Source organism: Secundilactobacillus muriivasis, assembly GCF_054785195.1.
Genome location: NZ_BAABMI010000019.1, coordinates 1 through 57671 on the forward strand (window position 1 = coordinate 1; position 57671 = coordinate 57671).

At 48.4% G+C, this 57671-nt stretch carries 49 protein-coding genes and 1 riboswitch; of the genes, 15 read left to right on the forward strand and 34 right to left on the reverse strand.

Translation table 11 applies throughout. The features are described from left to right. Positions 1-291 precede the first annotated feature (291 nt). From ACYVR3_RS05465 to ACYVR3_RS05490, 6 genes are all read right to left on the reverse strand, one after another. Entirely contained in the window at positions 292-492 is a 201-nt protein-coding gene (locus ACYVR3_RS05465) for a cold-shock protein (protein WP_054736490.1), read from the reverse strand. A 305-nt stretch (positions 493-797) separates the two neighbouring features. Next, complete coding sequence (locus ACYVR3_RS05470; protein WP_054736492.1) at positions 798-1115, reverse strand: hypothetical protein; 318 nt, start codon at positions 1113-1115, stop codon at positions 798-800. A 118-nt stretch (positions 1116-1233) separates the two neighbouring features. Next, positions 1234-1740 carry a DUF4811 domain-containing protein gene (locus tag ACYVR3_RS05475; RefSeq protein ID WP_461243412.1) on the reverse strand — a complete coding sequence of 169 codons (507 nt, stop codon included), beginning with the start codon at positions 1738-1740 and terminating at the stop codon, positions 1234-1236. A 1-nt stretch (position 1741) separates the two neighbouring features. Beyond that, positions 1742-3205, reverse strand: coding sequence for an MDR family MFS transporter (locus ACYVR3_RS05480; RefSeq protein WP_461243413.1), 1464 nt, complete (start codon positions 3203-3205; stop codon positions 1742-1744). 6 nt (positions 3206-3211) lie between these two features. Then, positions 3212-4348, reverse strand: coding sequence for an A/G-specific adenine glycosylase (gene mutY / locus ACYVR3_RS05485; protein ID WP_461243414.1), 1137 nt, complete (start codon positions 4346-4348; stop codon positions 3212-3214). After that, on the reverse strand, positions 4345-5139 hold the full coding sequence (locus ACYVR3_RS05490) for a helix-turn-helix domain-containing protein (RefSeq protein ID WP_461243415.1): 795 nt from the start codon (positions 5137-5139) through the stop codon (positions 4345-4347). The genes mutY and ACYVR3_RS05490 overlap by 4 nt, the downstream gene beginning before the upstream one ends. A 72-nt stretch (positions 5140-5211) precedes the next feature. On the opposite strand from ACYVR3_RS05490, the gene ACYVR3_RS05495 reads away from it, so the two are divergent. Further along, positions 5212-6870: a peptide ABC transporter substrate-binding protein gene (locus tag ACYVR3_RS05495; RefSeq protein WP_461243416.1), complete on the forward strand. Its 1659-nt coding sequence runs from the start codon at positions 5212-5214 to the stop codon at positions 6868-6870. A 199-nt stretch (positions 6871-7069) separates the two neighbouring features. On the opposite strand, the gene recQ is transcribed toward ACYVR3_RS05495, so the two are convergent. The 9 genes from recQ to lysA all read right to left on the reverse strand — a co-directional run bounded on the left by recQ (position 7070) and on the right by lysA (position 19378). After that, on the reverse strand, positions 7070-8830 hold the full coding sequence (gene recQ, locus ACYVR3_RS05500) for a DNA helicase RecQ (RefSeq protein WP_461243417.1): 1761 nt from the start codon (positions 8828-8830) through the stop codon (positions 7070-7072). 487 nt (positions 8831-9317) lie between these two features. After that, the gene (locus tag ACYVR3_RS05505) at positions 9318-11192 is read right to left on the reverse strand and encodes a sensor domain-containing diguanylate cyclase (protein WP_461243418.1); all 1875 of its coding nucleotides are present in this window, start codon (positions 11190-11192) and stop codon (positions 9318-9320) included. A 595-nt stretch (positions 11193-11787) separates the two neighbouring features. After that, positions 11788-12879: an aspartate-semialdehyde dehydrogenase gene (asd, locus tag ACYVR3_RS05510; RefSeq protein WP_461243419.1), complete on the reverse strand. Its 1092-nt coding sequence runs from the start codon at positions 12877-12879 to the stop codon at positions 11788-11790. Between the two features lie 171 nt (positions 12880-13050). Next, on the reverse strand, positions 13051-14232 hold the full coding sequence (locus tag ACYVR3_RS05515; protein WP_461243420.1) for an aminotransferase class I/II-fold pyridoxal phosphate-dependent enzyme: 1182 nt from the start codon (positions 14230-14232) through the stop codon (positions 13051-13053). A 159-nt stretch (positions 14233-14391) separates the two neighbouring features. Beyond that, positions 14392-15171 carry a 4-hydroxy-tetrahydrodipicolinate reductase gene (gene dapB / locus ACYVR3_RS05520; RefSeq protein WP_461243421.1) on the reverse strand — a complete coding sequence of 260 codons (780 nt, stop codon included), beginning with the start codon at positions 15169-15171 and terminating at the stop codon, positions 14392-14394. Between the two features lie 4 nt (positions 15172-15175). Continuing rightward, positions 15176-16096: a 4-hydroxy-tetrahydrodipicolinate synthase gene (gene dapA, locus ACYVR3_RS05525; protein ID WP_461243422.1), complete on the reverse strand. Its 921-nt coding sequence runs from the start codon at positions 16094-16096 to the stop codon at positions 15176-15178. Between the two features lie 51 nt (positions 16097-16147). Then, positions 16148-17299 carry an N-acetyldiaminopimelate deacetylase gene (locus ACYVR3_RS05530; RefSeq protein WP_461243423.1) on the reverse strand — a complete coding sequence of 384 codons (1152 nt, stop codon included), beginning with the start codon at positions 17297-17299 and terminating at the stop codon, positions 16148-16150. 4 nt (positions 17300-17303) lie between these two features. Continuing rightward, complete coding sequence (gene dapD, locus ACYVR3_RS05535) at positions 17304-18014, reverse strand: 2,3,4,5-tetrahydropyridine-2,6-dicarboxylate N-acetyltransferase (RefSeq protein WP_054736302.1); 711 nt, start codon at positions 18012-18014, stop codon at positions 17304-17306. A gap of 50 nt (positions 18015-18064) precedes the next feature. Next, a complete protein-coding gene (gene lysA, locus ACYVR3_RS05540; RefSeq protein WP_461243424.1) occupies positions 18065-19378 on the reverse strand; it encodes a diaminopimelate decarboxylase in 1314 nt (437 codons plus the stop codon). Between the two features lie 129 nt (positions 19379-19507). Then, positions 19508-19687: riboswitch (Lysine riboswitch) on the reverse strand. A gap of 678 nt (positions 19688-20365) precedes the next feature. On the opposite strand from lysA, the gene ACYVR3_RS05545 reads away from it, so the two are divergent. Then, positions 20366-21721: an aspartate kinase gene (locus ACYVR3_RS05545; protein ID WP_461243425.1), complete on the forward strand. Its 1356-nt coding sequence runs from the start codon at positions 20366-20368 to the stop codon at positions 21719-21721. A 79-nt stretch (positions 21722-21800) separates the two neighbouring features. Further along, the gene (gene dapF, locus ACYVR3_RS05550) at positions 21801-22811 is read left to right on the forward strand and encodes a diaminopimelate epimerase (protein ID WP_461243426.1); all 1011 of its coding nucleotides are present in this window, start codon (positions 21801-21803) and stop codon (positions 22809-22811) included. A 443-nt stretch (positions 22812-23254) separates the two neighbouring features. On the opposite strand, the gene ACYVR3_RS05555 is transcribed toward dapF, so the two are convergent. Beyond that, a complete protein-coding gene (locus ACYVR3_RS05555; RefSeq protein WP_461243427.1) occupies positions 23255-23563 on the reverse strand; it encodes a DUF7671 family protein in 309 nt (102 codons plus the stop codon). Positions 23564-23571: 8 nt separating this feature from the next. Beyond that, positions 23572-24612 carry a lipoate--protein ligase gene (locus tag ACYVR3_RS05560; protein WP_461243428.1) on the reverse strand — a complete coding sequence of 347 codons (1041 nt, stop codon included), beginning with the start codon at positions 24610-24612 and terminating at the stop codon, positions 23572-23574. A 147-nt stretch (positions 24613-24759) separates the two neighbouring features. On the opposite strand from ACYVR3_RS05560, the gene ACYVR3_RS05565 reads away from it, so the two are divergent. Then, entirely contained in the window at positions 24760-25140 is a 381-nt protein-coding gene (locus tag ACYVR3_RS05565; RefSeq protein ID WP_461243429.1) for a glycine cleavage system H family protein, read from the forward strand. Between the two features lie 157 nt (positions 25141-25297). Here the strand turns inward: ACYVR3_RS05565 and ACYVR3_RS05570 are convergent, their stop codons facing one another. Next, a complete protein-coding gene (locus tag ACYVR3_RS05570) occupies positions 25298-25444 on the reverse strand; it encodes a hypothetical protein (RefSeq protein WP_162838529.1) in 147 nt (48 codons plus the stop codon). Positions 25445-26189: 745 nt separating this feature from the next. On the opposite strand from ACYVR3_RS05570, the gene ACYVR3_RS05575 reads away from it, so the two are divergent. The 4 genes from ACYVR3_RS05575 (at position 26190) to ACYVR3_RS05590 (ending at position 32081) form a co-directional block, all read left to right on the forward strand. Then, positions 26190-27260 (forward strand): carbamoyl phosphate synthase small subunit, encoded by a 1071-nt coding sequence (locus tag ACYVR3_RS05575; RefSeq protein ID WP_461243430.1) that lies wholly within the window; start codon positions 26190-26192, stop codon positions 27258-27260. Further along, entirely contained in the window at positions 27253-30321 is a 3069-nt protein-coding gene (gene carB, locus ACYVR3_RS05580) for a carbamoyl-phosphate synthase large subunit (RefSeq protein ID WP_461243431.1), read from the forward strand. The genes ACYVR3_RS05575 and carB overlap by 8 nt, the downstream gene beginning before the upstream one ends. 444 nt (positions 30322-30765) lie before the next feature. Further along, entirely contained in the window at positions 30766-31077 is a 312-nt protein-coding gene (locus ACYVR3_RS05585) for an ArsR/SmtB family transcription factor (protein WP_461243432.1), read from the forward strand. Further along, a complete protein-coding gene (locus ACYVR3_RS05590) occupies positions 31074-32081 on the forward strand; it encodes an NADP-dependent oxidoreductase (protein WP_461243433.1) in 1008 nt (335 codons plus the stop codon). The genes ACYVR3_RS05585 and ACYVR3_RS05590 overlap by 4 nt, the downstream gene beginning before the upstream one ends. A gap of 47 nt (positions 32082-32128) precedes the next feature. Here the strand turns inward: ACYVR3_RS05590 and ACYVR3_RS05595 are convergent, their stop codons facing one another. Continuing rightward, positions 32129-33100 carry a hypothetical protein gene (locus tag ACYVR3_RS05595; protein WP_461243434.1) on the reverse strand — a complete coding sequence of 324 codons (972 nt, stop codon included), beginning with the start codon at positions 33098-33100 and terminating at the stop codon, positions 32129-32131. Positions 33101-33384: 284 nt separating this feature from the next. Here ACYVR3_RS05595 and ACYVR3_RS05600 point away from each other — a divergent pair, with 284 nt between their 5' ends. Next, positions 33385-34014, forward strand: coding sequence for a hypothetical protein (locus ACYVR3_RS05600; protein ID WP_461243435.1), 630 nt, complete (start codon positions 33385-33387; stop codon positions 34012-34014). 485 nt (positions 34015-34499) lie between these two features. On the opposite strand, the gene ACYVR3_RS05605 is transcribed toward ACYVR3_RS05600, so the two are convergent. Continuing rightward, on the reverse strand, positions 34500-35111 hold the full coding sequence (locus tag ACYVR3_RS05605) for a histidine phosphatase family protein (RefSeq protein ID WP_054736283.1): 612 nt from the start codon (positions 35109-35111) through the stop codon (positions 34500-34502). A gap of 85 nt (positions 35112-35196) precedes the next feature. Further along, positions 35197-35568, reverse strand: a complete 372-nt coding sequence (locus ACYVR3_RS05610; RefSeq protein WP_461243436.1) for a DUF6483 family protein — start codon at positions 35566-35568, stop codon at positions 35197-35199. A gap of 433 nt (positions 35569-36001) precedes the next feature. Here ACYVR3_RS05610 and serC point away from each other — a divergent pair, with 433 nt between their 5' ends. Then, entirely contained in the window at positions 36002-37078 is a 1077-nt protein-coding gene (serC, locus tag ACYVR3_RS05615; protein WP_461243437.1) for a 3-phosphoserine/phosphohydroxythreonine transaminase, read from the forward strand. Positions 37079-37099: 21 nt separating this feature from the next. After that, entirely contained in the window at positions 37100-38287 is a 1188-nt protein-coding gene (locus ACYVR3_RS05620) for a phosphoglycerate dehydrogenase (RefSeq protein ID WP_461243438.1), read from the forward strand. A 386-nt stretch (positions 38288-38673) separates the two neighbouring features. On the opposite strand, the gene ACYVR3_RS05625 is transcribed toward ACYVR3_RS05620, so the two are convergent. From ACYVR3_RS05625 to ACYVR3_RS05645, 5 genes are all read right to left on the reverse strand, one after another. Continuing rightward, the gene (locus ACYVR3_RS05625) at positions 38674-39291 is read right to left on the reverse strand and encodes a uracil-DNA glycosylase (protein WP_461243439.1); all 618 of its coding nucleotides are present in this window, start codon (positions 39289-39291) and stop codon (positions 38674-38676) included. A 54-nt stretch (positions 39292-39345) separates the two neighbouring features. Beyond that, positions 39346-40107 carry a matrixin family metalloprotease gene (locus ACYVR3_RS05630; RefSeq protein WP_461243440.1) on the reverse strand — a complete coding sequence of 254 codons (762 nt, stop codon included), beginning with the start codon at positions 40105-40107 and terminating at the stop codon, positions 39346-39348. 37 nt (positions 40108-40144) lie between these two features. Beyond that, positions 40145-40888 carry an alpha/beta hydrolase gene (locus tag ACYVR3_RS05635; RefSeq protein WP_461243441.1) on the reverse strand — a complete coding sequence of 248 codons (744 nt, stop codon included), beginning with the start codon at positions 40886-40888 and terminating at the stop codon, positions 40145-40147. Between the two features lie 97 nt (positions 40889-40985). After that, positions 40986-42164, reverse strand: coding sequence for an aminotransferase class I/II-fold pyridoxal phosphate-dependent enzyme (locus tag ACYVR3_RS05640; RefSeq protein ID WP_461243442.1), 1179 nt, complete (start codon positions 42162-42164; stop codon positions 40986-40988). 653 nt (positions 42165-42817) lie between these two features. Further along, positions 42818-43726, reverse strand: coding sequence for a GH25 family lysozyme (locus ACYVR3_RS05645; protein ID WP_461243443.1), 909 nt, complete (start codon positions 43724-43726; stop codon positions 42818-42820). A gap of 226 nt (positions 43727-43952) precedes the next feature. Here ACYVR3_RS05645 and ACYVR3_RS05650 point away from each other — a divergent pair, with 226 nt between their 5' ends. Both ACYVR3_RS05650 and ACYVR3_RS05655 read left to right on the forward strand, forming a co-directional pair. Beyond that, a complete protein-coding gene (locus ACYVR3_RS05650) occupies positions 43953-44927 on the forward strand; it encodes a ring-cleaving dioxygenase (RefSeq protein ID WP_461243444.1) in 975 nt (324 codons plus the stop codon). Beyond that, complete coding sequence (locus ACYVR3_RS05655; RefSeq protein WP_461243445.1) at positions 44920-45537, forward strand: alpha/beta hydrolase; 618 nt, start codon at positions 44920-44922, stop codon at positions 45535-45537. Before ACYVR3_RS05650 ends, ACYVR3_RS05655 begins: the two co-directional genes overlap by 8 nt. 60 nt (positions 45538-45597) lie before the next feature. Here ACYVR3_RS05655 and ACYVR3_RS05660 read toward each other — a convergent pair whose 3' ends face one another. Further along, complete coding sequence (locus ACYVR3_RS05660; protein WP_461243446.1) at positions 45598-46800, reverse strand: acetate/propionate family kinase; 1203 nt, start codon at positions 46798-46800, stop codon at positions 45598-45600. Positions 46801-46966: 166 nt separating this feature from the next. On the opposite strand from ACYVR3_RS05660, the gene ACYVR3_RS05665 reads away from it, so the two are divergent. Beyond that, positions 46967-47830, forward strand: coding sequence for a reprolysin-like metallopeptidase (locus ACYVR3_RS05665; protein ID WP_461243447.1), 864 nt, complete (start codon positions 46967-46969; stop codon positions 47828-47830). Positions 47831-48464: 634 nt separating this feature from the next. Further along, entirely contained in the window at positions 48465-49235 is a 771-nt protein-coding gene (locus ACYVR3_RS05670; protein WP_461243448.1) for a Fic family protein, read from the forward strand. A 60-nt stretch (positions 49236-49295) separates the two neighbouring features. Here the strand turns inward: ACYVR3_RS05670 and ACYVR3_RS05675 are convergent, their stop codons facing one another. The 7 genes from ACYVR3_RS05675 to ACYVR3_RS05705 all read right to left on the reverse strand — a co-directional run bounded on the left by ACYVR3_RS05675 (position 49296) and on the right by ACYVR3_RS05705 (position 57497). After that, on the reverse strand, positions 49296-50336 hold the full coding sequence (locus ACYVR3_RS05675) for an acyltransferase family protein (protein WP_461243449.1): 1041 nt from the start codon (positions 50334-50336) through the stop codon (positions 49296-49298). A gap of 139 nt (positions 50337-50475) precedes the next feature. After that, entirely contained in the window at positions 50476-52308 is a 1833-nt protein-coding gene (locus tag ACYVR3_RS05680; RefSeq protein WP_461243450.1) for a glycoside hydrolase family protein, read from the reverse strand. A gap of 519 nt (positions 52309-52827) precedes the next feature. Beyond that, a complete protein-coding gene (locus ACYVR3_RS05685) occupies positions 52828-53301 on the reverse strand; it encodes a nucleoside 2-deoxyribosyltransferase (RefSeq protein ID WP_461243451.1) in 474 nt (157 codons plus the stop codon). Between the two features lie 82 nt (positions 53302-53383). Then, positions 53384-54163 (reverse strand): hypothetical protein, encoded by a 780-nt coding sequence (locus ACYVR3_RS05690; RefSeq protein ID WP_461243452.1) that lies wholly within the window; start codon positions 54161-54163, stop codon positions 53384-53386. A 516-nt stretch (positions 54164-54679) separates the two neighbouring features. Continuing rightward, positions 54680-55462 (reverse strand): (S)-acetoin forming diacetyl reductase, encoded by a 783-nt coding sequence (locus ACYVR3_RS05695; protein WP_054737226.1) that lies wholly within the window; start codon positions 55460-55462, stop codon positions 54680-54682. A 259-nt stretch (positions 55463-55721) separates the two neighbouring features. Continuing rightward, entirely contained in the window at positions 55722-56678 is a 957-nt protein-coding gene (locus ACYVR3_RS05700; protein ID WP_461243453.1) for a LacI family DNA-binding transcriptional regulator, read from the reverse strand. Between the two features lie 21 nt (positions 56679-56699). Beyond that, positions 56700-57497 carry an HAD family hydrolase gene (locus ACYVR3_RS05705; protein WP_461243454.1) on the reverse strand — a complete coding sequence of 266 codons (798 nt, stop codon included), beginning with the start codon at positions 57495-57497 and terminating at the stop codon, positions 56700-56702. Positions 57498-57671 lie beyond the last annotated feature (174 nt).

A 57671-nucleotide genomic window follows, 5' to 3' on the forward strand; every position in this document is an offset into this window, starting at 1 on the left:
TGTCGCGATGATTGGTGGTTGTTGGTGCCCTTCCGACAACCGCCAATCATCGGGGACAAATGTAAGACTCGCATGGGGTTTGGCGAGGCTTACATTTGAGGTCTGAGACCGCCCTTCGGCTCAGATCGGCCCCACAGCAGGAACCTAGCCGCTTACCGGAATCGATAGTTCACGCAAATCAAGCTTCACAAACTGAACAGCAGAATGCTTACGCTGGACACGTAAACATCTGAACGCAAAAAAAACGATCCGACTATCACTAGTCGAATCGTTTTTAGGCTTAATTAAGAATTAAGCAACAGTAACGTTAGCAGCTTGTGGGCCGCGGTCGCCGTCTTCAACGTCCAAAGTTACCTTTTGGCCTTCTTCAAGGGTCTTGAAGCCGTCAGCGTTGATAGCTGAGAAATGTACGAATACATCTGAGCCGTTTTCAAGAGTGATAAAACCGTAACCTTTGTCAGCGTTGAACCATTTAACAGTACCTTGTTCCATTAGAATGAAACCTCCATGCGCTATGCGCAAATAAATTTTGCATTTGAAACTTTTGAATAAGGAGCCATTCTAAAAAGAACGTTGTACCTTAATTCCGAAGCATAAATACATTACCATTACAATAACAGGTAATTCCGAAAAGTGCAACTATAAAACGCTCAAAAACGCTAATTTATCTGTTTTCATTAAAAGTTCTCATCACTATCTCGTATGCGGTATAAAGCGCTACCAGTATTTTTACAGAGATGAAGGTCTTCTGTGAAATCAGTGTGAGTCCATTTTCACGTTTAATCTAATGAGTTGGTTTAGCGAACCAAAATCTCGACCTGATTCTTCTGTGGTGCAATGTTCAAACCCAACACGCGTTCCTTTAAGATTTTGGCGTATTCGTCCAAAACATCGTCTGGCAGTGGCGTACATTCACCCAGCGCACTCAGCACATCATCCGCCGAGAAGACCTTTTCCATATCGATGAATAAGCGCATATTACCAAGCGTATCTCGCAACAGATCCGTTAACAGGCCGTTGGGCTTGCCACTGACATCCGTGATTACAAGTTGCTCACCCACGATTCCGTGGTGGTTTACGGAAACCATTTTTAAGACATCAAATACTGTATCCATGTTTTTCGTCCTCTCATTGCGGCAGTTATTTGTTGCCATTATACACGAAATTACCTCAAATTCACGACTCTACCGTCATATTCTTCAAACTACTCCCGATTCAGCCCGACAAATCCGGTTATCGAAGCGTCACTACTCGCCAACCAGACTTTAGTTCAAATTGCCACTGTTTCCCAGCAAATTCATGGTTGGGCATGCCAACGTCAAACAGCAAGCGTAATTCTTCATTCCGGTAAACCCAGGTGGTGGTCTTCACCGTCAACCGAGTTTGAGCAGCATTTCGAATCACCTTAGCACTGCCCTTAGCCGGATTGGTTTTTGTTAACTGTTTTGCCAACGGATTAGTGCGGTAAAGGTAAACGGGTTCTCGTCCGGCGGTTCCGAGGGGCTTGACTAGTAATACCCGACCAGCCTTTGGTTGACTTGATGCCAACGGATAGTGCCGCGTTACCGTCACCTGCTTGAGGCCTAAATGTTGGTTGTAGTTCAAGATCATCGCACCCGCACTGCCAATCGTCAACACGAGTCCTAACGTCACCAACAGCGTCTTTCGACCACTCGGTTGCGCAAAAATCATCGTTGTCGCAAATAATACGGCCCCTACAAATAAAATCAAAATAATCATGCTAAGCCGCCTCCCTTGAAGACTTCTTCAATAGGAAGGTCAGACCCAATCCCATGACCCCAAAAATCGTTGCAATCAAAAAGGCGTACCGAAACCCAACGACGTTTGCCTGTAGTGCTAAGTGTTTAAATAACACCGGTGTCGCAGTCGCAACGCCATGTCCCGGCGTTTGGTTGTTCGTCACGTTAGACATGACTGAAACCAGCACAGCGGTCCCCATCGATGCAAAGACTTGTCGAGCCGTGTTGTTCACAACGGTCCCGTCACTGATCAAGTTTAACGGCAACGCGTTCATCCCGGTCGTCGTTACGGGCATCATCACCATGGAAATGCCAAACATCCGCACCGTATACAGCGAGACGATGTAAATCACCGGCGTGGTTGCCGTGATTGGAATAAACGAAGCCGTGGTCACCGTCAGCAAAAACATGCCGGTAATCGCCATATTGCGAGCGCCTAGCCGGTCAAACACCCGACCAGTAATCGGGTTCATAGCCCCAATCACGATGGCCCCAGGCAATAACGTTAACCCTGAAGCGAGCGGTGACTCTCCCCGAATCGTTTGCAGGTATAGCGGGAGCACCAACGTAAATCCGTTCATTGACATAAAAGCCACGGCAACTAAAAAGGCCGACAGCGTGAACTCACCATTTTTAAACACCTTTAACTGCAATAACGGATTGTTGATTTTAAGTGATCGCCAAACAAACAGCGCGACCACGATGACCCCAATCGTTAACGTCACGTACACAATGGGATCCGTCCACTGATAATCACCAACGGAAGAAAACGCAAACAGCATGGAGCCAAATCCAACGACTGACATCAACACTGACAGCCAATCAATGGGTGCCTTCTTAGTCGGTAACACCTTGCGCAGGGTAAACCACCCCAGCACAAGCACGATCAGTGAAATTGGCATAATCGATAGGAAAAGCATCCGCCATGAATAGTGGATCAGTAGCCACCCGGAAAAGGTTGGGCCAATGGCAGGGGCTAACCCGATCACGATCCCAGCAGTCCCCATTGCGGCCCCCCGTTGCGAGGGTGGAAAGATCGATGTCATGATGGTTTGGTACACTGGCGCAGTGATGCCAACGCCAGCTGCCTGAACGAGTCGACCAATCAAGATCACCCAGAAACTCTGAGCAAAGTAACAGATCACCGTCCCCACCGAAAAAATTAAAATGGCACTTAAATAGAGTTTTCGTGAATCAAATCGTTGCAGAAAAAATCCGGTGATTGGAATCACGATCCCCATCACCAGCATAAATCCCGTGGTGAGCCACTGCACCGTGTTCGCGTTAATGTGAAACGATGTCATCAACGTTGGAAAGGCCGTGGTTAGCATGGTTGACGTCAAAAAGGTGCTGAACGTCCCAATCAACATCGTTAACACTAAGGCAATTCGATTATACGGTCGGCCGTTTTGATCAACCGGCTGACCACTTACTTCATTTGTCACTCGTTGTCATCCCCGATACATTGGTTTTTCTTTTGTCATTCGTTTAAACAATTTATCTTGAACCTTCGGAAAGGCCATCGTGCTGATTTCAACTGAATCAAGCCATTTTCCTGGAAAGAAACTTAAATCGGCATCCGCCGCAACCGTTGCCGTTAACAGCGTCACGAGCCATTTGCGATGCGTAAAGGTATGCGTCACTGGCCGCCCACCAATTGGCGTCACCGTCACGGTCAACCCATAGTTGGCTTTCACCCACTGTGGTAATAACGCTAAGGCCGCCTCGTCACTTACATCGGCAGGGTCAGCATCGCTCAACGCCACTACGTCTGCCTTAGCAATTAACGGATAGGTCCAAAAATTTGCCAGTAGGCCATCACTTGGTCGTTTGACCATTAACGTCCGGTCGCCCTGTTGAATGGCCAGCCCATAATAGGCCACTTCCACTGGTCGCGGCTTCTTCGTCTTAACTGGGTAGTCAAGTTCAACTCCGTCTAGGTAGGCTTGATTAAAGGCCTTAACTGGTGAGTGTTCGCTATCGGGATTTTTCGCCGTCATATAACTCGATCCTAGATCCATGATGGCTTGGTTAAAGTCCCCCGGCCGCTCTTGTGAGATCACTCGAGAAATGACTTGTTCAAATACCTGACGGGTCTGCGGTTTCGCAATATCATCATCAATCTTCAGCAACCGCGCAAACACCCGAAAGGCATTGCCATCAACGGCTGGCACCGGTTCGTTGAACGCAATACTGGCAATCGCACCTGCCGTATACGGTCCGATGCCGGCAAGTTTCTGTAAACCAGCAGCCGTTTGCGGCCATTCACCACCATACTCATCGACGATTTGCCGAGCCGCGCGTTGTAGATTTCGAGCGCGCGAATAGTAACCAAGTCCTTCCCACGCCTTCATCAACTTGGCTTCTGGAGCGGCTGCTAAATCGGCGACCGTTGGAAACTGGGCCATAAACCGGTTGTAGTACGGAATCACGGTTTGAACCTGCGTCTGTTGCAGCATAATTTCCGACACCCACACGTGGTAGGGGTCGTGATCTCGCCGCCAAGGTAGGTCTCGTTTTTCCTGATCATACCACGCGAGCAAGGTCGTCTGAAACGCCTGAATCTGCTGATCCGTCCATTCGATCACGCTGTTCGCCCCCTAACTGCTACCAGTAATCGCACCACATCAGCAGTTGCCAAGTCGGTTTGAACTGGTTCTTCATAGAATTGGTTCGCTAACACGAGGTGTTGATCCTCAGCGGTCTTGATCAACCGTTCAAAGCCCGTAAGAAGCGGTGTTTGACGGTCATGATAGAGCAATAAATACTGCCCCGCCGCCTGCGTCTCATCCGTCGGTAATTGCTGTGGCGCAACGACTGGGGTATACAGGGTTGTGACCGTTTCATCATCACCATCAGTAATCGCCGTTTTGGGGTGCATCCGCCCGATCATCATGGTTGCAGGTTGCTGTGCCGTCAAGATGCGCGCAACGTGGGTCTGCAAGCTTGGCGTTAACGTAGCTTCCCCCTCTGGCACCGCCGTTGTCCAAACGTCAACTGGTGGCCGAGTGACCAAAGTCGCTTCATCCGTCACTGCCCGACTAACGGTCTCAACGTTCGTCAGTTGTTTCGTCACTTGCTCTTGAGCCGCTGTGAGTTGTGCTAACTGATCGGTCAAACGTTGCTGTTGGGCTTTAAGCACCTCTGGATATGACGTTGTTAGCGCTGTTTTAACCGCCTGTACCGACACCCCGGCAGAAAGTAGCGACCGAACCATCAATAATTGATTAACTTGTGATAAACTATACCCGCGGCGTCCATTTGAATCCCGGGTTTCGGGCGTAAAGACGCCAAGTTGGTCGTACTGATCCAACTGATGCCGATCAATATGTACGATTGCCGCAAACTGTCCAGCAGACAGTCGTTTTTCCGATACCATAATTGATAACCTCATTTCTCATTCAGTCCCGCTGAATCGGGCTAAGTTGTTGTCACGAAAGGATCCTGACCCATGTCGTTTAAGTTTCGTTTTCTAGGGCTCATCAGTCTGCTCCTGCTATTAGGGGCTTGTAGTCGAACACCCACGATGAAAAAACAGCTCACCGATAACCATGGTGTGATGAGCCAAAATCAAACCGCAACCATCGTAGAAGCCACGCCACTGAGCACTGTCGATATTTCAAAAGTTTCAAGCTTCAACAAACTTCGCAGTTCAACTGAAGGCCTCTATCGACTCGGCAAAAATGGGCGGGTGGATCCCGGTCTAGCCACGGCGGTTAAAATTAGCCACGGCGCGACCGTTTACGACTTTACGATCAGGGATAGCGCACGTTGGAGTAACGGCGCGCCCATTACCGCCAGTGATTTCGTCTATTCTTGGAAACGAACGATCGCCACATCGACTAAATCAGTGAACGCCAATTTGCTGAGTGGCATCAAAAACGCCAGTAAAATTCGCCGGGGACAACTCCCAGCGAGCGCCCTCGGTGTTCAAGCCGTTTCGACCCATCATCTTCGCGTGACGCTTGACCACCCAATTACCTACTTCAAGACCCTGCTGGCCTTCCCACTATTTGCCCCACAATCGAGTACAATGGTGGCCAAATACGGTGCTCAGTATGGTAAGCGGGCAACGACCCAGCTTTACAGCGGACCATTTAAACTCGTGAAATGGCATAGCGGTAGCCTAACGCGAACGTTGGTCCCTAATCCCTACTACTGGGACAAGGCCCACGTTTACCTCCACCGCTTAACGATCACCACGTCAAAATCACCGGCAGCCGACCTAGCAAGCTTTCAGGCTCACCACGCTGACGAGATTCAATTATCAGGTAACCAGATTCCAAAGGTGGAAACACAGCCCGATTACGTGGTTCGACCCTTCTCAGCGATGCGATTCATCTCATATAATTTTAACACAACCAATCAACAAGCAAAAAAATTGGTTCAAAACCGAAACGCGCGCCTCGCCATCTCCCACGCGATCAACCGACGTCAACTGATCAATAACGCGTTGAAAAACGCCTCCTTACCGCCAAGAGGACTGGTTACTGCGGGCTTAAGCAAGAACCCCCAAACCGGCTCCGATTTCGCCGATCAACAACGCGCTGTCAGCCGCGTTAAGGGCAATCTCAAATTAGCCAAACAGGAATGGCAACTCGCCCAAAAACAAACGGGTAAAACGCACCAAACTTTAACACTAACCACGCCAAATGACGCCACCAGCTTACAGGTTTCAAAAGAAATCAAAGCCCAACTTACCAAAACCCTTCCCGGACTGCGCATTAAACTGGTCACAGGGAGCTTTACCGAAAACAACCAGCGCGGCCTCGCCGGTGACTTTGAACTGTTCCTGTCGTACTGGGGTGCCGACTATCCCGATCCGCTCTCTTTCTTACAGATTATGACCACCCGTAGCCGACACAACTACGGTCATTGGGAAAACGATCGCTATAATGATCTAGTCACCAAAGTTAGCAACAGCGACCTCTCCGCCATTGACCGTTGGAACACGATGCTGGCGGCGGAAGAAGTGCTGATGAAGGATCAAGGCGTCACGCCACTGTATCAACAGGCAACCTCCTACCTCACTAACCCCAAGCTTAACGGGGTGATTCATAATAGTAGCGGGGTTGCGTCGGATTATAAGCAGGCTTACATGGTGAAGTAACCAACTAAATTGAGTTGCCAGTTACCGTTTCGCTCGCCATCTCAATTCGCACACAACTCCCAACACCATTTAAAACCGCCTCGCGGATTCCAAAATTAGGAATCTGCGAGGCGGATTACGTTTATTCTACTTCAATTGTTTGATACGGCAGTCTTAACTAAGCTTAACGCCATTGGTAATCAGGTTAATGGACTGATGGTTACTCCGCCTGCTTGGCGTTTTCTTGCAGTACCGCCAAAAATGCCTCGCCATACCGCTCTAGTTTACTTTGACCAATCCCTTTAACATCTAACATGTCATTTAAAGTGGTTGGCATCACAACGCACATATCACGTAACGTTTTATCCGAGAAGATAACGAACGGTGGGACACCCTGCTTTTCCGCAAATTCTCGCCGCAGTGCGCGCAAAGCTTCGAATAGCTCGTCGTTTTGTGGGAGTGCTTTGCTGGCCTTGACTGCCACCTTCCGGAAAACTTGTTCCTTCCCCGTCAAAACCTTAACACCCAGTGCGGTGATCTTCAAAATGGGATACTGCCCACCATCCGCAGCTAAATACCCTGAGGCCGTTAGGAAGTCGATCAACTCCGTAATGGATTTTTGCGCCCGACCCTTCATCAACCCAAACGTCGATAACGTGTCAAAGTGGAACTGCTTCACCCGTTGGTTATGAGAACCCGCCAAGACTTGCGCCACGAATCCCTTACCAAACCGTTCGTCCATCCGTTTCACGCAAGAGAGCACTTTTTGCGTTTCCACCGTAATATCTTGCGACTCGCGGTCGTCTAAACAGTTGCTACACTGACCACAGTCCTCGCCTTCTTCGCCAAAGTAGGCCAGAATATAACGCTGCAAGCACTCCTGCGTGTTAGCATACTGAGACATCGCTTGGAGTTTTTCATATTCCTGTTGCTTACTGGCCTCGTCACGCTCGGATTGCTCGATCAAAAAGTGTTGAATCTGAACATCTGCCAGTTTAAATAACAGGATTGCTTCACTAGGTAACCCATCTCGCCCAGCCCGGCCAGCTTCTTGGTAGTAGGCTTCCAAGCTACCGGGAACTTGCGCGTGAATGACGAACCGCACGTTACTCTTATCGATACCCATCCCGAAGGCATTTGTCGCCACCATCACTGGGGTTCGATCATAGAGGAAGTCTTCCTGATTTTGGCGTCGTTCCGTCTTATCCAGACCGCCATGGTACATCGTGACGGCCACTTTTTTGCGTTCCAGTAACTTCGTTAATCGCTCAACTTCTTTTCGCGTACTAGCATAAACGATCCCGGACTGGTCCGGGTTGGCCTGTAAATAGTCAATTAAGAAGCGATCCTCATCTTGATCTTTAACGACTTTAAACGCTAAGTTAGGCCGCGAAAAACCAGTTTCGACTTTTTTATCAATGCCCAACCGTTGCATGATATCAGCGGCTACCCGTGGTGTCGCCGTTGCCGTCAGCGCAATGATCGTCGGATGAGATGGCAACTGCTGAATCGTGGTCGCCAGATTTAAATAACTCGGCCGAAAATCATGCCCCCACTGCGAGATACAGTGCGCTTCATCAATCGCTACCAAGTCGATCGGCAATTCAGCTAAACGGGCAAAATACCCCGAATCAAGCCGCTCTGGTGACACGTACAGCAATTTAACCTGTTGCGTGGCGGCTTGATCAAATCGTTCATTGATTTCTTGGTAACTCAGCGAACTGTTAATAAAAGTCGCCGGAATGCCGTTTTCGTTCAGGGCATCCACTTGATCCTTCATCAAGGAGATCAACGGCGACACCACCAACGTCACTCCGGGCACAATCAGCGCCGGAATCTGGTAACACAGCGATTTGCCACCACCAGTTGGCATAATCGCTAACGTGGGCTGATGATCCAGCACCGCATCGATCACCTCTTGTTGGCCGGTACGAAACGTATCGTACCCGAATTGGGTCTTTAAAATACTTTGGGGCGTCATGAAGTCAATTCCTTTCTATCATTATCCTACAATCAGTTTAGCAGGCCACTTCGGCAACGGCAAGCTTGCGTGTTCGTTGATAACTAGTTACGTGATGATTGTTGCTTTAGTTTGTGTCCAGCGTAAGTGTGCGGAGCGAGACGGGTTGAGAGCAGTGTGTAAGGTGAGTTCGGTGAAGGCGCCCGGGCTTGGCGGGTTTACCGGACTCGCCTTACATGCAGCTCTCAGTTTCGCGCAGCACCATTCGGCGTGGTGGCCAGAAAGCGCGTAGTTGGTAAGTTTTCGTAACTTCAGGAACCCTAGAAATGACAGTTCAAGTGGCGCCGAATTTTGTAGCCTGAACGAGCGCTTTTCAATGCGGCTTTGGCGAGCGAAGCGACGACAAACAGCCGGCACCCAAATCGCACCCAATCCTTACGCTGGGCACAAGCGTAAGCAAAAAGAGACCAACGCTAATAAAGTGTCAGTCTCTCATTGAAATTAGCCATCACAATACCGGTAACTCCGGTTTATTGAAATAGTAGCCTTGTAACAAATTAATGCCAAGTTCGTCATGCGCCCAAGCAACCTCATCGGCATTTTCAACGCCTTCTAGAATAAACATCAAGTTGTTTTCCTTAGCAATGTTTAACCAGAACCGAACCCGTTCTTGCATCTGATCGGCATCGTTGCTTTTGCGTAGATTTTGCATCGCAAATTTAACCCCGTTCACGTACGGCAGTAAACCGCGAACGACTTCGAAACTGTTGTCGCTTCCCACGTCATCGATTTCAACTCGAATGCCACCTAACCGATAAATGGCAGTAATTCGGCGCATCGTGACGATATCGGGAACATCCGTGATTTCTACCGTCAGCTCTGCCGGCCCTTCACCGCTTGCTTGGAAGTTCGTCAGGGATTTAGCCACGGCTTCATCTTCAAACTGGCCCTGGGTCAGATTGATTGAGAGTTTGTCGATATGACTGCTAGCCAACGCCTTTTTCATCAAATCGATTTGGGTATCGACCGAAATATCAAACAGTGCGGGTAAGATCCAGCGATCGTGTTCATGGTCGAACATTCGCAATAAGAGCTCGTTTCGGTAACGATTATGTTCTGGTGTAGCAACGTCAGTAATCCCCTGCGTGAAGAAGGCGTACGTTGCCAACAAATCGTGGTTCGACCGTTGGTGTAGCGTTTCGCCTTCCACCGTGATCGTATCCCGGCCAGCCCGCTTGCTCAGATATAAATTATCATCGGCGCGTTTATAGGTGTCTTCAATCGTCCGATCGGTATCACGCATCGCCGTCATGCCAATTGAAATCGTAATGGCAACGTCGTAATCGCCGTAGGAAAAATGCTGCTTACGAATCGTCTCCCAGCATTCCTTGGCAACCGGCAAGACTTCTTCAGGCGTCTGATTAGGGAAGGTAATGTTAAACTCTTCGCCACCCGTTCGGTAAATCCGATGCGCATCACCGTATTTGCCCAACACCTCACTCAACGATGTCGCCACGCCAATTAAAATCGCGTTACCGGCCAAATGCCCGTAGTGGTCGTTAATTTGCTTGAAGTGATCGATGTCTAAACCAATCAACGTCAGCGGCTCCCCGTTTTCGCGGGCTTCATCAAACATCTCGGTGATATCGTGTTGATACAGTGAATACGTTTTGGCGTTGGTCAATTGATCGTAGTTCGCCAACTGTTGCATTTTAATATTCTTAACCGATTCGTGATGCTGTCGGATCCATAACAGCGCTGAGATACCGGCCATGCACCCAAACATAAAGATCGCCTGAATGGCAATCATCGCTCGATCTCCCGGCGCAGAAAACGGTGGTAGAAACGACCAGAACACAACGGCTAGTGCGGTAAATAAAATCACACTCTCTAAGAAGCTCTCCCGAATTCGTGACCGAAAACGGCGCATTACAACGACCCCAACCACTAAAAAGGCAACGGCAAGCCAAAAACGGGTTGTTTCGTAAGTCCCCATATAATGCATCAGCCAAACACTAAGCATGCCAATGATTCGTAGCGCAACCTCTGACTTATTGATTCCCGTATCGAGTAACGGAAAAATCAGCAAAAACAACCCCACGTTGTGAAACATCATCGAATCGGGTCCTTTAACGTACCCCATCAAATGAAAAATCATGCCCGTACCGATCGACATCACCATTAACAGCATTCGGCCACCAATTTGGCGCCAACGCTGAACATCAGCCGTCCGAAAGCTATACACGTACAGTTTTTGATAGTAACTCACAAACCCAGAGGCAAAAAACGTCGCAATAATCAACTGCGCCAACAGCATCGGCAGCGACAAGACTGTTAAATGCAACATCATATTCAAATGAATCCCTAATATCGTATGTGACATCTATCTTCCCTCAATCATCCCGAGCTATTCAATCGCGATAACTCGCCTTTTAATCACCCTATCTGATCTGTTACTTATAAGTAAAAGTATACAATAACTTTCCCGTTTTCAACATTACAGATATTCGAATTTGTGTAATATTAGCCACTGTTAGCCGATTTCATTGACAAGTCTACGGGTTACGTTTGTGTCTAGCGTAAGTGTTGGGTGCGCTTGGGATGTTGGCTGTTTGTCGTCGCTTCGCTCGCCAAAGCCGCATGAAAACCGGCGCTCTCAGTCAACAAAATTCGGCGTCACTTAAACTGTTATTTCCAGGGTTCCTGAAGTTGTAAGAACTTGTCAACCACGCGCTTTCTGGCCACCACGCCGAATGGCCAGATAGGCTTCTGACTTCGTCGAGTCGTGCTGCGCGAGACTGAGAGCTGCATGCAAGGCGACATCGGTAAACCCGCCAGGCCCGGGCGCCTTCACCGATGTCGCCTTGCACACTGCTCTCAACCCGTCTCGCTCCGCACACTTACGCTGGACACAAACGACAGCAACACAAAAAAGCACCAGCTCACAATCAAGCCAGTGCTTCAGAATTAAACTTTAGTTATTTTGCCGTAATGTAACCCTGAGCCTTCAACAGTTCGGCACAGAGGACTGCACCACCAGCGGCGCCACGGGCAGTGTTGTGAGAAAGGCCGACAAACTTCCAGTCGTAGACCTTGTCTTCACGCAACCGACCGATGGAAACGCCCATGCCGTTTTCGAAGTTCACGTCTTGGGTGACTTGTGGCCGGTCGTCTTCCGTCATGTACTGAATAAACTGCTTTGGTGCGCTTGGTAAGCCCAAACGTTGTGGTTCGCCAGAGTAGCTTTCAAGGGCATCAATCAATTCTTGCTTCGTTGGGTTCTTGTGGAACTTCACGAAAGCAGCAGCCGTGTGCCCGTACAAAACTGGTACTCGGATACATTGGGTGGTGATCACTGGGTTATCCGTTGGGACGATGGCCTTTTGTTCATCGTCAACGTGGCCCCAGATCTTCAATGGTTCGCGTTCAGACTTTTCTTCTTCACCGCTGATGAACGGAATCACGTTGCCCACCATTTCTGGCCAGTCTTTGAAAGTCTTACCAGCACCTGAAATGGCTTGGTAAGTCGTTGCAACGACTTCGTAAGGTTCAAATTGGCGCCAAGCGGATAGTGCTGGCGTGTAACTTTGAATCGAACAGTTTGGCTTAACGGCGATGAAGCCTCGCTTCGTACCTAAGCGTTCGCGTTGGTACTTGATCACATCCGTGTGTTCTGGATTGATTTCTGGAATCACCATTGGCACATCAGCGGTCCAACGGTGAGCACTGTTGTTTGACACAACTGGTGTTTCAGCCTTGGCGTAGGCTTCTTCCAACTTCCGGGTATCAGCCTTGTCCAAGCTAATGGCAGAAAAGACAAAATCGACTTGGCTGGCAATGTCGTCAACGTTAGCGGCATCTTGCAATACTAATTGCTTAACGGCTTCGGGTACTGGCACATCCATCTTCCAGCGACCATCAACGGCAGCTTCGTAGGTCTTGCCAGCGCTGTGAGCACTTGCTGCAACTAACACGACTTCAAACCATGGGTGATTGTCGAGTAAGGTGACGAATCGTTGACCGACCATCCCCGTTGCCCCAATCACACCAACTCTTAACTTATCACTCATTTTACGTACCTCGATTTCAGTTCATTTTTAGCACTGAGTCGTCGCCTGCCAAAAGCTGACAAACTGCCCGGTGAGTTGTTATATCATTTAATACATGATTATGGCTTCAATGTCAATTGAATTGACCACAATTTATTAAAGACAGGTTAATTTATTAAAATTGTCCCGTTTTTATAAGGATTTAACGAAGGTCGTCATCCGCGCCATCGCCACTTTCAGATTCTCATCCGAAGCCGCGTAAGAGAACCGAATGTAGCCTTCACCACCAGCACCAAAGGCACTGCCGGGAACGCCACCAACCTTAGCTTTTTCAGCTAAGTCCTTCGCAAACTTCACGTCATCCTTGCCGTAAGCGGCTGGAATCTTGACGAAGGCGTAAAACGCTCCTGATGGCGTTGGCATTTCAAGGCCCATACCATTGATGGCTTGTTCAACGAAGTCGCGCCGCTTTTGGTAAATTGCGCGCATTTCAACGGGGTCTTGTAACCCGTTTTCTAAGGCTTCACGAGCACCGGCTTGCGCTGGGTTCGATGGTGAGGTCACCATGAAGGCGTGCATCTTGGTAGCACTGGCCGCAAATTCTGCGGGTGCAGCGATGTAGCCGATTCGCCAGCCAGTCATTGCGTGAGATTTGGATAATCCGTTGATCAACACGGTCCGTTCTGGCAGTAACTTGGCGATGGAGAAGTGTTCCACGCCGTAGACTAATTCGCTGTAGATTTCATCCGCAATCACGAAGAGGTGGTGGGCTTTGATGACTTCGGCCAACGCTTCAATATCAGCTTGGCTATATTCCACACCAGTTGGGTTGCCTGGGTAGTTTAAGAGGATCGCCTTAACAGCGGGACCCTCCTTCGCCAAGGTGGCTTCCAATCGTTCTGGCGTCAACACAAAGTCGTCCGCTGACGTATCCAATTGAATCACTTCAGCCCCGGCAATGGTGACGAGTGGGAAATACAGGGCGAAGGCTGGTGTTGGGATAATCACCTTATCACCAGGGTTTAGCATGGCCAAGAAGCTTGCACAAACCGCTTCCGTTGCCCCAACCGTTGTAATGATTTCAGTTTCAGGATCGTAATCTAATCCTTGGCTCACTTGCAAGTAGTGACTGATGGCGCGCCGTAGTTCAATGGTCCCCTTTTGCGCTGAGTAGTGGGAATCGTTATCCTTAATGCTTTGAATCGCCGCTTCCTTAACGTGTTCGGGGGTGTTCATGTCCGGTTCCCCTAACGTTAATTTGACGATTCCGGGAATTGCAGAAATCTTTTGATCAAACTCCCGGATTCCGGAAGGTCCCACCTGGTTCAAACGGTCATTGACTTGGCTGGAAAGTTCACTCGCTAATTTTGGCACCGTTGTCACTCCTTAATTAAAATCCGCTGACGATTTCGTTAGCTTCATTTCGAATAATCACGTTGCGTCTGCCAGCTTGACTGCCACTGGCGACCAACGCAGTTCGGTGAAGCCCAATGGGCCTCACCGAATAAGTTTAATATTCACATTATAAAACAATTAGAGGACGTTTTCGAGTCCCACAACTAATTCGTTCAAATCAAGCACGTTATCCATCGCCACTTTGACGCCGGTCATGAAGGATTCGCGATCAAAGGAATCTTGGCGAATCGTCAAGGCTTCACCCGGACCACCGAAGAGGACTTGTTCGTGGGCCACGTAACCTGGTAAGCGAACCGCGTGGATCCGGATCCCGTTGTAGTCGCCACCACGAACACCCGCGAGTGATTCTGTTTCGGCTGGGTTGCCCTGCTTGTGCTTTGGGCGAACCTCATCGATCAACTTAGCCGTGCTCAACGCCGTTCCAGAAGGCGCATCCGCCTTGTTGTCGTGATGCATTTCAATAATTTCAACGTCTGGAAAGTAGGCAGCGGCTTCCTTGGCAAACTTCATTAACAATACAGCGGACATGCCGAAGTTTGGCGCAATCAACCCGCCAAGTTGTTGCTTAGCAGCTAGCGCCTGTAATTCGGTCACTTGTTCGTCAGTCAAACCGGTCGTCCCCACAACGGGGTGAATGCCGTGTTCGATTGCAAACTTAACGTTGGGATAAACCACGCTTGGTAACGTAAAGTCGATCCAGATATCGGCATCCGTTTGAATGTCGGCTAACGCGCCAAAAATCTGAACGTTAGCGGGCAGGTCGTAGTCAGCAGGTGTCGTTGACGTTAAGCCAGCCGCAAACCCAGCAACTAATTCGTAACCGGCCGTTCGTTGCACTAACCGAACCGCCTTTTGGCCCATCGCACCGGTAAAGCCGGCAATTAATACTTTCGTCATCTAATTAAGCCTCCAACTCTACGGCAACTTGGTGGGTCAACGCATCAGCATCTAAGTCCAACGCTACGGCTAATTGCGACTTTTCAGCATCGTTCAATGAGGCAATTGGTAAGCGGCAGTCGCCAACGCCAAAACCTTGGGCGTTCAAAACGGCCTTGATTGGTGATGGAGATGGGAACATGAAGCAAGCCGCCATCTTAGGGGTCAATTGGCGCTTCAACTGACCAGCCTGAGCTAAGTCACCGGCGTACAAGGCATCGTACATCGCCCGAATCTGGGTGCCGTAAATGTGTGAGGCCACTGAGATCACGCCAGCACCGCCAACAACACGGGCAGATAAGGCTTGGGCATCTTCACCACTGTAAACGTAGAAGCCTTCAGCGGTATTTTCAACCAAATACTCAATATCTTCGATTGAGGTACACTGCTTAACACCTGCGATCATTGGGTTTTCAGATAAGGTAACGATCGTGTCATTGCTCATAGTTACCCCGGTCCGACCAGGAATGTTGTACATGATCAGTGGCTTTTCGGCAGCCGCTGCAACGGCGTTGAAGTGTGCGATCATGCCGCGTTGGTTAGGCTTGTTGTAGTATGGCACAACCACTAAGGCGTAATCGATGCCGTCAATGTGGGTCACTTCTTGCGTCAATTCAGCGGTTTCGCGGGTGTTGTTGCTCCCGGTACCAGCGATCACTGGTACGCGACCGTTAATGATTTGCGCAAAGCGAGTGTAAAGTTCAATCTTTTCATCATGGCTTAACGTGGGGGTTTCACCAGTCGTCCCGCCAATCACGAAACCGCGACTCCCTGTTTCCAATAAGTGGTTGGTCAGGCGTTCAAGGGCGTCGTAGTTAATTTGGTCATTGTCATCAAATGGGGTAATAATTGCGGTCATTAAATCAACGTTTTCTAATGTAGTCATTTGAATTACTTCCTTTTTTAGTTGGCGGTTACGAGCCGTAGATTTTTTTAATTAGTGAGCCATGCGATCCGTCATAAAGCCGGTAATGGCGTTGATACCTGCCATGATTGCGGCTTCGTTAGGGTTCAACGTGGCTGAATGGAGTTGTGAGTCATCTTCGACCCCCAACCAAAACATGGTCCCGGGAATCTTGGAGAGTAGGTAACCGAAATCTTCGCCGGTCATTGCTGGCTTCGTTTCGATGTAGTTAACGTCTGAAGCGTTTTCCATGTAGTCAATAAAGGGTTGAGTCAGTTCAGGATCATTTTCCACTGGCAGGTAACCGCCCTGGTTTAGCGTCACTGTAACATCCGCGTTGAAACTCTTGGCGATGCCATCACCGACTTCTTGCAGACGTTGGTCGATTTTTTCAATCATCACCTGAGTGAGACCCCGAATCGTGCCTTCAATGTGGGCGTGGCCGGCAATCACGTTCCGAATCGTACCGGCTTCAAGCTTGCCTAAGGTGATGACGCCACCTTCGATTGGATCGATGCTCCGAGAAATAATCGTTTGAACTTGGCTAATCAGATGCGCTGCAGCCACCACCATGTCGTTGGCGTCTTGCGGGTAAGCAGCGTGACCACCCTTGCCTTCAAGGTCAATGTTAACTTCGGTCGTTCCGGCAAACAGCGTGCCCAGTCGGCAACCAATCGCACCAGCAGGCAGATCGGGATTATCGTGTAAGCCGTAAAATTCATCCGGCCGCCATTCTCCTTCAAACACGCCCAGTTCGTAGGCGAGCTTACCGCCATTTTGACTTTCCTCAGCTGGTTGGAAGAAGAAAATCAGGTTATCGGTTGGTTGGTGCTCCGAGAAGTAACTTAAAACGCCCAAGGCAACCGTCATGTGAATATCGTGACCACAAGCATGCATCACACCAGGGTTTTTAGAAGCAAACGGTAGGCCGGTCTTTTCGCTCACCGGTAAAGCATCGATATCTGTCCGGTAACCCAGCGTTCGCTGTGGTGCGCTACCAGCAACCCGTACTAACAGGGCTGTCGGCAGATCCGGCACGTGTTTAATGGTTAAATACTGCTGGTTGAAACCAGTAATCACCTTTTCCAAGTAGGCTGCCGTCCGAAATTCGTTGAGCGCCAACTCTGGCATGGCGTGTAAATCACGCCGAATCTGAATGAGGTTTTTCTCTGTTAGTACGGCCATGTCATCACAACTTTCTTAAATCGTCTTCCAAGCCGGTCTTCGACTCAGTTTGATCATCAACATTCTTAACGAACCGGGCAGGTACCCCGGCAACCATCGTGTGTGGTGCAACGTCTTTGGTCACAATGGCGCCGGCCGCAACAACGGCCCCTTCGCCAACGTGAACGCCTTCGATCACAACAGCGTTCGCACCGATCAACACGTTATCGTCAACCCGAACTGGTTGGGCTGAAGCGGGTTCAACCACCCCAGCTAACACGGTCCCGGCACCGATGTGGGCGTGTTTTCCGACAATGGCCCGACCACCTAAGATGGCACCCATATCGATCATAGTATCAGCACCAATTTCAGCACCAATGTTGATCACGGCACCCATCATGATGACGGCGTTGTCGCCAATCAACACTTGGTCGCGAATCAAGGCACCGGGTTCGATCCGGGCGTTGATGCCCTTCATATCTAATAATGGAACAGCGGAGTTACGGGTTTGGTTTTCAACTTCGGTTTCGGTGATTTCGGCCTTGTGGGCTGCCAAGAACGGACTAACATCCGCCCAGTCACCAAACAGCACGCCAGTCTTCGTTTCAATGAAGGCTTTGATGCTTTCAGGGACGTCCAGGTTCGCAAGGTCCCCCTTGATGTAAACCTTCACCGGCGTTTTCTTTGGGGCGTTGCCAATAAAATCAATAATTGCTTGTGCGTCTAATTCAGCCATTTAGTTCTCCTCGTCTCTCTCGTTTAAATATAATAGGTAGTTTTTTATCGTTATTTTGCTTGGTAAGGTCGATCTAACCGCGTCAGGTCGGCGTATGATTCGCGTTCAACAACTAACGCTGATTCACCGTTTTCCACGAAGACCACTGCTGGCCGGGGGTTACGATTGTAGTTAGAAGCCATTGAGTAACCGTAAGCGCCGGTGTCTAAGATGGCCACCACGTCGCCGGGCTTCGTTGCTGGTAACTTGGCGTTGTCGATCAGGATGTCGCCAGATTCACAGTATTTTCCAGCCAAATGCACCGTTTCGGTTGGCTTTGCGGCTGGGTCGTTAGCTAGCACGGCTTCATATTCGGCTTGATACAAGGCTGGCCGAATGTTGTCGCCCATCCCACCGTCAACGGTGAGGTAACTTTGTAGGCCAGGAACGTCTTTGCGGGAGCCCACCGTGTACAAGCTGTAACCGGCAGGACCGGCAATCGAGCGACCTGGTTCGATCCAAACAGCTGGCATGTCTAAGCCACGGTCACTGGCGCTTTGCTTGATGGTCTTCACGATGGCGTCCACGAATGCTTCGGGGGCCAGTGGGTGATCATCCTTCGTATATTGAATCCCGAAGCCGCCACCAACGTTGATGACTTCTGGTTGGTAACCGAATTGGGCGTGCCAGTCGGCCGCAATCTCTACTAATTTATCCGCGGCCATTTGGAACCCGTTTAGTTCAAAAATTTGGGAACCGATGTGGGCGTGAATCCCAAGCATGTTCATCCGAGGGTTCGCTAACACTTGTTGAAGGGCTTTAGCAGCTTGGCCAGAGTTTAAATCAAAGCCAAACTTACTATCTTCTTGCCCGGTTGAAATGTATTCGTGAGTGTGCGCTGAAACCCCGGGGGTGATGCGCATCATTACGGCGGCGCTGGTATCGTGAGCTTCCAAAACAGCGTTTAAGAGTTCGATTTCGTGGAAGTTATCCAACACGATCACGCCAACGTGGTTGCTGACGGCCATCTCTAATTCTGCTTGGGACTTGTTGTTACCGTGGAAACTCACGTGGGCCATTGGAAAACCGGCTTGAATGGCGGTGTATAACTCGCCGCCGGAAACCACGTCGATGTGGGCGTCTTCTTGGTCGATCACTTGGTACATCGCAATCGTTGCAAAGGCCTTGCTGGCATAGCTGACGGCGTAATCAACGCCGTTATCTTCAAAAACGGATTTGAATCGCCGAATCTGATCACGAATCTTCGAGACATCGTATACGGCCAGTGGCGTTTGGTACTGGGCAGCAAGTTTCGTTGCATCTACACCGCCAATGGTTAAATGCCCTGCTTCGTTAATCTGTTGGTTCGTCAATTGTTCACTCATGTTGTGACCTCCGCTAATTGTTGTTTTTCACGCTAAATGCTGCCTAAGACGTCAAAAAAGGGATCCTTTTGTTTACGCTAAACAAAAGGATCCCCAAATATTATGATCACATCATTATTCGGTAGTATCATTTTCGATAGCGCCCCGCGGGGATATGCCCCGCGACAGTCCGTGATTTCTTAGACCACGTCCCAGCTAACCTACTGCTGTAACAGCAAGCGCTTCGGCGACCGCCCCTTTTGACCAGCTTCAACGTTCTTACAGAAACTCAGCTGATGGACTCATGTGGGTCGCAACCTCTTCGATTTACTTAAGAGTTTATAATGGTTTTCTTAGATAGTCAAGGGTAATTTTAATTTAGAGTGCGGAGCGAGGCGGTTAGAAGGTGGAGTATAAGGGCGCCTAAGTGAAACTGCCGGGCTTTGGCAGTTTTGCTTAGGCGCCCTTATATGCAACCTTCTGCCTCGCTCCGCACGTTTCGGCGTGGCAGCCAGAACGAACCAAAATCAGCAAACTTCACTCCAGTAATTGACCTGCGGAAATTAAAAGCCCCAGTAGCGCCGAAATTACATAACAGCAATACTCGTCGCCAGTACCCGTTTGGTGAGGAAAAGTCTAATCGAACTGGAACACTCTTATATGCAACCCTCTGCCCCGGTTTGCGCGTTTACTTTACTGAGTACACAGTCTCATTCCAACTACCATGCTGAAACGTGCGCAAGAAAAGCAGCGGGTCGCACGTAAGCCGGGTCAAACAAAACTACCAAGCCCAGCAGCTTCACTTACCCCGCCTTACACCCCACCTGCCAACCGCCTTTTTCACACTCTCGCAAAAAAACATTATTACTACTTACCCCCACCAAAACCCGCCCCACAATCCTCAAATAAAAGTTGCGAAACGTTTGGAAAATGTTAGAATTCAATTTAATTATTAACCGTTCGTGATAGTTTCGACTGGCACGTTAACGGACAAGGAGTGACTCGATAGTGAAAGTCGTTAAGTTCGGGGGCAGCTCATTAGCTGATGGCCCTCAGTTTCAAAAGGTAATTGATATTATGACCGCGGATGCAGATCGTCAAGTGATGATCACTTCAGCTCCCGGCAAACGGTTCGATGATGACATTAAAGTCACCGATCTTTTAATTAAATATGCAGAAGCAACGATTAAAAATTCAGATACGGCTGACGTCTTCGATCAAATTTTTGCCCGTTACGAAGCCATTGGTGACTTCTTCAACTTAACCGAAGACGACCTCGCCCCCATTTGGATGACGTTAAACGAACTGCCCACTCAGGATTATCCTGATGATAACTACCTGATGGCGGCTTTCAAGGCCCATGGCGAACGCTTGAACGCCCGTTTAATGGCCATTGTTTTGAACAAACTTGGCATTAACGCCCGCTTTGTGGATCCAAAAGAAATCGGCCTCGTGGTCAGTGATGAACCCAACAACGCCAGTGTCCTTCCTGAAACCTACGATAACTTCGCTAAGTTTACCTATGGTGATGAAAAGCTCATCTTCCCCGGCTTCTTTGGCTTTACTGAAGCCGGTCAAATCGCCACCTTCTCCCGTGGTGGCTCCGACATTACGGGCGCCATCGTCGCTCGTGGATTAAAAGCCGACCTCTACGAAAACTTCACCGATGTTGACGCCATTTACGCCGCCAATCCTAAAATCGTTGACCACCCACTAGCCATTCCAAAGATGACGTACCGGGAGATGCGGGAACTTTCCTACGCTGGTTTCTCAGTCTTTCACGATGAAGCCATCATTCCCGCCATTGAAGGTCAGATTCCAATCAACGTTAAAAACACCAACCGGCCTGAACTTCCCGGGACGTTAATCGTTCCCGAAACACAGGTCCACCCCACCCAAACTATCACCGGGGTTGCCAGTTCTAACCGGTTCGCAGCACTTTACCTGCACCGCTACCTGTTGAACAAGGAAGTTGGCTTCACGCTGAAACTGCTCCAAGTGCTCTACGCATACGGCGTTTCCTACGAACACATGCCTTCTGGGATCGATGATTTAACGATCATCTTTGATAAAACCCAACTCAACGATGATACGATTCACGCTATGTGTACCGACATCGAAGACGCGCTTCATCCCGATACCCTCGAATGGATCGATGATTACGCCATCATCATGGTGGTTGGCGAAGGCATGCGCAACAAGGTCGGTGCCATTGAACACATCGTGGCCCCACTGGTTCAACGTGAGATTGGCGTTCACATGATCAACCAAGGCGCTTCCCGGATTTCAATTATGCTGGGGACTCGCCAAGCAGATGCGAACGAAGCCGTTAAAGGCATTTATAACGAATTTTTCAACAAATAATAAGCTAAACACACGACAATGGCAGGTTAACCTGCTAGAATAAGCAACATTATTAATTACCCGATAAGGAGCGCTCACAATGGTGCAATTACGCAAGGTTCATGGTTCCGAAAACCACTTTTTCTTACTCGACCAAACCACGTTGACTCAAAAGCTGACCGACCCCGAACTGGTCGCTTTGGCCCAACAACTCACTAACCCCGCAACCGGGATCTTAGACGGCGCCGATGGTATCTTAGTTGTCGATGATTCCGAACACGACAACGTTTTAGGCCAAATGCGGGTCATCAACGCCGACGGCAGTGAAGCCTCAATGTGTGGCAACGGCCTGCGGACAGTTTCCCGGTATTTGTCAGAGAAATACCACACGAACCAGTTCAAGGTTCAGACGTTGACCGCTGACCTTCAAGTTAGCCGCCAAAGCGACTTGGCTGCACAGGTTCCCGCTTTTAGTGTTGAAATCTCACCCGTTCGCTTCAATCCCGAAGCCTTTCCGTTCCAAAACCTCGGCGATGGCGCTTTAATCGACACACCGGTGCCCGCTTTCGTTAGCGGTTTGAACTTCACCGCGATTGCCGTTCCTAACCCGCACTTGATCAGCTTTGTGACCGAAGATGGCATCAACAACGATGATTTAGGCAACTTGGGCACTAAGTTAAACCAGCCAAACGAGTACTTCCCGGACGGTGTTAACGTTAGCTTCGCCCAAATTCTAGGCAAGAACCAACTCTTCGTCCGGACCTTTGAACGGGGCGTTGGTTTCACAAATGCTTGTGGTACCGGCATGTCAGCGACAAGTTTAGCTTTCGCTATGACGCACGCCAACCTCGCCGACTTTGACCAACTAATTACCGTTTACAACCCAGGTGGGATGGTCAAGACTCGTGTTCACCAAACCGAAGATCGTTACTGGATCGACTTGATCGGCAACGCTACTGAAACGCACTTCATCGACGTTGACGAAGCCGAACTCCACGCTGCTAACGTCACCGACGCAACGACTGACGTTACCGAAACCACTGAAGAAGCGGCTTACTTGAAGTTTGTGGACTCATTACCAAAGGTTTCTAGCATTGCGGTTAAGAAGTAATTTTGAATAGATATGCAAAAGCACGTTACCGAATTAATTGTCGGTAACGTGCTTTTTTTGCTGTCGTTTGTGTCCAGCGTAAGTGTTGAGTGTGATTTGGGTGTTGGCTGTTTGTCATCGCTTCGCTCGCCAAAGCCGCATGAAAACCGGCGCTCTCAGGCTACAAAATTCGGCGCCACTTAAACTGTCATTTCTAGGGTTCCTGAAGCTGTAGAAGCCTGTCAACCACGCGCTTTCTGGCCACCACGCCGAATGGTGCTGCGCGAGACTGAGAGCTGCATGTAGGGGCACTTCGATAAAACCGCCAGGCCCGGGCGCTTTCACCGAAGTGCCCCTACACACCGCTCTCAACCCGTCTCGCTCCGCACACTATCACTGGACACAAACGACAGCAAAAAAAGCGTCAGCGATTACAATAATCACTAACGCTTTCATCAACTAAACTATACCAACTTACTCTGTGCCAGTTTCAGCACCGCATCCGCCACAGTTTCACTCGTAAATCGTTGCATCGGCGTGATGCCATGACGATCCTTGTATGCCACGGGATGGGTTGCAACTACGGCAACGCTCAAGCCGTTTTCGGTCAGGAAAACCTGCCCTAACTGTTTGAACTTGCCCTTGGTATGCCGGCCAGTTCGCCACGAATGTAACTGAAAGTCGGTTTGATCCTTAATGACGTACTGGCCACTCTGATCCTGTTCAACCGGAACGCCCACGTACTCACTAACGGGATACTTTGCTTTTGCCACAATGTCACCTACTGTTTATCAATTAAAATTTCGGCTACTAAGTCGCTTAACTCATCGTCGCTCAACAACTTACGTAACCACCGTTTATTGAGCTTAGCCGTTAAATCAGCGCTTGTCAACGGGGCATCAATTAGTTGGGCTTCAAGTTTATGCGCCAATTTTGCATCTAACAAGTCGCCGTAAACAGCAACCTTCGTAATCGTTTGGTCTGTGACCATCAAGTTAAGGGTCAAGTTACCAGCCGCAAACTGCTTGAAACGGTAGCGGTTGAAGCCCGGATTTTCGCCGTAATTCCAGTCCGCCGTCCGGTATTTCTCAGCTAACCGGGCATCGATGACTTTCCAGTCGTCATCCGTTAGGTGATAGGTTTCGATATCGCTTAGTTGGTCGACGTGGAACAACTTCAACAATAACTGCTCCTTGAAGCCTTCGCTATCGAGTTGTTGATATTCAGGTGCCAAATGCGATTTGATGTTTTCGATATCACTGCGGTTTGATTTGACCCACTTACCATTGATGCGATCTTCAACCGGATGCAGGGCTTCGCTGGCAGCCGCAATGTCCATATCAAACATCAACGTCCCCCCGGCGGCGTAGGCATCGCCCGCTTTCACCATTGTCATGCCAGTAAATTTATGGTTATTGACAACAAGGTCGCTGCGTCCCCGTAATTCAGCATCTGTTGCGCCTAGTTCATGCAACGCATTCAAGACAGGCATAGCAAAACTGCTGTAATCGCCCCACTTAGAACCGTCATCGGGATCCCCAACAACGATGTTTTCAAAAATCAGATTGCCCATATCATGGTAAACTGCTCCACCACCGGATGATCGGCGAACCAGTTCAATTTTGTTCTCCCGAAGGTATGGCACATTCACCTCGGCAAATACATTTTGGTTAACGCCAACGATCACTGATGGCGCGTTGATGTACATGATTAACCCGTGTCCGGGGAGTTTTAAGTCATTGATCAAGTAATTATCTAACGATTGGTTCACAATCGGATCGTAAACTGGTTGGCCATTTCGGCTAGTATCGATTAAAAACATGCGCGGATTCCTCCTGTATTTTCAGGTATCTAGCTCTATTCTAAAGTTTTTCGCGTGATTATGCCATGATTAATGTCAACCGCTTTCATAATTTGTGAAATCTCGGTATACTGATGGTAATAGAACATTTAGAGGGAGACGATCATTATGGCAACACAACCATCATTCTGGACAAAATTGGTTCAAAGCATTAAACGACTTTTTGGTGGCCAACCGGAATTTAAACCAACTGAAAAAGATGGCGTTTGGTACCAACAGGTTAAACCTGGCGTTATTCGGATGGGGATCACTGCGGACGCCTACCAAGACTTAGGCGATATTTCATTTATGGACTTCTCCTCACCAGATAACCAACTCGAAACTGGCGACGACCTGCTTGAGTTAGAGGGTGCCAAAGCCGTTGAAACTTTAAAGTCACCCATCAGTGGCACGATCATTGCGCGTAATAATGACCTGTTACAACAGACGGATCAACTGGGAAATCGAGCAATGAAGGATAACTGGCTGGTGGAAGTGCAAAGCGCATAACCCTAAAATCAGCGTTGCTTCAACTCAAAACGAGTTCGCCATTTTTCGAAATCGGCGGACTTTTTTTGTCACAACGCAACTAAAATCACACAAAAATCCGGTGATTACCTATCAGGTAACCACCGGATTTTTTAGTTATATCTTGAAACGACTCACGTTACTTTTCGTTTTCAAGCTTTTCAGCATCTTCGTCAATAGTTGCGAAGCCAGACTTGGTGCTCTTTGGCTTTGGGTGCTTTGCGCGCTCTTCTTCCGCTTTTTCGATCAATGCCTTACGTTGTTCCTTACTTAACTTGTTAGCCATTTAAATCGCGCTCCCTTACTATTTCAAAACTGTTAGGGCTTCCTAACAGTTCTTATGGTAGCACTTTTTTCGAGATTTGTTAAAAATATATGGCTGACTTAACGAAATGTTCATTAACTTTGCAGAATCGACAGACATTCTGCCTTTTTTAACTTAAATTCAGTTCCAAATAACTGTCACTTAACGCCCATTTTATCGCCATTGTCGCAAATATTTAGTTGTTCTCATCAAGTATCAAATTCGGAAAAAAATGACGTTGGTATCGTTGCCCTTTTTGCTTATCTACCGACTGTTTAAGTTGGAATCAACTTCCTTTTTAAATTAAAGCCGAATTAAATTACAATTCACCGCTAGTATTATTCGCAGTTTTGTTATAAAATCAATTCAAATCTGGAATTCAATCCGCGCTAAATTAGCAATATTCACAAAAAAATTATTGCATATGCAGTTTTTGCATAAATTAAAACGTGGTTGAAATAACTGATTTTTCCATTGTTTGTAAAAAATGCGATTGTATCAAGGTTTGAGAACGTTGTCACCCGTTGTTCACAGTTAAAGTTATGTTGGAATTAGTTAATCAATTAAGTTTATAACAATGCATATATTTAGTTAAAAACTTATAAATAACTGATTTTTACAGTTTTAATGCATAAACACGCTTGACATATTCTCATAATTCTCTTATCTTATACAAAAAGCAATTAACACCGTCCCGTGAGGCGGAAATTGAGGAGGTTATTCAAACATGAAAAAATATTTAACACTTGAGAACGGTGATCAGTTCATTGGAACTGCCTGTGGTGATTTAAGCAAAGAAATTAAAGGTGAACTTGTCTTCACAACCAGCATGGTCGGGTACCAAGAAACCCTCACTGACCCCTCATACACCAACCAGATTATTACATTTACCTATCCCCTTATCGGCAACTACGGCATTTCACTTCACGCAAATCAATCGCCGACCGTTGCCGCGTCGGCCGTTGTTATGCAAGAACTTGCATCAACGGTTTTTCATTACCAAAGTGTCATGACTCTCGATGAGTTCTTGAAAAAAGCCGGCGTTCCTGGGATTTCAGGTATCGATACGCGTCAATTGACGAAGATTATTCGGAAGCATGGGACGATGAAAGCTAGCTTAACCAATCAACCATTGGCCGCTAGCAGCTTTAACGCCACTCAATCCGTTGAATCGGTTGTCAAATCCGCAACCTTCTCAACCCCTCAGGCCGAAAAGCCTGACCACGTTGTCCTGATGGACTTTGGCGTTAAGACCAACATCGTGGAATCTCTTAAGAACTTTGGCGCCAACGTCACCGTTGTGACCCCAGACGCCAGTTTCGAATCTATTTCAGCCCTGCACCCAGATGGGATCTTACTCTCTAACGGTCCAGGCAACCCTGAGGATTTTGCGGACGCCTTACCAGTCATCCGTCAACTTCAAGACACCTACCCACTGTTCGGTATCTGCCTTGGTCACCAACTATTAGCCTTGGCTAACGGCGCCCGGACCTACAAAATGGTCTTTGGTCACCGTGGCATCAACCATCCCGTTAAGAACCTGTTAACTGGCGAAGTGGTCATCACTTCTCAAAACCATGGTTATGCCGTTGACGTTGACTCAGTTGAAGATACCCCACTCGAAGTGACCGCGCTTGAAATCAATGATAAGACCTGCGAAGGCCTGCGCTATCCGGGACGACCCGTCTTTTCAGTGCAGTACCATCCAGAAGCCGCACCTGGCCCACACGAAGCCACTCGGCTATTCAGTCAATTTATCGATTTAATGCACGCGAACGGGGGAGTAGAAAATGCCTAAAAGAACAGATATTAACAAAATCGTCATCATTGGTTCCGGTCCAATCGTGATCGGCCAAGCCGCTGAATTTGACTACGCTGGTAGCCAAGCGTGCTTAAGCTTGAAGGAGGAAGGTTACGAAACCATCCTCATCAACTCTAACCCCGCCACGATCATGACCGACGATGAAATCGCCGATAAGGTCTATCTCGAACCCTTGACGGTTGAGAGTGTCACTGAAATTTTGAAAAAAGAACAACCAGACGCCATCTTACCAACTTTGGGTGGCCAAACTGGTTTAAACTTGGCCGTTAAACTGGCTAAAACCGGTGTCTTAAAGGAACTCAACATCGAACTCCTGGGCACCAACTTACACACCATTAACCAAGCCGAAGACCGGGAAGAATTTAAGGCGTTGATGCATGAACTGGATCAACCCATTCCACCTTCGTTGACGGTTTACGATTTACAAGCCGGTTTAGACTTTGCCCATGAAATTGGCTACCCCGTTATCATTCGGCCAGCCTACACCTTGGGCGGTACTGGTGGCGGCTTTGCGAACAACGATGCTGAAATGACCACGGTGCTTAGTCGTGGTTTGACCATGTCACCTGAAACGGAATGCTTGATTGAAAAGAGCATCGCCGGCTACAAAGAAATTGAATTTGAAGTCATGCGTGACCATAATGGGAGTTCAATCATTGTGACTGGGATGGAAAACTTTGATCCCGTGGGTGTGCATACCGGTGATTCCATCGTGTTTGCCCCAACCCAAACGTTGACTGATAAAGAATATCAACGGCTCCGGGACGCTTCATTGACCATCGTGAACGCCTTGAAGATCGAAGGCGGCTGCAACGTGCAACTGGCCCAAGATCCTTATAGCGAAGCTTACTACGTGATTGAAGTTAATCCGCGGGTCAGCCGGTCTTCTGCTTTGGCTTCCAAAGCAACTGGTTACCCAATCGCCAAAATTGCGGCTAAAATTGCGGTAGGCTTGAACCTTGATGAAATCATCAACCCAATCACCCAAACGACTTACGCGATGTTTGAACCCGCTTTGGACTACGTGGTTGCTAAGATTCCCCGCTTCGCATTTGATAAATTCTACAATGCTGATCGGACTTTAGGGACCCAAATGAAGGCCACCGGTGAAGTCATGGCTATCGGGAGCAACATTGAAGAATCACTGCTCAAAGCTGTTCAATCACTTGAATTGGATGCCAAGATGCAAAACACCCTGTTGCCAGAAGATGCTGAAGGCAAGTCCTTAGACGAACTGCTGGCAAAGATTCCGGTCGATACTGACATTCGCTTGTTCGAATTATTTGCCGCCATCGCTAAGGGGGCAACGCTTGAACAACTTCACGATGCCACCAAGATCGATGAATTCTTCCTCATCAAGTTGTTCAACATCATGGACATGCAAAAGCAACTGGTGACTGGCATGTTGACCGCTGATCTTGTGCTTCAAGCGCAAAAGCTCGGCTTTGATGATGCCATGATCAAGGCGGTTAACCCGGTCAACGACCACGAGCTCAAGCAACTCCATGAGATGGCTGATCAACAGCTCGTCTACAAGATGGTTGATACTTGTGCGGCTGAATTTGAAAGCTTTACCCCCTACTTCTACAGCACGGTGGGCACTGAAAACGAAAGTAAGCCACTTGGTAACAGCATCGTTGTTATCGGCGCTGGTCCGATCCGGATCGGCCAAGGGGTTGAATTTGACTACACCACTGTTCACTCAGTTAAAGCCATTCAATCTGCTGGTTACAACGCCATCATCATCAACAACAACCCTGAAACGGTGTCCACCGACTTCTCGATTTCAGATAAGCTCTACTTCGAGCCACTGACGATCGACAGTGTCATGAACATCATCAACCTGGAGCAACCAATCGGTGTCATTGTCCAATTCGGTGGTCAAACGGCCATCAACTTGACCCAGGAACTGACCGACCGTGGTGTTCACATCTTAGGGACGTCAATGGACGGCATCGAACAAACCGAAAACCGGCACGATTTCGAAGAACTGTTGATTGCTAAAGGCATCGCCCATCCAAAGGGTGATACCGCAATGAACATGGAAGAAGCGCACCACATCGCAACCGCTTTAGGCTACCCAGTCCTCGTTCGGCCAAGTTTCGTGCTTGGTGGTAAAGGGATGGCCATCGTTCATAATCAAGATGAATTGAACGATTACCTCATCCCCGCTCTGAAGAATAGCGGCGGCCAACCAATCTTGGTTGATAAGTACATCCATGGGACTGAATGTGAAGTTGATATCCTGAGTGACGGCGATCAAGTCTTCATTCCAGGAATCATGGAGCATTTGGAAGGCGCTGGGGTCCATTCAGGTGATTCAATCGCCATGTACCCACCACAGCATTTAACCGATGCTCAAAAAGCTGAAATCGTAAAGATTGCCACTCAAATCGGTGAATCCGTTCACTGTGTCGGCATGATGAATATTCAATTCATCGTGGCAGACCAAGTCTACGTCATCGAAGTGAACCCACGGGCTTCTCGGACGGTGCCATTTATGAGTAAAATCACTCATAAGCACTTAGCACAACTGGCGACCCAAATGATCATCGGCAAGTCACTTGCTGAAATTGGTCTTGAACCCGGTTTATTCCCAGAACCAGACAGCGTTTACGTTAAAGCACCCGTCTTCTCATTTGCGAAGTTACCTGGTGCCCCAACCGCGTTGAGTCCTGAAATGAAGTCAACTGGTGAAGACCTCGGTCATGGTAAGACTCTGGGAGAAGCACTTCACCGGGCCTTCTTCGATAGCTATCACTTTGATAGCCATGTCACTGGTCCAATCATGGTGACGCCAACGGATGCTAAGAATACCGAGTTAATGGACGCTTTGGCTTCCGCCGGTTACCCGCACACCGTTTACGAACTTGACCAAGCTTGGCCAGACGACCTTGCCTTCGTGCTTGCAACTGAAGACGAATCTGACTTGGCTAAACAGTTAACGACTCGGGCTTTGAGTCATGAAGTGACCTTGTTTACTGCGCAGGATACGGCAGCTGCTTTGGCGACTGTACCTAGTGTGGAAAGAGCTTAGATTAAAGATAACTAGTTAACTAGCAATATAAATAGACCATCTGATTGACCCTTTGGGGGTTGATTGGATGGTCTGTTTTTTTGTAAATGGCTGTTGTGTCCTTGATCCTTGAAGCTGGTCAGCCTTTGTTCATTGCTGTTCTTGAGTCTAAACGTGTTCCGAAAAACTGAAAGCTGCACGTAATGGGCAACCCGTTTTTCTCCACACTCTCTGCTCATTGCTGTCACCTAGCCTAAACGTGTTTCACAAAGCAGAGACTTGCACCTAAGCCACTCCGACCACAAACCCCAAAAACCGGGGTTTCTGGTCGGAGTGGCTTAGGCTCCAGTCTCTAACCGCTTTGTTCCACACTCTCTTACATCCATCTCGAATTTCTTTCCCAATATAGCTTTTCCCTACCAAATCGGCTATACTCGGTTCAAGTTGATGAACGGAGTTGATATTTTGAACCAATTACTTGCAGCATTTAACCGTAGTCGCCCTGCCCTGACCGCGATTGGTGATCCCAGTCGTCAGGCAATCATTGCCGCTATGACCGCTGCTGGCTGTCATAACGGTCAACGGGTTGGCGACTTAACGAAAGCCGTTAACCTTTCTCGACCAACCGTGTCGCACCACATTAAATTACTACGTGAAGCTGGCATGGTCCGCCTTGAAAAAGTTGGCACGAAACACTACTACTATCTCACCATGGCAGACAAACTCGATGATATGACCCAACTACTCGCTACCCTCAAGGAGGCCCTAAAGTATTGAAAGCTTACACCATTTCAAAATACGGTAAACAACCGTTAACACTAAGTGAACTACCAGTCCCTGTTCCAACCAACAATCAGGTACTCGTCAAAATCAACGCGGCCAGCGTCAATCCAATTGACCTGAAACGCAAACACGGCGACCTTCGCACGATTATGGCGACTCAATTTCCATTAACGCTTGGCCACGATTTTGCGGGTAAAGTCATTCAAACTGGTTCAGACGTTCAACGTTTCAAGGTTGGCGACCGAGTATTTGGCAAACTTCCCGATGACCACATTGGTAGTTTTGCTGAATACGTAACTGTTGAAGCCATTAATATTGCGCGAACTCCAGCCGAACTGAGTGACGTTCAAGCGGCCGCAATACCATTAGTCGGTCTAACCGCTTATCAGGCGCTTCACGATTATCTGAACGTTCAACCCGGTCAAAGCGTCTACATTCCAGCCGGCTCTGGTGGGCTAGGCAGTTTAGCAATTCCCATTGCCGCTGCACTCGGTGCTGAAGTGACGACGACTGCCAGTCCTAAAAGTGTTGATCGTTTAAAGGCGCTTGGCGCAACGACCGTCATTGATTATCACCAGCCTAATTTCTTAACGCAACTGGGTGCCTTTGACGCTGCCTTCGACCTTCGCGGTGGTCAAGAACTTACGGCAACCTTTGACCACGTTAAACCGGGTGGTCACATCGTCACAGTCAACGGTTTCCCTAACCGCGCCTTCCTAAAGGACCAAGGCGATTACTACCAACTCAAAGCGCCGATGCGGTTCCTGCTGAAACTACTCTCAGGCCGTCTTGATAAAAAAGCAAAACAACGTAACATTGATTACCGTTTCATGTTGGTTAAATCCAGCGGGGCACAACTTGCTGAGTTGACCGATCTCCTGACAACCAACCACGTTTTGCCAACTATCGACCAAACCTTTACTTTTGATCAAACGCAAGCCGCACTCGATTACGTTGCGAGCGGTCACGCTACTGGTAAAGTGGTGATCACACAATAAAAGCGTTAGCCAACTCCCAGATTGGGCGTTAGCTAACGCTTTTTTCGTTATTTTTTAACCGTTACACCGGTCGTATTGGCCTGATCAAACGCCATGACCGACTGATCATTACTCGTTCGTGTCAGCAGTGCTCCCGCATCCTTAGCGTCATCGTCATCATCAGTTTGCTTCTTCTCCAAGTAGCCAACGTACTGATCCACGATTGAAAGTGGTTTTTTCGTCAGGTGTTTGTAAACCACCGGCGAGCCTTCCGTTGTCACAAAATAATCTGACATCGGTTTAATGGTGGCGAGTTGACCCGATTTCAAATACTGCTTTGCCCAAGTTGAACTATCCGCCAACTGTGCAAAATAGCTATCGTAATCGTGGTGCCGATAAACCATCTGTTCCCCCACCACTTGGCCCTGTTTCTTCGTTACCGTGATTTTTAGGGGTTGTGGCGTCGGTTTCTGGTACTGGGCTGATTCAATTTTGAGTCGGCGATCTTTTAACGCACTCATCACAAACTTGGTGGCCTTTTTTTCCGTAGTTGTGAGGGGTTTCGTTGTAACGGACTCACTCGACGAATCCGCTGACGAAGAGTCGTCCCCCACCGCTGGATCCGGAACCCGCGTCGTCGTTGGATGTAGCGTCTGGGCGAGTTCATCATAAGTTGACGTATTTGCTGCATAGGCTGCATCCCGTTTCAAGGTGTAGGACCGCTTATCCAAGCGTTTCGCAAGCGCGATAATCTGACTATCACTTTTGTGGTAGAAGTTTGGCAACGTATAATTGCTCGTCCGATAAACGGTTCCCTTACCGTTTTGGGTCACGATAATGTAGGCAACTTTACTATCACTCGTCACGTTTGATCCGGTCGTTTCATACCAGATTCGTGGTGTCTTGGATTGCGCGTCTTGCGCAAAATTAACCGTTTTTTGGTTGTTCATTTCTTTGGTAGCGGAAGTCCCACACCCCGCAAGCGTCAGCCCCAACAGGCCTGCCATGAGTGCGAATTGCCAGCGTTTCAGATGATGCATCAAAAAACATCCCCTCGTGTTATGTTAAGGGTTATTATACCTTGTAAGCATCACAAATACCCACTCATTCCGATTACATTTTTGTAACACTGTTGTCGACCCGTCAATAGGACTAATTGAAACCTCAGCGCTAGAATTTATCACGTCAAATAACGACTAAATTCAGATATAGTATGACATTTCGAGCTAAGTGTTCTATATTGACAACGCTTTCATAACCTGCGAAAATTAGGGTGGAGCGTGAACTGAATCACAGCTCATTCAACCCCATGGGAGGGATAGACATGATTAAAGATAATGACCCAAAAACCGTTGCCCGTCAGGTTCAATTAACGCTTTGGCTCCTCATCCATGCACCACAGCACCTTGCCATGGATGAGTTGATTGCCACTCTAGCGACTGATTCTGAGACCCTGCGTCATGATATTAACTGGATATCAAGTTATCTGTCACAATTCGACCTCGTTGTAGAACCCGCTGAAGACCAAACAGTTGCGGTTTACGGTCGGGAAAACAATATATTTAGAGCAACTATCGAACTACTCAGTACGCAAACCAAACCGGGAAAATTAACGACAAGTTTCCCAGTAAAAGATACGCGTATCGAACAACAACTTACGGAACAACTCGATAATTTAAGTTTGATCGACTCAATCAACGAAAGCGGCATGCAGGCCCTCTACCTATACCTGTGGACGTTAGCCATGCGCTACCAATACGGCGTTGTAAAGCGCCCCGCATTGGCTACCCTGTTCACACCGGAACAACTTGCCTTAATCGCTGCCGAAACCAAAACCCACCATTGGTCACAAAAAACCGTCGAACGGATCGAAAGTGATTTACCAAAGGATCACGATTTACCCGTTGTTGAGAATTATTTGTTGACGTTACGGGTTTGGTTGTATACGCATTAGGACAGAGTGTGGAGAAAAACGGGTTGAAAGCGGAGCGTAAGGGGCAACCGACAGAAAGTCGTGGGCTTTCGACTTTGTGTTGGTTGCCCCTTACGTGCAGCTTTCAGTTTTTCGGAACACGTTTCGGCTTGAGGACAGCACTGCAGCGTAGTAACTACCAACATAACTACCAAAACAAACCACATCGGTTCATCCAGATGTAGTTTGTTTTTTATTCTATTCAATAATTCTCACTAAGCTCACTTAGCACTTCTGGCGACGCTCATTCCGGCAACTTCATTTTCGACACCATTAAGGCTTTAGCGTCCGCAAATTTGCTACTTAGTGAAGTCGACCGACAAAACCGATTTCAGGCCACCGCGCCGAAACGAGTTCCGCAGGGCAACGTGCTATGTGTAAGGGGACTTAGGTAAAACCCCAGACCCGGGGCTTTCACCTAAGTCCCCTTACACGCCGCACGCTAACCGCCCTGCTCCACTCTCTGGCTACTTCACCCGATTATAATACCAAACATAATACCGCCCATCGATCAAACTGATCTTCGTTAGACTAGTATTTTCCGGCTCCGGCAACGCCATCACTGATTCTGGTTTCAAGGCTGCTAACACTGCCGCCTTGACCGTAAAGCCGTGCGTCACCACGATGAATTTGCCATCCGGATCTTGCTTGGCGTAATCCTGCATCACGGCATCCGCGCGTTCTTCCACGTGTTTGAAGCTTTCGCCGTTTTCTGTCAAATCAACGTACGTTGGCAACACATCGTGCAACACGGGATCAAACACTTCACCGTGGTCGGCTTCCAGATCCGCATTCTTTTGACCATCCCAATCGCCATACGAGATCTCTAGCAAGCGGATATCTTCCGTCACTGGTAACTGCGCCGTCTGGTTTAACACTTCAGCAGTGCGCTTCGTTCGCGTTAAGGGACTTACGATCACCCGGTCAGCAAAACTGATATCAAAGTTATCATGCAGGTGCTGTGCTTGCTGTTCACCAACCTCGTTCAAATACGTGAGTTCGGTGTTGATCGTCCCCTGTTTCAATCCCAGTGCGTTTGCCTTGGTCTGGCCATGGCGAATAAAGTAAAAGTCAGTCATGTGCGTCTCCTCGTCTTCTCATTTTTAATCATTATCGCACAGGTTGCGATGTTCTGGGTCAAAAATTTAAAATTGAACTCAACCGCTACGACTCACGTAGTTTAGCCAACTGCTTTAACCCGGCAACAATGGCCGCCTTCGAATACCCACCGGCTTCAAGTTGCGCTTCAGGAATTCCATTCACCGTATCATAAAACCAAACGCCTAACTTCATAAAATCCGCATCGGCCATCGCGTACTGAACCGATAACAATCGATCCGCTGCCTTGGCGTACTGGTGCTGATCAATCAATAGCTGAATTTCCTTTTGGTATGGCAAGGCCTTGGTGTCTGGTTGCGGAAACACCACTTCAAACTGTGGGTCATTGCCCTTGCCGCCTGAAAGCACGTACCCAATGCCGTAAGCAATCTGCTTGATTTGTTTTAAGATCCAATCGTCGTCTTCACCACGCTGCATGGTTAACGCCTCCTCGTGTGAGTTGTCTAATTACACTTAGTTTAGCATGTTTTGAACTCAGTAACTGGCCGCATGCGTCGTGACACCAATTTTCAATTTGACTTTGCCGTTACCTAGCGACCGCCAACGCTTCCCTACTACCCATTTTGAAACCGTTTTGCATGACACGCTTGACTTTCCTGTTTGCTTCTGTTAAATTTTAATTAAAGAAATTAAGGAGGCTATTTACGATGACAACATTTAACTTAAATATGACAACATCCTCCTCCTGGTCTACAGCAGAATCCGTGTAGACCCCTTTTGTAACGCCTTAAAAAGGTCTCACATGGATGAAACATTTTCTCTGTGAGACCGCTAAACGCTTGTAAACTAGCGCCCTCACAGGACTGACTGTGGGGGCTTTTATTTTGAACTTAATTGGAGGAATCAGGTTATGCCCGTTTATAATTTCGCCGCTGGTCCGGCAACGTTACCCAATGAAGTAATCACTCAGATCCAACAAGAACTCCCTTCCATCAACGGAAGTGGCATGAGTATTTTGGAAATCTCTCATCGAACTCCCATGTTTGACGATATCATTAACACGGCCAAGCAAGACCTCCGTGATTTGCTTGCCATTCCTGATAATTACGAAATCATGTTCTTTCAGGGCGGCGGTACCGGTCAGTTTGCGGCGGTCCCACTTAACTTGGCAACTAAGCACCACCGGATTGCCTTGCTAGATAGTGGTCACTGGGCTGCCCGCGCCGGTGACGAAGCTGCCAACCTTGGTTTCACCGTTGATACGCTGGCTTCCACGAAGGACACCCACTATGACCGGTTACCACAACTGACAGCCTCATTGCCAGATGACACCTACGATTACCTGCACATCACCACCAACAACACCATCGAAGGAACGGCCTACCGTGACCTGCCACAAACTACCGGTACTAAGCTAATTGGTGACATGTCTTCCAACATCATGGCCCAGCGCTATAACGTTGCCGACTTCGACCTCATTTTCGCTGGCGTTCAAAAGAACCTTGGCCCGGCTGGGGTGACATTGGTCATCGTCAAAAAGGACCTCATTAAACCAGTTGAACACATTCCAAACATCCTCAACTACAGCCTGTTTGCCAAGAAGAATTCGATGCCAAACACCCCACCAGTCTTCGCCATCTACGCCACTGGCTTAACCCTTAAGTGGCTTAAGGAACAGGGCGGCGTTGACGAAATGCAACGGCGTAACGAAAAGAAGGCCAGCCTACTCTATGACTTCTTAGATAACTCAAAACTCTTCAGAAGCACGGTTATCGCACCGGACCGGTCACTCACCAACGTGCCATTCGTGACTGGCGACCCTGAACTAGACAAAGCCGTTATCGCCGACTTAACTGACAACGGCCTGCTTAACTTGAAGGGTCACCGAAGCGTCGGTGGTCTTCGCGCCAGTCTTTACAACGCCATGCCATTTGAAGGCGTTCAGGCCCTCGTTAACGAACTCTACAAATTCGAAAAAAATCACTAAATTCATCAGGAGGAACTTCCCATGCCCCAAATTAAACCCTACAACGTCAAAACTTACAACGCTATCGTTCAAGCCGGTTTAGACCGCTTTGCTGACCAGTACACCATCAACCAAACCGATGATGCCGATGCCTACCTCATTCGGTCAGTCGATTTACACGATCACGATTTTCCAAAACACCTCAAGGTCATTGCCAGAGCCGGTGCCGGATTTAACAACATTCCCCTCGATAAAGCAACGGCTAACGGGACTGCCGTTTTCACCACACCCGGTAGTAACGCGAACGCCGTTAAGGAACTGATGATTGCCATGTTCATCGCCGCTTCTCGAAACCTGTTTGCGGCCGCTGATTACGCTGCTCAAAACAGCGGTGCTGATATTTCAAAGCGAACTGAACGCGACAAGACCAAGTTTAACGGTCAAGAACTTCTCGGTAAAACCCTCGCCGTTATCGGTGTTGGCCACGTCGGCTCACTCGTCGCTAACGCCGCCAGCAACCTTGGCATGAAGGTCATTGGTTACGACCCTTACCTCTCGGCAGACGCTGCATGGCGGATTTCGACCTCGATCGAACGGGCGGCAACCCTAGAAGAAGCATTGAAAAATGCCGATTACGTTACCGTTCACGTGCCTAAGAACGAGGAAACGACCGGCATGATTGGCGCCGAACAGTTTGCGGCTATGAAACCAGGTGTGACGGTCTTCAACTTCGCCCGTGGCGGCATCGTTAACAACACCGAAATGGTTAAAGCGTTGGATAACCACCAAGCAGTCGGCTACTACACTGACTTTGGGAGTGATGAGATCCTCAACCGTGATGACGTCGTCGTTACGCCACACATTGGTGGGTCAACCGGTGAAGCCGAAACCAACGGTGCCGTTCAAGGTGCTGAAACGATCATGACCTTCTTGGAAACCGGGAACGTCCTCAACAGTGTGAACTTACCTAACCTCCAAGTGCCATTCGTATCACCTTACCGTATCACCATCATGCACAAAAACATCCCAAACATGGTTGGCCAAATCGCAACCGTGTTAGCCAATGCCAACATCAACATCGAAAGCATGAGCAACGCCGCCAAGGGTGACGTCGCCTACACCATCATCGATGTCAATCACCTCCAACACGAACAAGACACCGACCTCCGCGAACGCCTCAGCAAAATCGACGCGGTGTACCGCGCTCGGTTGCTTAAAAATAACCTGTAATGCCAAAACGGCTTACCTGCTCTGATGATCAGAGCTGGTAAGCCGTTTTTTATTATCGTTTGTGTCTAGCAATAGTGTGCGGAGCGAGGCGGTTAGAAGGTGGAGTGTAATCCCGACCCAGCGAAGCTACCGGGTTTGGTAGGTTGGCTGGGTCGGGCTTACATGCAACCTTCTGCCTCGCGCAGCACCATTCGGCGTGGTGGCCAGAAAGCGCGTGGCTGACAAGTTTCTATAACTTCAGGAACCCTGGAAATAACAGTTTAAGTGGCGCCGAATTTTGTAGCCTGAGAGCGCCGGTTTTCGTGCGACTTTGGCGAGCGAAGCGATGACAAACAGCCTTCACCCAAAAGCCACCCAATGCTTACACTGGACACAAGCGATAGTAACTAACCCTCAATAATCTGCTTCAACTTCGCCAAATCGGCTTCCGCCACCGCAGCCATATTCGGAAACCGACGAACATACGACGGATGGTACAACGCAACGATGGGATAGGTGCGTTTCGACCATTCATATTCAGTGCCGTTCCAGACTTGAATCGGTGCGTGCAACAATTCACCGTGAACGTCACCGATTTTAACAGTGTTCCCTAACAATCGCTGTAACCCGGTATTGCCTAACCCAATCAGTAAGTCGTGGCCTTCAGGTAAATGCGATAGTTCATAATCCAGTAATGGCGCAAAATCATGTTCCTCTTGCTTAGTTGGCTTCCGGTCGCTTTTACGTCCTGCTTTTTCGGTAAATGGCCGCGAACGAACAGCCGCCGTGAGGTAAACGTTTTTGCGCGTTAACCCCAGTTTGGTTAACCAGTCGTCTAAAGTCTTACCCGCTGGTCCCATAAACGGATGACCCGTTTCAGCTTCCACGCGTCCCGGTGCTTCGCTGACGACCGTGAAGACTGGACTAAACGTGCCTTCGCCGGGGACAACGCCCTCCAAGCGCTTATTCATAATCATAATTTCGTGTGCCTGTTGCATCATATCAGGTGTAAAAAACGTTGACATAATCGTTCCCTCTCCCACTCAAAAAGCCCGGTATCCTACCGAGCTCAATTTTAATCAATCTAATAATTTTAACGCTAATTGGCCGCGTTTGACATCCGTTACACTCAACGGATTGGCCCAAATCTGATCCTTGATCACAGCCGCATACTGGTAAATATCAGAGAACCCAACACCAGCGTACATCAGATCCGTTTGATTCTTGGAATGTTGCAGTCCCAGCACGTGGCCGAGTTCATGGGTCAAAATCCGGGCGTACTCGACGTTGCGAGCAGTTGTCGTTGCAGTGTCGTCAATTGCAGCCGTCACCTTTGCGAGGTCGGGTCCCGCTTGGCGGACGTAATTTTGCTTCATGTATTTGTTAATCGCCTGCCACTCCGTTTGGTAGTGCAGGTTATCGATCGACAACGTCTGGGTCGTCGGTTGCCACCAAGCCAGCTCCTCATTCGTTTTGACTTGGCGATTGATCACCTTCACCGTCAGGGTATGGTGTTTCTTGGTGCCCTTATAAAATACCGGTGACGCCAACTGCTGATTCCAGTTCTTCATCGCCGCCTTAAGACTCTGGGACAGTGCCTTAGAGTGCGTCTGATTATAGATCCAAACGCGCCCGTGGCTATCAAAAGCGGTCTGGTAATCATCGCTTAACCCATAAGTCGTCTCATAGTACGTCTCATGAAGTTGGTAGAAGTTCGACGCGTGTGCCAACACCGTTTTATTGGGTGTTGGTGTCGTCGAACGGGACTTGGCACTCACCTGAACCTGTAAGCCAGTGCCAACGGTAATCAATGTCGTTAGTAGTATCAGCCAGCGGTGCATGACAATCCCCCCTACCGGTGTTGTCGATCAGTGACAGTTAAACGTGTTGTTGCAAAAATGCAATGATGTCGGTGGCCAGTTGCCGTCCCTGTGGACTATACGTCATCACGTGGGGCGCGTCTGGATACGACTTAAACGTAACGGGCGCCGTTCGCTTCAAATCATCAGCTAGGCGCCGACCCAAAGTCGGATCTAATAACTCATCAGCTTCCCCCTGAGCCACAAATACCGGCTTAGTAAGGCCATCTAAGGCCGCTTTAACCGGAACTGTGTAGTCAGAGATCGACTGCAACATCGCTTTAATGTTAGCGGTGAGGTACGTCATCTTCGTTTCAAGCTCATCAGTAGGCGTTCCCGCCTTCTCGTAAGCAACCCGACTCCGTTGCAAAAACGATGCCGCAACGTTGGTTTTATCCACTGGAAACAGCGGTGTATCAATTGTACCACCGGCAACCACATCATCTAACGTGGCCAACGCTTTCATCGCAAACAGGCCACCTAGCGATTCACCGAATACCGCGATTCGATGGTGCCCAGCGTCTTCTAGCTGTTGGACCGCCGCCACTGTATCTTGCCACCACAATTCAGGATTCCCCCGCAAAAAAATCTGTTGCGGATCCGGTGTCCCGTGACCGCTAAAGACCGGTCCTAACACCGTGTAGTTCGCCTTTTGTAACGTTCTGCCCAGCACCCGGACATCCGTTTGCGTTCCTGAGAACGTGTGTAACAAGATTACCGCCGCGTCACCGCCTTCAAAGTAAAAGGGTTGTGCAACTGCCATATGACCACCGCCTGTTCTGTGTTATCGTTTCCATCTCCTTATAGTTTACCCTAGATTTGACGTTGCCACAAAGATTATCGCCGACCTTTAACATGATTTAACTTTCGGTATTTTGCGCAACGTAATCCTTAATTCGTGTGATGGCCTTCTTCAGATCCTCGGTGCTGGCAGCGTAACTTAACCGAACGTAACCCTCACCGCCAGGGCCAAATGACGCTCCGGGAATCACGGCAACCTTCGCGCGTTTCGCTAAGTCGTAGCAGAACGCCACACTGTCCTGTTCCAGTTGTGCTGGAATCTTGGCAAATAAGTAGAAGGCACCTTTAGGACTCGCGCACTCAAAGCCGGCTTCCTGAAGTCCCTTCAACAATAGGTCACGCCGTTGTTGGTAAATCTGGCGCATGGCCTGCCCGTCATCCGGACCATTCTTGAAGGCTTCCTCTGCAGCGGCTTGGGCATTCGCAGTCGCTGAAGTAATCGCGAATTGGTGGACCTTCGCAATTTCTCTGATCACGTCAACTGGCCCACAAATCAACCCGATCCGCCAGCCAGTCATCGCGTGCGACTTAGAAACGCCATTGAGTAAAACGGTCTGTTCAGGCAAAATACTTCCCATCGACACGTGCGTTTCACCATACGTTAATTCCGAGTAAATTTCGTCGCTCAAACAGAAAATATCGTACTGCTTGATGACATCAGCCAACTTCTGCAAATCTTCACGGCCGTACGTTACCCCAGTTGGATTGGTCGGGAAGTTGAGGACAACCGCCTTCACCGTATCCCGATTCGCTTCAATTGCCGCTTGAAGCTTCTCTGGTGACAAAATGAACCCATCATCAGAAGTATCAACGAACACCGGTTTAGCCCCATTTAAAATCGTAACGGGGATGTATTGTGGGAAGATGGGCGTTGGGATGATGACGGTGTCGCCAGGGTTTAGCATCGCGGTCAACGATGAGAAGATGCCTTCCGTCGCCCCAGTCGTGACTAAGATTTGGGTGTCCTTGTCGTAGTCCACACCGTATTTTGCCTTCAAAAAGCCAGTTGCGGCTTCTCGTAGGCCTTCAGTACCGCGCGAGTCCGTGTAATGACTTTCGTTGTTTTGGATACTCTCAATGGCCGCCTGTTTCACGTGCTCTGGTGTGTTAAAATCCGGTTCCCCTAACGTTAATTTGACAATGTCTGGAATCGTGGCGATTTCAGCGTTGAATTTCAAAATCGACGATGGTTGAATCTGGTTTAATTCCTGTTTCATGGTCTCTGATAATTGGCTCATACCTAACACTCCTTTAAATTAAAAACCGCCCGTTCAGCCAAAATAGACTGAACGGGCGGTTTGGTTTTAGCGCCCACGCAGTCATCCCTGACCTGCGTGGGCCGTTAGCATTCATCACAAAACGCTTTTGGCTCTTAACAGGTCAGACCTGAAAAAACCAAAAGTAAAATCGACTAGTCAATTGGGCAACTGGTAACTTAATCATAACGTAGCCTCCGAATAGATGATGCCTTAATCATACCCGTTTGTGAAGACTGTTGCAAGTGTGGTTTTGAGCGTACGTTTGTGTCCAGCGTAAGTGTTGGGTGTGATTTGGGTGTTGGCTGTTTGTCATCGCTTCGCTCGCCAAAGCCGCATGAAAACCGGCGCTCTCAGGCTACAAAATTCGGCGCCACTTAAACTGTTATTTCCAGAGTTCCTGAAGTTGTAAGAACTTGTCAACCACGCGCTTTCTGTCCACCACGCCGAATGGTGCTGCGCGAGACTGAGAGCTGCATGCAAGGCGACATCGGTAAACCCGCCAGGCCCGGGCGCCTTCACCGATGTCGCCTTGCACACTGCTCTCAACCCGTCTCGCTCCGCACACTTACGCTGGACACAAACGACAGAAAAAACGCCCCGCACAACAACTGTGCGAGACGTTAATTAACTTTCTATTGTGCTTGAACGTAAGCCTTGTTAGCTGTGATGTAGCTGCCATCGGTGAGTTGGATCCGGTAAGTGCCAGTGCTTGATTTCACAACGCTCTTAGCGGTCAACGTCTTGTTGTAGCTGACGCTAGCGATCTTGCCAGTTAAGTTAGCAGTTTGGTAACGGTTGATACCACGAGTGGTACGAATCTTTTGACCGTTCGTGACGCTGCTTAAGTAAGTGGTCTTGGCAGTGTTAGTGTACCAACTAGAAACCGTGCTACTGTCAACAACCTTGCTCAAGTCAACGTGGCCGCTAATCCCTGAAAGGGAACCAGTACTCGTGTATTGCCACAAGTCAGTCGACACGTTTGGCTTAGCCGAGTAGTTTGCAATCCACGAGCCATCAAACTTCGCGCTGCTGATACCGTGAACACTCACGAAGTTTTGGTATGAGTAGTAAACCAATGGCTTGTTCGTCAGGCCACGCATCGTTGATAACCAAGCGTTCACGTAAGTTTGTTCCTTACCCTTGACACCGCTCTTACGCTTTTCGTTATCCAACACGTAGAACTTCGCCTTGGTGCTGGTCAACGCGTAGAATTGACGAGCGTCTTTTTGCGCATCCGCAACACTGTCAAATTCCGCAAAGTCGTACTGGCCAAATGGCACGCCGTATTTGGCAGCGCCATTTGCGTTGACCGTCCGCTTGGTATCAATTGAGTAGTCTGAGTCGCCCGGGTTGCCGTGCTTGACCCGGATGATAGCAAACTTCAAGTCCTTCGAGGCCTTCGACCAGTTAATGTTCCCCTGATATTGCGAGACATCCGCAATCTTAGTCTTGGCGGCAAAGGCAGTCGTGCCAATGGCTAACATGCTGACCATAGCCAAGCTCCCTGCAAACAACTTCTTTAATAAACGATGATTTTTCATGAAAATACCCCTCTATCCGTTTTGATTACTGTAACCTAGTCTATCGTTTCAATACAACAGCCGAGTCACACTCGAGTTACAATCTACTAACAATTCTGTTGCAGTTCATTTTGAAACCTCGCGTTAGGCCGTGCCAGTCACCGTTAATCAACGGGTCAACATCGTTGCACCAACTCTGGAAAACTGTAATAATGCAGTCAACAATGACGCTAAAGGAGGACTCATTATGACAACTACCGATTTACTTGGTCTGCATCACGTGACGGCCATTACGTCAAGCGCACCCAAAATCTTTCAGCTGATGACTGAAGTGCTCGGCCTGCATTTGATCAAAAAAACCGTCAACCAAGACGATGTTTCGGCCTACCATCTCTATTTCACTGATGATATGGGGACTGCGGGAACGGACATTACCTTCTTCGATTTTCCGGGAATTGGGCCTGGCCGATATGGTAAAAACAGTATCTCGCGAATCGGATTTCGGGTGCCAAATGACGTCGCGCTGACATACTGGGCGCAACGATTAGCCGACTATCACATTACGACCGATCCGATCACCACGCAGTTCGGCGCTGCCGTTCTCCCCTTCTACGACTTCGACCAGCAACGCTACCAATTAATTTCAGATGAACACCAACCTGATCTCCCCGGCGGGACGCCTTACCGACACAGCCCAGTACCAGAAGACGTTGCCATTCGTGGACTGGGAACGCCAATCATCACCGTGAGTCAAGCAGAAACATTGGGTCACGTCTTAACGAAGGTCATGGGGTTCTCCCAAATTGCGACAGCTGACCGCCAAACGCTCTACGAATTAAACCACGGTGGCCACGCCGCCCAAGTTATCGTTGAAAAAAGCCTCGTTCTCCCAGATGGCATTCAGGGGGCCGGAACCGTTCACCATTTAGCATTTCGTACACCGGACGCTGAGCAGTTACGCGAGTGGATCAAACGCGTTCAGCAGTTTGGACTTCACGACTCCGGCTTTGTGGAACGGTTTTACTTTCAATCGGAGTATTTTCGGGCAGCGCCGGGGATTCTCTTTGAAATTGCAACGGATGGGCCCGGCTTTTTAGTGGATGAAACCTATGACGAAGCCGGTGTTCACCTTGAGCTACCACCATTCTTAGAGGGTCAACGTGCTGAAATCGAAGCCAACTTAGTGCCATTTAACTCTGGGGAGGCGACCAGCGATGACTGATCAAACGATTCATAGTGCCTTTTTCCCCGGTGATGACCAGTTAGCACCGGTGCTCATGCTTCACGGAACGGGCGGCGATGAAAGTGACCTGTTACCAATCGCAACGTTTTTATTTCCACAACATCCGAAACTAGGGATTCGGGGACGAATTCGCGAAAACGGTGCGAATCGCTACTTCATTCGCCACGATCACGGTGATTTTGATTTAACGAACCTCAGTCAAGAAACCGACTGGCTGTTAGGTGCCGTTGAAGGCGAATCCCAGCGACTTCACCTTGACGCCAAGCGGATGATTGTTCTCGGCTTCTCCAACGGTGCTAACGTTGCGGCCTATGCTTGGCTTCACAAACAGCCCCAATTTCGGACTGGGATCCTTTTGCACCCGATGCTGATCGATCCGGCTTCAACTACCGCTAACCTGGATGACGTTCAGGCCTTCGCCAGCTTTGGCGACGTTGACCCACTGATTACTGAGAAAAACTTTAATCAACTAACCCAACAATTTACCATAGCTGGCGCCAACCTCACTAGTTTCAAAAATCACCAATCGCACCGACCCTCACAGGCCGAGTTAGCCGCGGCCAGAAACTGGGTTCAGCACTTAACCTAATGTCCACACAACACTAAAAAACAACCGCCATCATCGACGGTTGTTTTTGACTTAATTCATTTAGACTAAATCCAATTCTGAGGTGATGACCTCCTGAATCTCACGGGCCATTGCTAATTCTTCATTGGTTGGCAATAACAGCACTTCTGCTGCACTATCAGCGGCGCTTAACCGCCCCGCTTCACCCGCAACGTTCAACTCACGATCTAGTCGAATACCTAAAACCGCTAACCGGTCGATGACTGCCTGTCGAATCAGCTCATCCTTTTCGCCGATACCGCCCGCAAAAATCAGGGCATCCGCGCCACCTAACTCAACGTAGTAGGCGCCAACCAACTTCACCACCTGCGTGATGAACATTTCCAAAGCTAACGCTGCCCGGGCATTAGTGGCTGCCGCTTCGTGCAAGTCACGCATGTCTGAGGAGATCCCAGAAACGCCAAGCAAGCCAGACTCGGTATTTAACCGCATGATGACTTCTTCTGGCGTTGCGAGGTTGAGCCGCTTCATCAGGTATGGTACCAAGCTTGGATCAACGTCGCCACTTCGGGTACCCATCAGTAACCCGGTGACTGGCGTGAGGCCCATTGATGTGTCGACTGGTCGGCCCTGTTTGACCGCCGTAATCGATGCACCGCTACCTAGATGAAGCGTAATGAGGTTCAAGGTGTCCAACGGGCGGCCGAGTTCAAGGGCCGCTTGTTGGGCCAGATACCGGTGTGAGATGCCGTGTTCACCATAGCGCCGAATCTGAAAATCACGTGACCAATCATACGGAATCCCGTAAATCGCCGTTTCTTCCGGCAGATCATGGAAGTAGGCACTGTCAAACACCGCGTACTGCGGCACTCCTGGTAAACTTGCCATCAACAGTTCGATGCACCGCACCTCCAGCGGGTTGTGTAACGGTGCCAGTTCACTTAGTTCTTGAAGCGCCAGCAACCGGTCGTCCGTTAACCGAATCGCTTGTTGAAATACCGTGCCACCCGCAACTACCCGGTGTCCCACAGCGTCAATTGCTGAGAGAGATGGTATAATAGCCATGGCTACCAAACGATGCAACACATCGTTGATTGCCCCAACTTCATCTAATTTTGGGACGGTCAGTTTGGTTTTAACGCCAGCCACAACAACTTTAACAATTGAATTCGGTAAATTAAGGCGTTCCACCTGCCCGTGGGCGAGCGGTTGCGCCTCTGGGAGTTGCATCAGTTGCCATTTCAGTGACGAGCTACCTGCGTTGATCAATAACAGCGTTGTCATCGTCCATCACCTCCGTTTACCTTTATTGTACTAAATTCACCGGGGAAATAGGCCATCTTCAAACAAAGGTCATACAAGTTTCAAACCCTCATCATATTTCTTGAAGTTCAACGTTATATTTCGTACCATAGAGTTGTACACAAGGATTAGCTCTGGGGGGAGTCAATTGAAAACAACTTTTTGGACCACTTTGACGTTGACTGCAACGTTACTTTTTTCAGTGGCCGCGCCAATTCATGCTGCCACGTCAACACCAACTGCAACGACACTCTCGCAACCCGCAAGTTACTACCGGACACATGCAACTTCACTTGCACAAACTTATCAACTGAACTACGGCGCTCAAACGGCTTTGACTCAGAATGGCAAAACTAAGGTTTACGTTGCCAGTACGGATGCGCGACTTAAGAAGAGTGCCAAACTCGCAATGGCTTATTGGAACCAACGTTTAGGTCGCCAAGTCTTTACCACCGGTACCAAGGGGAACCATCAATTAACCATTGCCTTTACGAACCGTAATTCAACTGCTGATGCGTGGTGGCAACCTGCCAACCGCCGGATTCTTTTAGAACGGGCCGATTATACGCAGGCGCCAAGTCAAATCAAAGCCAAGATGATCAACCAAAGTTCGGCAGCAGCCATTAACGCTGCCAACCAGAAGATCATCAAGTATAGCCGCTCAATTGCGAACCGAGCAAACCACGCGGCACTTTATAACCATTACCGTCAGCAACAGATCAATACGATCAACGCCTCCGTCACGAAAGCAACTAATACGATCAACAAGAATCAGTTAGCCTATAAAGCGCGAACCTTCAAGTATGCGAACATCATCGCTCATGAACTCGGTCATTCATTAGGCCTGAATCATTCAGATACCGCAACCGATGGGATGGCTGCCAATAGTCATGTCAACACGATTTATAACTACACAAAGGTCAAGGCCAGCGCCAACGGTTTTAACCCACTTACCAAAGCTGATACAAGTCGGGCAAAATTAGCCTTGAAAGTTTTTGCTGCTCGACATTAACAACTCCCTGCATGCGCTGACAAAGTCATTCATGCGATGAACAAGTATCACCTCCTCATTCCCTTTCCCCAACGTCCTAATTACCCAGTTAGGGCGTTTTTTGTTGAGTGTGAAACAAGGCAGTTAGAGAGTGGAACACGTTACGGCTCGGTTGCCTGAAAGCGCGAAGTGTGGAACAAGGCGCTTAGAGATCGAAGCACAAGCGATTCCCGCCAGAAGACCCGGGGGTTGGGTCTTGTGGTGGGGGTCACTTGTGTGCAACTCTCTGCCTTGTGGAACACGTTACGGCACGGTAGACCCCAAATACAAACAGTCCTCATCGTTCCCACCGCCAACAAACACCTCCCACTAAATGTATCAATTCCGTAACATCACGCCTCAATAGTTGAATCCTAACTAAGCGTCATGTTAAACTAAGGTCAGCAATTGTTATTCGTTTATTCTAGATATGTACATATCACCAGGTTTTCATCTATTCACCTTCCGTGAATGCACATAGCTTAAGCCACTTGGACGTTCGTCTGAGTGGCTTTTTTGGACCACCATGTAACACATGTTTGCCCATCAATGAATAGCGTACATTCGTGTGATACAATTAACGCAATTAACTTCGATATGAAAGGAGGCGTTGCCAATGACCCAATCAGACAATACCGCGCTCGCCCGATTTATCACCTCACTGGGTAGCCTTAATAACTACGGTAGTACGGTCTACCAGACCAAACAAGCGCTTGACTTAAAATCAACAGCACCCTTACGACAACATACTGATGATATTGCAATCTTTACGGATGCTCTAAAAGGGATGCAGGCAATCCAAAAGATCGGGTTTAATACCGATGGCATCATCGCCATCAATCAACAATTTGATACAGAATCTGATGAACAACCCAACTGGCCTGGACACTTGCGAAATGCAATGTACAACGAAGATGACCGCGTCGCCATTGGCGTGAGTTCCGATGGTAAAGAGCGTTATTTCCCACCCGAAATCGTGACCAAAAACGACCTCAATAAAATTATTAACCAGTATCAACATTCAAGGCGCCATGAATCAGACGCTTGGCGAGTATTTGCTCAAATCTCAAAGCTACAGCCCTTTCAGGATGGCAATAAGCGAACCGCTTTAATTGCTGCCAACGCAGCTAATGGTTCACTCGATGATGGCAATTATCTCATTTTGCCAATCAATGATCTAGATCGGGCTGATTTCACGCTGGGATTAATGCGCTACTATGTTGCTGATACGACTGAACAAGAAGAAATCGCCTTGCAGCGAATGCTGAGTCTATTACCATCAACAAGCGAAAAAAAACGCCTTTTGAATCAACCGATCATTGACGATAAAAATACGACTACCAATCAAAAAACAATCCACTATAAACCACAATTTCGGGATGTATAATCAAATTTCAATCAAAAAAAGCCTCGGCACATGCCGAAGCTTTTTTGGGTTATTCAATCATTAACTTTCAGCGTCACCAGCCGTTCGCCGATGACCAAACCGAATCTGATGGTACAGCATCGCAATCGCGAGCGGTACCACTAAGCCGAAGAACCAGAGTGGTAACGGATGGTTCAATGCTGGCACTTTGGCGACGAGATCGATCACCAATTGATGCGCGTACAGAATCGGCACGGCATACCAGCCAACTGGTAATAGCCATTTGAACCAACCCGTTTTAGCGAGTTGTTCGGCAATGATGCAGAGTGCCAGAACAACGAAAATCGGCACAAAGGCCGCCATGAACGGCGTTTTAATAACGTGGGTCTTCAAATACAGTTTGAAGTTTAAGCCCCATTCATACCGAGCGTAAACGATCATGAAGTAAATGATCACCCCGGCGGTCGCGTAGAACCGCTTGTAGACGAGTTGCGGCCAGTATTTGTAGCCATAATAACCACATAGCATCCATAGGGTGGTTAATAACACGAGGTCAGCGCCCCACGGGACGAACTTAAAGTGCAGGAAGCCAACGCTGTTATAACTCACGCCCAGCGCGAACATTGCAATGGCAATCAGGAACTGAACGGGTGCCTGTTCCACGTAAGTGATCAGCAGCGTCACGATTAGCAACGTCAACATGTACACCGTGAAGAACCAAAAGATGTTCAGTTCACCATCAAGTGTTGCGCCACCATACAGTAAGCGAATAAAGTAATGACCGGTATACGACCAACTATCGCCCCGCACAAAGTGACTCGTTAAAATCAGCAACACTCCTGCAAGCAGATACGTGCCAAAAATCGGCAAAAGTCGGTGTTGGATAAACTGCCACAATGAGCGCGCATCATGCGCCAACGGCTTGAGGAAAAAGCCACCAACGATGAAGAACAGCGGCATGCTCCACCAACCCGTTGCGATATAGATGGTCGCCATCATATGATTTGTTGCAATTAACGGGTAAATCGCGTGGCCAAATACCACTGCGATGATCCCCACTGCTTTAACCAACTGCACCCACTGGTCATTGGTCGCCACCTGCCTGTCACTTCTTGTCGTCATTGAATCAACTCGTCTCCTTTTGCCTGAGGTCCCTAAACATGGTTAGAGAAGTGACGCCAGCACATTAGCCGCAAAAGCCAATGCGTGTCGCCACTTCTCTAATGACTAGTTCCAAATCGGAACCAATTTAACCCTTATTTTAATAGAACGCTAAAGCCCGCGTCCAGTATTTACCATTAATCAAGTAGTACGTTGAGGTCTTGCCGTTCAGAACGGAAACCCGGCGTGCCCGCTTCGTGACTTCGACTGAACGCGACTTCAAATCAGCCGTCGTCCCCTTTGACTTGGCCAACTGTGGATCGTTGAAGACCAAGCTGTAGATTGGGTACTTCTTCATGGTCGTTAACGTCTTGTTGTAGTCTTCGTAAGTGATCTTATCAAACTGCAACGCTCCCGCACGAACCCAGTACTTCCGGGCACTGGTGCTTGAACTAAAGCGAATCCGGTACCACTTGCCACTATCAGCCGTTGCGCGACCGTCAATATAGACGATACCGGATTTTTTAGCGTTTGCCCAGCCGTCCTTCTTGTTGTAGAGGTACCAGCCGGAGTGGCCCTTGACGTGGTTGTACAGACCGTACTTTTTAGCGGCACTCGTCACCAACTTCGCGTACTGGTTAGAAGCGCCAGATTGATACGTTTCGGTCTTGTTGGTGGCCTTACCACCCTTGTATTTACCAGTCAAAGCAGCCTTTAACTTCGAGGTGTTTTTGATATCATCCGTGTTGGTGATCGCAGTTGACTTGTTGTTGGTGTTAGAGGCAATCTTGATATCGCTGCTTGACATGCCGTTGGTGATCACAAACGGAATGTTGCTCTTAGCAGACGTGATCTTGTTACCCGTAACAGTGACGTCGGTGATGCCGCCACCCTTTTCATCGTCGAAGTAGATGTAGCGGTTATCGGGATCCAAGTTGACGAAGTTGTTGTCGGTGATGTTGATGTTGCTCATTGGCACTGCAGCTTGGTTATTGAAGATTCGGATGTAGTTCCCTGAACCAAGTGCCCCTTTGTTTTCAAAGGTGTTGCCACTGATATAGAGGTTCTTCACGCAAACGAAGTGAATGTTGGCGCCATCTTCATCCAACAATGGTTTAGCATCTTGCACGTAGTTGTTCGTGAAGTGGATGTCGTGGATAATGCCGCCGACCCCTTTACCGTAAACCACGTGTTGCCCAATTGGGTTAGGCGCAAATGACTTCACAGCGCCAGACGTCTTGGACAGTGGGATAAATTGGTTGCCATCAACGGTGATATCGTATGATGGTAAGTTATCGTATTTGTCGCCTGGATTATGATATGACATCGCCTTGGAGTTTGAATAATCGACTTGGATTGCTTCCTTGTAGTCAAAATCCGTGTTGGCGTTGAAGCCGGTAAAGGTTGAATCCTTCACGTTCACGTTATGGCTACCATCGATATCAAGGTAGTGGCCAGTCGGTGATTCAGCGTTATCAAACGTACACTTGTTGAAGTTCACGTTCGAAGCATGGTGGATACTTTGAACGAAGACACTTTGGCCATCCGTTGCGTTGTAATCCCCACGGAACGTGGCGTTGTTCCAAGTGACGTTTGAAATGCCGCCATCGTAACCAACTTCAGGACTTGGGTAGACGAACGGCATCCGGTCACCACCAGCAATCTGGAAAACGGCCCCGTCATCAAAATCAAAGGTGATATCAGAATGCAACGTAATCGCTTTTAATTCAGCATTCGTAAATAAGTAGGTTCCCTTTGGAACGTGAATCGTGACCCCATTGGTATAAGTATTGATGATCCGTTGTAACAGTGGCGCGTTGTCGGTCTTACCGTCAGCCACCATCCCTTGATTTTGCGCATTAACCGTCGTTGCCGCGTGTGCAACGGTAGCTTGTTGCCCTGTAATGGCACTCGTACTAAACTGTGTCAAACCCACACCTGCAAAAGTCCCCAAGACTAGCAGGCCGAGAATGGCCTTACTCGATTTTCCCATTGTTCTTAACACATCCTCTCAAACAACTCTCAAACATAAACTGATTTTATTGTAACAAACTACAATCTCAACAACCTGTTTTAACCAAATAGTTAAGTAATTTAAATTAAATTGTCATATAGAGGGCGAAGCAAGGCGGTTAGAGAGCGGCGTGGAAGGCAACTTCAGTAAAAGCGCCCGGGCTTGGCGGTTTTACTGAAGTTGCCTTCCACATAGCTCTCTGCCTTGCGTAGCCCGTTTCGGCGTGGTTGCCAAAGCGCACCCAATTTCAACAATTTCTCAATTTAATTAGCAAGCGGAAAATTACAGCCCAACGAGGCGCCGAAATTAAAGCTGCCTCAGTGCAGTGTTGCCGTAACCTCCCTGTAACGACATCATGCCAACCAAGCATAGCTGAATCAACTTGCCTGTACCGCTTATTTGCTCACTCGCCCATCAACCAGTAACCATCACCCCAACACAAAAACAAGCCCCCACAACCACCCAGGTCGTCGGGGCCCGCACAACGCTAAACTCAGTCTAGAAAACTTCTTTATCCGTATAATGTTGAGCCAATTCATTAAAGTCATACGACTTCAATGCTTGGATGGCATCCTTCCCATTAAAGAACGCGGTGTAAGATTGCGCCAACATTAAGTTTAATTTCTTTGTTTCATCAAATTGAATCAGTACAACTGGAACGCCAGCTTGGAAGGCTGCCCCAATTTCGAAAATCGTCCCTGAATCAGGTTCGTTTTCAGCCGTTTCTTCCAGTTGGTAATCGATAATTGCCACAACAGCATCCGCCTTACGAACTTGGCGAACATCGCTGTTAAAGGTTGCAACTTGCCACTTAAAACTGCCAAATTCCAAATCATCATGTTGGTGTTCAGATGGCACGAAGATGCCGTCAGAAGCGACCGTTGGGTTCTCCTTCAACAAACTAACAACTTGGTTCACCCGGTCGTTTTGACCATCGCTAAAAAACGGTGCTGCAAGGTAAATGTGATTCATGGCAATTCTCCTTTGGTCTATATGAGGTTGCTATTAGCATACCATATTTTGGCCTAGGACGCTTTGAAAAGTCGGCCACCAACTAGAGTTCAAACAATAGCCGACTAAGTGTCTGGCCATCATCGTCATTTCGTTCCAACCACTCCCGAACGATCTTCGTATCATCATCCGTTTCCTGATTCAATAATTGCATCAAGCCAACCCGCTTATCATCGGTTAAATCAGCTAGCGCATCCTGATGTGCCGATAACCAATCAAGGAGTGCTACGGGTACCATCACCGATATCCCAAGCTGAGTGCTTTCCACCGGAATCAGCGCATAAGCCGGGAGCCAGGTTTCGGCATCCGTTGGTTCATGATCCAGTTCGGGCAAATCCGGCAGCCACCGCGCCAACAACCGGGCAACCTGTTCGATCAACGTTGGTAACACGTTGGTCATCGTTGGTGACGTCATTGCGATAAACACCCCAATGGCGTCCACTTTGAGATGAGCCAGCGCATCCATGAATGGTACCAGTAGTGGCTCCTTTTTACTGATTTGAATCAAATACGCGCCTAACAATTGCCACCCAACTGGCGCGATTTCACTCTTTTGGAGCACCGGTAACACATCTTCTTCTGTTACCGGTTGTTTCAAGAAACGGCCAACATCGTGTTGATTCAGTCTCGCATTCTCCTGGAACCGATCCAGTGCGCGTTCATCTTCGGCAATGGATGAAATCAGACTTACGATCGGATATGGCGAAGTCGTTGCCGTCGTCCACGCATACGCTGGTTCTAAAATTTGACGCGCTGCAAGTGAGACATTAATCGTGGCTAATTCGGAATCAATGGGCTTTAAGGCATACTGTTCTTTTAACATGGCGCATTCCTCCAAACTGTTTTCCCCATCATCGCAAGTTCAACCGCAAAAGGCAATCAACTCGCATCATTCACTGAAAATTATCAGAATCCAAAAATTGGGTCGCTCCTTCCCCACGGAAGCAAGCGACCCAATTCGTAGTGCGCGACCGGCAAAATCACGTACCAACAAGTATTTAGCACCTTCATACTAGCGGATTTTCGAGCTACGTGCAATTAGAATATGATGAGAATTCAACCAAAATGATTAAATAATCTCATTTTCCCATTACCAGTGTTATTATTTTAATTTTGGTCGCTCACATGCGATAATAGCGGTAGCAATATGGGGCTCGCCCCTAGTGCTAAAACCTAATGCTTGCAGCGTGTAAGGTCGATTTAATCGCACAGCGATGGTATCGAAAACGGACTGCTGTCACAGTCCGTTTTTTTGTGGGTATTTATCCTTAATACCCAATCAAAAAAGCACCGGCCAGTTAGCCAGTGCTCCGTTTAAATTCAATTTTAAGCTGTGAGTCTAGTGGAATTGCATCCCGCCATCGACTTCGATGGTTTGGCCAGTGATGTAGTTTGAATCTGGGCCAGCCAAGAAGGAAACAGCTGCTGCAACGTCTTCTGGTTCAGAGAGACGCTTGAGCGCGATGTCCTTGGCGAAGGTTTGCATGCCCCATTCGTCATCCTTGCCGGCGTTTTGGCCAACTTGGTGAGCGATGTCAAACATCATTGGGGTCTTAACGATCCCAGGTGCGTAGGCGTTAACCGTGATGTTTTCTTCGGCTAAGTCACGAGCAGCAACCTGCGTGATCCCACGAACGGCGAATTTAGTCCCACTGTAAAGGGCCAAGTTAGGGTTACCAACAACGCCGGCTTGAGAAGTGGCGTTGATGATCTTACCACCCTTGCCACTCTTCTTGAATTGTTCATGAGCGGCTTGAATACCCCAAATATCACCGGCAACGTTTACGTGGTAAACCTTGTCGAATTGTTCTGGTGTGATGGTGTCAATTGGCGTAGTTGGGCCAAGGCCGGCGTTGTTAACTAAAACGTCAAACCCACCTAATTTTTCAGCAGCTTCACCAACTGCTTTGAAGAAGTTATCACGATCACTAACATCAACCTTGATCCCAGTAGCTTTGCCACCAGCATCGTTGATTGCTTTAGCAACTTCATTTGCGGTGTCGATGTTTAAATCAGCAACTGCGACTGCGAAGCCATCAGCTGATAAACGTTGCACAATCGCCTTCCCGATACCTTGTGCACCACCAGTTACAAATGCGACTTTACCATTCAATTCTGCCATTCGTAATGCCTCCTAGAAAAATAATCATTTCACAACATGATTATCATACACCATTTTCACAGTTTTTGAAAGCGTTTCCAGTTCTTTTAAAATAAATATTTTTCTTTACTAAGATTGTTAATCAACGTCATTACCTACTGATTATTGGTAGTAACTTTCAGATAGGTTCTCATTAACGGCACCGTTATTGAATCAGTATGTTTTTCCCAATCAATTAAGAAATTATTCTAAGTTGTCGCATCCCGAACAAAGTACAATCTCATTCAAACCACCCCCGCCTAATTAATTGTGAATCCACCGCAATTCGTTGAACCTGCTGTGATTCAGCCAGCCCGAATGCTAGGCGACCAACGCGTTCAAAGTGGTGGTCAATCGTGGGAATGTTGAGTAACCGGCTACTCAGTTGATTTTCCTGTCCCATTAGTGGCGGTACTTGTTGCTTGGCCTCTTGGTACCGTTGTGCCACGCCCGCTGCCACATCATCACCATTGGTAAAAATCATCTCTGGTTGCAAGTTTCTGCTCAGATAATCACCAGCAACCCGGTAGCCGTCCTGATAAGTCGTGACGTTGGTTTGGAGCAACTCTGGTATTGGCGATGACCCAAAAACGGTTTGAAAACAAGCACTCGTATGCTGGCTTGTGGGGCTAATGTCATCATTTCGACTTAACAGAATCCCGATTCGCCGGTAACCAAGACTCCGAATTCGCCTAAACGCCGCTAGATACGTTTGCGTCCGGGTTGCAAATGCAGCTGCCAGATCAATCGTCCCTGGATCCTCGCAGCAAACGATTGCACCATACTGCTGGTACGGTAACATATCTGCCAAAGCAATCGCGTGTGAAGTAAAAATAAGCCCGTTATAAGTCCGGCGCTGCAATTGCTCTAAGTAGGCCATTTCACGACCAGAATCATAATTCGATTGTAATAACACAATTTGATAGTGATGACTACTTTCAAAAGCTGCGGCAACGATTCCCGCTAATAGTTGCGAAAAATAGGGATGGTTCAAATGCGGTACGATTACCCCGATGTTAAGCGTGTGGCCCTTGCTGAGATCTCGCGCAATCGTATTTGGCACAAATTGGGTCGCATCAATAACTGCTTGAATTCGAGCACCCGTTTTTGCCGACACGTAACCACTTCGATTGACGTATCGAGAAACTGTGGACACTGAAATACCAACTCGTTTGGCAATATCACGCATTGTTACCATGTCGACCCTCTCCTTCTGCCATCAACAATTAGCCAAGTACCGTGCGATTCCGTAAGCAACACCGTCCTCATCGTTCGTTCGAGTTACGTACCGGGCATGCTGCTTCACAAAATTATTTGCGTTCCCCATCGCGATGGGAACCCCCACAGCCTGAAACATCGGCATATCATTTTCACCATCACCAAAAGCTGCTAGTTCATTCACCTGTAACTGATTCATCGTTTGAATCCACGTAATACCAGTTGATTTTTGAGCCCGTGAACTAGTGATTTCAAGGTACCAGTCACCAGACTGTTTAATACTAATATCGGTTAGCTGCAGCTCTTGAAGTTGCGTCTTGATTGTTGCCATTTGATCCGCATCAAAGATAATCAACATGACTTTGAAAATGGTCAGTTGATGATTTAAAGCCGCTCTTGTAACCACCATTGGCTGTTGGTGTGTCACATTTTGTTCGTATTTGATTCCCGCATCAATTTGCGTTGTCAACCAACTCGTCGCCGTGTAATAACTTTGACTAACCGTTGGAAACGATGTTTGTAAACACTCAGCCAGCTGCTGACAGCTATCCGTTGAAATCGGAAATTGCGCCAACGGTTCCAAAACGCCTTGCTGAAAGATGATACCGCCGTTAAAGCCGATTTGAGGCCCCGTTAAGCCTAAAGCTTGAATTATCGCTTGCATTTCAAACGGTGCTCGAGCTGAAACTAGGGTTGTTGAAAAATTGGCTTGTCGAATCGTTTTAATCGTTTGGGCAGTGAGGCGCCCATCCGTTTTAATCAGTGTACCATCAATATCTAAAAAAACGTGCTTAATCATTAGTGCCACCTCTTTCTGCCCTATTATAAATTGTGGAACGCGTTCCATAGCAAGCCATTATTTTGCCCAGAAATTGGTTAACTATCCGTTAGTCTTTATCATCATCTATACGTCCGGAACACCCTGAAAATCATAGCTCAGTTTTTATTGTCGCTTGTGTCCAGCGTAAGCATT

Excerpts from the sequence above, each read along its gene's own strand:
- dapF (WP_461243426.1), top strand. The coding sequence starts at position 21,801 with ATGGTGCAATTACGCAAGGTTCATGGTTCCGAAAACCACTTTTTCTTA.
- ACYVR3_RS05530 (WP_461243423.1), bottom strand. The coding sequence starts at position 17,299 with ATGGCCGTACTAACAGAGAAAAACCTCATTCAGATTCGGCGTGATTTA.
- ACYVR3_RS05680 (WP_461243450.1), bottom strand. The coding sequence starts at position 52,308 with ATGGGAAAATCGAGTAAGGCCATTCTCGGCCTGCTAGTCTTGGGGACT.
- dapA (WP_461243422.1), bottom strand. The coding sequence starts at position 16,096 with ATGACTACATTAGAAAACGTTGATTTAATGACCGCAATTATTACCCCA.
- carB (WP_461243431.1), top strand. The coding sequence starts at position 27,253 with ATGCCTAAAAGAACAGATATTAACAAAATCGTCATCATTGGTTCCGGT.
- ACYVR3_RS05490 (WP_461243415.1), bottom strand. The coding sequence starts at position 5,139 with ATGGTATCGGAAAAACGACTGTCTGCTGGACAGTTTGCGGCAATCGTA.
- ACYVR3_RS05645 (WP_461243443.1), bottom strand. The coding sequence starts at position 43,726 with ATGAAAAATCATCGTTTATTAAAGAAGTTGTTTGCAGGGAGCTTGGCT.
- ACYVR3_RS05595 (WP_461243434.1), bottom strand. The coding sequence starts at position 33,100 with ATGCATCATCTGAAACGCTGGCAATTCGCACTCATGGCAGGCCTGTTG.
- ACYVR3_RS05630 (WP_461243440.1), bottom strand. The coding sequence starts at position 40,107 with ATGCACCGCTGGCTGATACTACTAACGACATTGATTACCGTTGGCACT.
- ACYVR3_RS05675 (WP_461243449.1), bottom strand. The coding sequence starts at position 50,336 with ATGACGACAAGAAGTGACAGGCAGGTGGCGACCAATGACCAGTGGGTG.
- recQ (WP_461243417.1), bottom strand. The coding sequence starts at position 8,830 with ATGACGCCCCAAAGTATTTTAAAGACCCAATTCGGGTACGATACGTTT.
- ACYVR3_RS05700 (WP_461243453.1), bottom strand. The coding sequence starts at position 56,678 with ATGGTAACAATGCGTGATATTGCCAAACGAGTTGGTATTTCAGTGTCC.
- ACYVR3_RS05660 (WP_461243446.1), bottom strand. The coding sequence starts at position 46,800 with ATGACAACGCTGTTATTGATCAACGCAGGTAGCTCGTCACTGAAATGG.
- ACYVR3_RS05605 (WP_054736283.1), bottom strand. The coding sequence starts at position 35,111 with ATGACTGACTTTTACTTTATTCGCCATGGCCAGACCAAGGCAAACGCA.
- ACYVR3_RS05685 (WP_461243451.1), bottom strand. The coding sequence starts at position 53,301 with ATGAATCACATTTACCTTGCAGCACCGTTTTTTAGCGATGGTCAAAAC.
- ACYVR3_RS05635 (WP_461243441.1), bottom strand. The coding sequence starts at position 40,888 with ATGGCAGTTGCACAACCCTTTTACTTTGAAGGCGGTGACGCGGCGGTA.
- ACYVR3_RS05570 (WP_162838529.1), bottom strand. The coding sequence starts at position 25,444 with ATGGCTAACAAGTTAAGTAAGGAACAACGTAAGGCATTGATCGAAAAA.
- serC (WP_461243437.1), top strand. The coding sequence starts at position 36,002 with ATGCCCGTTTATAATTTCGCCGCTGGTCCGGCAACGTTACCCAATGAA.
- ACYVR3_RS05610 (WP_461243436.1), bottom strand. The coding sequence starts at position 35,568 with ATGCAGCGTGGTGAAGACGACGATTGGATCTTAAAACAAATCAAGCAG.
- ACYVR3_RS05695 (WP_054737226.1), bottom strand. The coding sequence starts at position 55,462 with ATGGCAGAATTGAATGGTAAAGTCGCATTTGTAACTGGTGGTGCACAA.
- ACYVR3_RS05505 (WP_461243418.1), bottom strand. The coding sequence starts at position 11,192 with ATGTCACATACGATATTAGGGATTCATTTGAATATGATGTTGCATTTA.
- ACYVR3_RS05470 (WP_054736492.1), bottom strand. The coding sequence starts at position 1,115 with ATGGATACAGTATTTGATGTCTTAAAAATGGTTTCCGTAAACCACCAC.
- ACYVR3_RS05655 (WP_461243445.1), top strand. The coding sequence starts at position 44,920 with ATGACTGATCAAACGATTCATAGTGCCTTTTTCCCCGGTGATGACCAG.
- lysA (WP_461243424.1), bottom strand. The coding sequence starts at position 19,378 with ATGAGTGAACAATTGACGAACCAACAGATTAACGAAGCAGGGCATTTA.
- dapB (WP_461243421.1), bottom strand. The coding sequence starts at position 15,171 with ATGACGAAAGTATTAATTGCCGGCTTTACCGGTGCGATGGGCCAAAAG.
- ACYVR3_RS05620 (WP_461243438.1), top strand. The coding sequence starts at position 37,100 with ATGCCCCAAATTAAACCCTACAACGTCAAAACTTACAACGCTATCGTT.
- ACYVR3_RS05640 (WP_461243442.1), bottom strand. The coding sequence starts at position 42,164 with ATGAGCCAATTATCAGAGACCATGAAACAGGAATTAAACCAGATTCAA.
- ACYVR3_RS05650 (WP_461243444.1), top strand. The coding sequence starts at position 43,953 with ATGACAACTACCGATTTACTTGGTCTGCATCACGTGACGGCCATTACG.
- ACYVR3_RS05495 (WP_461243416.1), top strand. The coding sequence starts at position 5,212 with ATGTCGTTTAAGTTTCGTTTTCTAGGGCTCATCAGTCTGCTCCTGCTA.
- ACYVR3_RS05565 (WP_461243429.1), top strand. The coding sequence starts at position 24,760 with ATGGCAACACAACCATCATTCTGGACAAAATTGGTTCAAAGCATTAAA.
- ACYVR3_RS05575 (WP_461243430.1), top strand. The coding sequence starts at position 26,190 with ATGAAAAAATATTTAACACTTGAGAACGGTGATCAGTTCATTGGAACT.
- ACYVR3_RS05560 (WP_461243428.1), bottom strand. The coding sequence starts at position 24,612 with ATGTTTTTAATCGATACTAGCCGAAATGGCCAACCAGTTTACGATCCG.
- ACYVR3_RS05465 (WP_054736490.1), bottom strand. The coding sequence starts at position 492 with ATGGAACAAGGTACTGTTAAATGGTTCAACGCTGACAAAGGTTACGGT.
- ACYVR3_RS05690 (WP_461243452.1), bottom strand. The coding sequence starts at position 54,163 with ATGTTAAAAGAACAGTATGCCTTAAAGCCCATTGATTCCGAATTAGCC.
- ACYVR3_RS05475 (WP_461243412.1), bottom strand. The coding sequence starts at position 1,740 with ATGATTATTTTGATTTTATTTGTAGGGGCCGTATTATTTGCGACAACG.
- ACYVR3_RS05625 (WP_461243439.1), bottom strand. The coding sequence starts at position 39,291 with ATGTCAACGTTTTTTACACCTGATATGATGCAACAGGCACACGAAATT.
- ACYVR3_RS05670 (WP_461243448.1), top strand. The coding sequence starts at position 48,465 with ATGACCCAATCAGACAATACCGCGCTCGCCCGATTTATCACCTCACTG.
- dapD (WP_054736302.1), bottom strand. The coding sequence starts at position 18,014 with ATGGCTGAATTAGACGCACAAGCAATTATTGATTTTATTGGCAACGCC.
- asd (WP_461243419.1), bottom strand. The coding sequence starts at position 12,879 with ATGAGTGATAAGTTAAGAGTTGGTGTGATTGGGGCAACGGGGATGGTC.
- ACYVR3_RS05705 (WP_461243454.1), bottom strand. The coding sequence starts at position 57,497 with ATGATTAAGCACGTTTTTTTAGATATTGATGGTACACTGATTAAAACG.
- ACYVR3_RS05600 (WP_461243435.1), top strand. The coding sequence starts at position 33,385 with ATGATTAAAGATAATGACCCAAAAACCGTTGCCCGTCAGGTTCAATTA.